This is a genomic window from Pseudomonas sp. Tav-5-1A, assembly GCF_055755055.1.
The window spans coordinates 4,056,360-4,111,514 of record NZ_CM146901.1; the positions used below are offsets into that span (position 1 = coordinate 4,056,360).

54 protein-coding genes (1 of these 54 cut by a window edge) are annotated in these 55,155 nt (G+C 65.8%); 27 read left to right on the forward strand and 27 right to left on the reverse strand.

All coding sequences use genetic code 11. From position 1 onward, the window contains the following. Window positions 1-15 precede the first annotated feature (15 nt). The gene (locus tag AC0J42_RS18365; protein ID WP_473002892.1) at window positions 16-876 is read left to right on the forward strand and encodes a LysR family transcriptional regulator; all 861 of its coding nucleotides are present in this window, start codon (window positions 16-18) and stop codon (window positions 874-876) included. A 9-nt stretch (window positions 877-885) separates the two neighbouring features. On the opposite strand, the gene AC0J42_RS18370 is transcribed toward AC0J42_RS18365, so the two are convergent. Next, complete coding sequence (locus tag AC0J42_RS18370) at window positions 886-2,145, reverse strand: type II toxin-antitoxin system HipA family toxin (RefSeq protein WP_473002893.1); 1,260 nt, start codon at window positions 2,143-2,145, stop codon at window positions 886-888. Further along, a complete protein-coding gene (locus AC0J42_RS18375; protein ID WP_416424989.1) occupies window positions 2,138-2,455 on the reverse strand; it encodes a helix-turn-helix domain-containing protein in 318 nt (105 codons plus the stop codon). The genes AC0J42_RS18370 and AC0J42_RS18375 overlap by 8 nt, the downstream gene beginning before the upstream one ends. Window positions 2,456-2,725: 270 nt before the next feature. On the opposite strand from AC0J42_RS18375, the gene AC0J42_RS18380 reads away from it, so the two are divergent. Continuing rightward, window positions 2,726-4,150: a sugar porter family MFS transporter gene (locus AC0J42_RS18380; protein ID WP_473002896.1), complete on the forward strand. Its 1,425-nt coding sequence runs from the start codon at window positions 2,726-2,728 to the stop codon at window positions 4,148-4,150. A gap of 455 nt (window positions 4,151-4,605) precedes the next feature. Here AC0J42_RS18380 and AC0J42_RS18385 read toward each other — a convergent pair whose 3' ends face one another. Both AC0J42_RS18385 and AC0J42_RS18390 read right to left on the reverse strand, forming a co-directional pair. Beyond that, complete coding sequence (locus tag AC0J42_RS18385) at window positions 4,606-5,466, reverse strand: IS3 family transposase (RefSeq protein WP_473002672.1); 861 nt, start codon at window positions 5,464-5,466, stop codon at window positions 4,606-4,608. Further along, window positions 5,463-5,756: a transposase gene (locus tag AC0J42_RS18390; protein ID WP_473002674.1), complete on the reverse strand. Its 294-nt coding sequence runs from the start codon at window positions 5,754-5,756 to the stop codon at window positions 5,463-5,465. Before AC0J42_RS18390 ends, AC0J42_RS18385 begins: the two co-directional genes overlap by 4 nt. Window positions 5,757-5,844: 88 nt before the next feature. On the opposite strand from AC0J42_RS18390, the gene AC0J42_RS18395 reads away from it, so the two are divergent. After that, window positions 5,845-6,099, forward strand: a complete 255-nt coding sequence (locus tag AC0J42_RS18395; RefSeq protein WP_473002897.1) for a DUF3077 domain-containing protein — start codon at window positions 5,845-5,847, stop codon at window positions 6,097-6,099. Window positions 6,100-6,136: 37 nt separating this feature from the next. On the opposite strand, the gene AC0J42_RS18400 is transcribed toward AC0J42_RS18395, so the two are convergent. Together AC0J42_RS18400 and AC0J42_RS18405 are read right to left on the reverse strand one after the other, a co-directional pair. Beyond that, window positions 6,137-6,598 (reverse strand): type II toxin-antitoxin system YhaV family toxin, encoded by a 462-nt coding sequence (locus AC0J42_RS18400; RefSeq protein ID WP_473002898.1) that lies wholly within the window; start codon window positions 6,596-6,598, stop codon window positions 6,137-6,139. An 18-nt stretch (window positions 6,599-6,616) separates the two neighbouring features. Continuing rightward, complete coding sequence (locus AC0J42_RS18405; RefSeq protein WP_473002899.1) at window positions 6,617-6,826, reverse strand: AbrB/MazE/SpoVT family DNA-binding domain-containing protein; 210 nt, start codon at window positions 6,824-6,826, stop codon at window positions 6,617-6,619. Between the two features lie 216 nt (window positions 6,827-7,042). Between AC0J42_RS18405 and lepB the strand changes: the two genes are divergently transcribed. Beyond that, window positions 7,043-7,855: a signal peptidase I gene (lepB, locus tag AC0J42_RS18410; protein ID WP_473002902.1), complete on the forward strand. Its 813-nt coding sequence runs from the start codon at window positions 7,043-7,045 to the stop codon at window positions 7,853-7,855. 1 nt (window position 7,856) lies between these two features. On the opposite strand, the gene AC0J42_RS18415 is transcribed toward lepB, so the two are convergent. From AC0J42_RS18415 to AC0J42_RS18425, 3 genes are all read right to left on the reverse strand, one after another. After that, window positions 7,857-8,648, reverse strand: a complete 792-nt coding sequence (locus tag AC0J42_RS18415; protein ID WP_473002904.1) for a hypothetical protein — start codon at window positions 8,646-8,648, stop codon at window positions 7,857-7,859. Between the two features lie 212 nt (window positions 8,649-8,860). After that, the gene (locus tag AC0J42_RS18420; RefSeq protein ID WP_473002906.1) at window positions 8,861-11,200 is read right to left on the reverse strand and encodes a glycoside hydrolase family 31 protein; all 2,340 of its coding nucleotides are present in this window, start codon (window positions 11,198-11,200) and stop codon (window positions 8,861-8,863) included. Then, complete coding sequence (locus AC0J42_RS18425) at window positions 11,197-12,510, reverse strand: MFS transporter (protein WP_473002908.1); 1,314 nt, start codon at window positions 12,508-12,510, stop codon at window positions 11,197-11,199. Before AC0J42_RS18425 ends, AC0J42_RS18420 begins: the two co-directional genes overlap by 4 nt. A gap of 360 nt (window positions 12,511-12,870) precedes the next feature. Between AC0J42_RS18425 and AC0J42_RS18430 the strand changes: the two genes are divergently transcribed. The 3 genes from AC0J42_RS18430 (at window position 12,871) to AC0J42_RS18440 (ending at window position 16,273) form a co-directional block, all read left to right on the forward strand. After that, window positions 12,871-14,910 carry a TonB-dependent receptor gene (locus tag AC0J42_RS18430; RefSeq protein WP_473002909.1) on the forward strand — a complete coding sequence of 680 codons (2,040 nt, stop codon included), beginning with the start codon at window positions 12,871-12,873 and terminating at the stop codon, window positions 14,908-14,910. Between the two features lie 67 nt (window positions 14,911-14,977). Then, window positions 14,978-15,589: a DUF1826 domain-containing protein gene (locus tag AC0J42_RS18435; protein ID WP_473002911.1), complete on the forward strand. Its 612-nt coding sequence runs from the start codon at window positions 14,978-14,980 to the stop codon at window positions 15,587-15,589. A 123-nt stretch (window positions 15,590-15,712) separates the two neighbouring features. After that, window positions 15,713-16,273 carry a fasciclin domain-containing protein gene (locus AC0J42_RS18440; protein ID WP_416424999.1) on the forward strand — a complete coding sequence of 187 codons (561 nt, stop codon included), beginning with the start codon at window positions 15,713-15,715 and terminating at the stop codon, window positions 16,271-16,273. Window positions 16,274-16,308: 35 nt separating this feature from the next. On the opposite strand, the gene AC0J42_RS18445 is transcribed toward AC0J42_RS18440, so the two are convergent. The 3 genes from AC0J42_RS18445 to AC0J42_RS18455 are packed head-to-tail and all read right to left on the reverse strand — an operon-like array spanning window position 16,309 to window position 18,682. Next, window positions 16,309-17,235, reverse strand: a complete 927-nt coding sequence (locus AC0J42_RS18445; protein WP_473002912.1) for a 5-oxoprolinase subunit C family protein — start codon at window positions 17,233-17,235, stop codon at window positions 16,309-16,311. After that, on the reverse strand, window positions 17,232-17,936 hold the full coding sequence (gene pxpB, locus AC0J42_RS18450; protein WP_473002914.1) for a 5-oxoprolinase subunit PxpB: 705 nt from the start codon (window positions 17,934-17,936) through the stop codon (window positions 17,232-17,234). Before pxpB ends, AC0J42_RS18445 begins: the two co-directional genes overlap by 4 nt. Continuing rightward, a complete protein-coding gene (locus AC0J42_RS18455) occupies window positions 17,933-18,682 on the reverse strand; it encodes a 5-oxoprolinase subunit PxpA (RefSeq protein WP_473002916.1) in 750 nt (249 codons plus the stop codon). Before AC0J42_RS18455 ends, pxpB begins: the two co-directional genes overlap by 4 nt. A 139-nt stretch (window positions 18,683-18,821) precedes the next feature. Between AC0J42_RS18455 and AC0J42_RS18460 the strand changes: the two genes are divergently transcribed. The 5 genes from AC0J42_RS18460 (at window position 18,822) to AC0J42_RS18480 (ending at window position 23,850) form a co-directional block, all read left to right on the forward strand. After that, entirely contained in the window at window positions 18,822-19,727 is a 906-nt protein-coding gene (locus AC0J42_RS18460) for a LysR family transcriptional regulator (RefSeq protein ID WP_473006878.1), read from the forward strand. A gap of 210 nt (window positions 19,728-19,937) precedes the next feature. Continuing rightward, window positions 19,938-20,780 (forward strand): transporter substrate-binding domain-containing protein, encoded by an 843-nt coding sequence (locus tag AC0J42_RS18465; RefSeq protein WP_473002918.1) that lies wholly within the window; start codon window positions 19,938-19,940, stop codon window positions 20,778-20,780. A gap of 15 nt (window positions 20,781-20,795) precedes the next feature. Continuing rightward, the gene (locus AC0J42_RS18470) at window positions 20,796-22,298 is read left to right on the forward strand and encodes an amino acid ABC transporter permease/ATP-binding protein (protein WP_473002920.1); all 1,503 of its coding nucleotides are present in this window, start codon (window positions 20,796-20,798) and stop codon (window positions 22,296-22,298) included. Then, window positions 22,295-22,972 carry a GntR family transcriptional regulator gene (locus AC0J42_RS18475; RefSeq protein WP_473002922.1) on the forward strand — a complete coding sequence of 226 codons (678 nt, stop codon included), beginning with the start codon at window positions 22,295-22,297 and terminating at the stop codon, window positions 22,970-22,972. Before AC0J42_RS18470 ends, AC0J42_RS18475 begins: the two co-directional genes overlap by 4 nt. 11 nt (window positions 22,973-22,983) lie before the next feature. Then, window positions 22,984-23,850 carry an urea carboxylase-associated family protein gene (locus AC0J42_RS18480; RefSeq protein WP_473002924.1) on the forward strand — a complete coding sequence of 289 codons (867 nt, stop codon included), beginning with the start codon at window positions 22,984-22,986 and terminating at the stop codon, window positions 23,848-23,850. A gap of 62 nt (window positions 23,851-23,912) precedes the next feature. Here AC0J42_RS18480 and AC0J42_RS18485 read toward each other — a convergent pair whose 3' ends face one another. Then, window positions 23,913-24,167 carry a hypothetical protein gene (locus AC0J42_RS18485; protein WP_473002926.1) on the reverse strand — a complete coding sequence of 85 codons (255 nt, stop codon included), beginning with the start codon at window positions 24,165-24,167 and terminating at the stop codon, window positions 23,913-23,915. Window positions 24,168-24,427: 260 nt separating this feature from the next. Then, window positions 24,428-25,192: a hypothetical protein gene (locus tag AC0J42_RS18490; protein ID WP_473002928.1), complete on the reverse strand. Its 765-nt coding sequence runs from the start codon at window positions 25,190-25,192 to the stop codon at window positions 24,428-24,430. A gap of 262 nt (window positions 25,193-25,454) precedes the next feature. Here AC0J42_RS18490 and AC0J42_RS18495 point away from each other — a divergent pair, with 262 nt between their 5' ends. Continuing rightward, a complete protein-coding gene (locus AC0J42_RS18495) occupies window positions 25,455-26,681 on the forward strand; it encodes an MFS transporter (protein ID WP_473002930.1) in 1,227 nt (408 codons plus the stop codon). 32 nt (window positions 26,682-26,713) lie between these two features. Here the strand turns inward: AC0J42_RS18495 and AC0J42_RS18500 are convergent, their stop codons facing one another. The 3 genes from AC0J42_RS18500 to AC0J42_RS18510 are packed head-to-tail and all read right to left on the reverse strand — an operon-like array spanning window position 26,714 to window position 29,633. Continuing rightward, window positions 26,714-28,009, reverse strand: coding sequence for an NAD(P)/FAD-dependent oxidoreductase (locus AC0J42_RS18500; protein ID WP_473002932.1), 1,296 nt, complete (start codon window positions 28,007-28,009; stop codon window positions 26,714-26,716). 35 nt (window positions 28,010-28,044) lie between these two features. Next, entirely contained in the window at window positions 28,045-28,467 is a 423-nt protein-coding gene (locus AC0J42_RS18505; RefSeq protein WP_473002934.1) for a RidA family protein, read from the reverse strand. Window positions 28,468-28,496: 29 nt separating this feature from the next. Then, complete coding sequence (locus AC0J42_RS18510) at window positions 28,497-29,633, reverse strand: tyramine oxidase subunit B (RefSeq protein ID WP_473002935.1); 1,137 nt, start codon at window positions 29,631-29,633, stop codon at window positions 28,497-28,499. Window positions 29,634-29,780: 147 nt separating this feature from the next. On the opposite strand from AC0J42_RS18510, the gene AC0J42_RS18515 reads away from it, so the two are divergent. Further along, a complete protein-coding gene (locus tag AC0J42_RS18515) occupies window positions 29,781-30,602 on the forward strand; it encodes an AraC family transcriptional regulator (protein ID WP_473002936.1) in 822 nt (273 codons plus the stop codon). A 61-nt stretch (window positions 30,603-30,663) separates the two neighbouring features. Here AC0J42_RS18515 and AC0J42_RS18520 read toward each other — a convergent pair whose 3' ends face one another. Together AC0J42_RS18520 and AC0J42_RS18525 are read right to left on the reverse strand one after the other, a co-directional pair. Further along, window positions 30,664-31,590 carry a p-hydroxyphenylacetate 3-hydroxylase reductase component gene (locus tag AC0J42_RS18520; protein ID WP_473002938.1) on the reverse strand — a complete coding sequence of 309 codons (927 nt, stop codon included), beginning with the start codon at window positions 31,588-31,590 and terminating at the stop codon, window positions 30,664-30,666. Between the two features lie 34 nt (window positions 31,591-31,624). Beyond that, entirely contained in the window at window positions 31,625-32,794 is a 1,170-nt protein-coding gene (locus AC0J42_RS18525; RefSeq protein ID WP_473002941.1) for a p-hydroxyphenylacetate 3-hydroxylase oxygenase component, read from the reverse strand. Window positions 32,795-33,081: 287 nt separating this feature from the next. Between AC0J42_RS18525 and AC0J42_RS18530 the strand changes: the two genes are divergently transcribed. Continuing rightward, window positions 33,082-34,386 (forward strand): MFS transporter, encoded by a 1,305-nt coding sequence (locus AC0J42_RS18530; protein ID WP_473002943.1) that lies wholly within the window; start codon window positions 33,082-33,084, stop codon window positions 34,384-34,386. A 39-nt stretch (window positions 34,387-34,425) separates the two neighbouring features. Next, on the forward strand, window positions 34,426-35,682 hold the full coding sequence (locus AC0J42_RS18535; protein WP_473002945.1) for an OprD family porin: 1,257 nt from the start codon (window positions 34,426-34,428) through the stop codon (window positions 35,680-35,682). A 215-nt stretch (window positions 35,683-35,897) separates the two neighbouring features. Here AC0J42_RS18535 and hpaA read toward each other — a convergent pair whose 3' ends face one another. Continuing rightward, entirely contained in the window at window positions 35,898-36,803 is a 906-nt protein-coding gene (gene hpaA, locus AC0J42_RS18540; protein ID WP_473002947.1) for a 4-hydroxyphenylacetate catabolism regulatory protein HpaA, read from the reverse strand. Between the two features lie 151 nt (window positions 36,804-36,954). Here hpaA and AC0J42_RS18545 point away from each other — a divergent pair, with 151 nt between their 5' ends. The 7 genes from AC0J42_RS18545 (at window position 36,955) to hpaI (ending at window position 43,052) form a co-directional block, all read left to right on the forward strand. Further along, entirely contained in the window at window positions 36,955-37,614 is a 660-nt protein-coding gene (locus AC0J42_RS18545) for a fumarylacetoacetate hydrolase family protein (RefSeq protein WP_473002950.1), read from the forward strand. Between the two features lie 10 nt (window positions 37,615-37,624). After that, a complete protein-coding gene (locus tag AC0J42_RS18550; protein WP_473002952.1) occupies window positions 37,625-38,392 on the forward strand; it encodes a fumarylacetoacetate hydrolase family protein in 768 nt (255 codons plus the stop codon). A gap of 5 nt (window positions 38,393-38,397) precedes the next feature. Then, window positions 38,398-39,858, forward strand: a complete 1,461-nt coding sequence (gene hpaE, locus AC0J42_RS18555) for a 5-carboxymethyl-2-hydroxymuconate semialdehyde dehydrogenase (RefSeq protein WP_473002954.1) — start codon at window positions 38,398-38,400, stop codon at window positions 39,856-39,858. 125 nt (window positions 39,859-39,983) lie between these two features. Then, window positions 39,984-40,907 (forward strand): 3,4-dihydroxyphenylacetate 2,3-dioxygenase, encoded by a 924-nt coding sequence (hpaD, locus tag AC0J42_RS18560; protein ID WP_473002956.1) that lies wholly within the window; start codon window positions 39,984-39,986, stop codon window positions 40,905-40,907. 12 nt (window positions 40,908-40,919) lie between these two features. Further along, window positions 40,920-41,324 carry a 5-carboxymethyl-2-hydroxymuconate isomerase gene (locus tag AC0J42_RS18565; protein ID WP_473002958.1) on the forward strand — a complete coding sequence of 135 codons (405 nt, stop codon included), beginning with the start codon at window positions 40,920-40,922 and terminating at the stop codon, window positions 41,322-41,324. 14 nt (window positions 41,325-41,338) lie between these two features. After that, window positions 41,339-42,142, forward strand: a complete 804-nt coding sequence (hpaH, locus tag AC0J42_RS18570) for a 2-oxo-hept-4-ene-1,7-dioate hydratase (protein WP_268150593.1) — start codon at window positions 41,339-41,341, stop codon at window positions 42,140-42,142. A 115-nt stretch (window positions 42,143-42,257) separates the two neighbouring features. After that, on the forward strand, window positions 42,258-43,052 hold the full coding sequence (gene hpaI, locus AC0J42_RS18575; protein WP_473002961.1) for a 4-hydroxy-2-oxoheptanedioate aldolase: 795 nt from the start codon (window positions 42,258-42,260) through the stop codon (window positions 43,050-43,052). Window positions 43,053-43,119: 67 nt separating this feature from the next. Here the strand turns inward: hpaI and hpaR are convergent, their stop codons facing one another. The 7 genes from hpaR to AC0J42_RS18610 form a co-directional block, all read right to left on the reverse strand. Further along, window positions 43,120-43,545, reverse strand: coding sequence for a homoprotocatechuate degradation operon regulator HpaR (gene hpaR, locus AC0J42_RS18580; RefSeq protein WP_473002963.1), 426 nt, complete (start codon window positions 43,543-43,545; stop codon window positions 43,120-43,122). Window positions 43,546-43,621: 76 nt separating this feature from the next. Further along, window positions 43,622-44,578 (reverse strand): transcriptional regulator FeaR, encoded by a 957-nt coding sequence (gene feaR / locus AC0J42_RS18585; protein WP_473002965.1) that lies wholly within the window; start codon window positions 44,576-44,578, stop codon window positions 43,622-43,624. A gap of 114 nt (window positions 44,579-44,692) precedes the next feature. After that, window positions 44,693-45,259, reverse strand: coding sequence for a DUF3156 family protein (locus AC0J42_RS18590; protein ID WP_473002968.1), 567 nt, complete (start codon window positions 45,257-45,259; stop codon window positions 44,693-44,695). Beyond that, window positions 45,240-46,739, reverse strand: a complete 1,500-nt coding sequence (locus tag AC0J42_RS18595; RefSeq protein WP_473002970.1) for an APC family permease — start codon at window positions 46,737-46,739, stop codon at window positions 45,240-45,242. The genes AC0J42_RS18590 and AC0J42_RS18595 overlap by 20 nt, the downstream gene beginning before the upstream one ends. Before the next feature lie 264 nt (window positions 46,740-47,003). Next, complete coding sequence (locus tag AC0J42_RS18600; RefSeq protein WP_473002971.1) at window positions 47,004-47,231, reverse strand: hypothetical protein; 228 nt, start codon at window positions 47,229-47,231, stop codon at window positions 47,004-47,006. Window positions 47,232-47,332: 101 nt separating this feature from the next. Beyond that, window positions 47,333-48,283 carry an SEL1-like repeat protein gene (locus AC0J42_RS18605; protein WP_473002973.1) on the reverse strand — a complete coding sequence of 317 codons (951 nt, stop codon included), beginning with the start codon at window positions 48,281-48,283 and terminating at the stop codon, window positions 47,333-47,335. 154 nt (window positions 48,284-48,437) lie between these two features. Further along, window positions 48,438-50,384 (reverse strand): hypothetical protein, encoded by a 1,947-nt coding sequence (locus AC0J42_RS18610; protein ID WP_473002975.1) that lies wholly within the window; start codon window positions 50,382-50,384, stop codon window positions 48,438-48,440. A gap of 188 nt (window positions 50,385-50,572) precedes the next feature. Here AC0J42_RS18610 and AC0J42_RS18615 point away from each other — a divergent pair, with 188 nt between their 5' ends. The 4 genes from AC0J42_RS18615 to AC0J42_RS18630 all read left to right on the forward strand — a co-directional run. Next, window positions 50,573-51,379: an alpha/beta fold hydrolase gene (locus AC0J42_RS18615; protein WP_473002977.1), complete on the forward strand. Its 807-nt coding sequence runs from the start codon at window positions 50,573-50,575 to the stop codon at window positions 51,377-51,379. 158 nt (window positions 51,380-51,537) lie between these two features. Then, on the forward strand, window positions 51,538-52,083 hold the full coding sequence (locus AC0J42_RS18620; RefSeq protein WP_473002979.1) for a sigma-70 family RNA polymerase sigma factor: 546 nt from the start codon (window positions 51,538-51,540) through the stop codon (window positions 52,081-52,083). Between the two features lie 26 nt (window positions 52,084-52,109). Next, the gene (locus AC0J42_RS18625; protein WP_473002980.1) at window positions 52,110-53,063 is read left to right on the forward strand and encodes a FecR domain-containing protein; all 954 of its coding nucleotides are present in this window, start codon (window positions 52,110-52,112) and stop codon (window positions 53,061-53,063) included. A gap of 91 nt (window positions 53,064-53,154) precedes the next feature. After that, window positions 53,155-55,155 carry the 5' portion of a TonB-dependent siderophore receptor gene (locus tag AC0J42_RS18630; RefSeq protein ID WP_473002982.1) on the forward strand. Its footprint extends 453 nt past the window's final position, so 2,001 of the gene's 2,454 nt are visible here — the first part of the coding sequence; its start codon is at window positions 53,155-53,157; its stop codon lies beyond the right edge, outside the window.

Genomic DNA, 55,155 nt, shown 5'->3' on the forward strand with positions numbered 1-55,155 from the left:
TACAAGGCATCGCTCATGGAATTGCTGTGGTTGGAAGACTTCAACGCCCTGGTTGAAAGTGAAAATTTCTCGCGGGCCGCGGAGTTGCGCCACGTCACCCAGCCGGCGTTCAGCCGCCGTATACGCGCGCTGGAAAGCTGGGTGGGGGTCGAGCTGTTCGAGCGCACGCCCCAGGGCGCGACGTTGACCGCAGCGGGGCGCAGCATGCTCGACAACGCCCGCGAGCTGACCCGGCGCCTGTACCAGATGCGCGCCGACGTGCAGCAGGTGGCCGGCAAGGCCAGCCGCACCCTGCATTTTGCGGCCACCCATTCGCTGTCGTTCACCTTCTTCCCTGCCTGGATCCGCGCCATGGAACAGGGCGCGCCGCTGGAGGGCATCAGCCTGCATTCGGACAACATGGCCGCCTGCGAACAGCTGCTGCTGAGTGGCGAGGTGCAGTTCCTGATCTGCCACCAGCACCCCGGGGTGCCGCCGCGTTTCGACAGCAGCCTGTTCGAGAGCAAGGTCATTGGCAGTGATGCGCTGCTGGCATTGCAGTCGCCAGAACTGGACACCACTGAGCGCCTGCCCTTCCTGGCCTACACCGCCGAGTCGGGGCTGGGGCGCATCGTCGCCTCGCACCTGCATGCCCACCCCGGCCACCCCCGGCTGGACACCGTGTTCAGCTCGCACCTGGCCGCGGTGCTGTTGTCGATGGCGTTGCAGGCCAAGGGCGTGGCGTGGCTGCCCGAGAGCCTGGCCGCCAGCGAGGTGACGGCTGGACGGTTGGTTGCCGCGGGCCACGGCTTGCAGGCCATTGCCGCGCAGATCCGCGTGTTTCGGCCACGGATGCCGTTGGGGGAGCATGCGGAGCGGTTTTGGGCGGATATGTAGGGGCAGGTATCAGCGAAGCAGTTCGACGTTGTCGTTGATACGACCCTGGATGGTCTGCAAGGTTTGCTCGGTAATGACCCCAGGGTACATCGTTTCGGCAATCACCCTGAAACGCCTAGCCACCTCGCAAAACCTGTCGATCAGGCGGCCAGCGACATCGGCAGCCACCTCTGCCTCGTTCGCCAACTTGAGCAACGCCTGGCGGTCAATTTCGAGCGCCTCACCCAATACGTCCATTTGATGATAGCCACCTGGTCCCTCGCAGAACGTCACGTCATAGGCGGGCGCCAAGCGCCAGTACCCCCCGGCCGACATCACGTAGGCAAAGTTCTTGGGATGATCATCGCGGTTATTGAACGCCACATTGAACACCGCCCGTTCGAACGCGAGGGCTTTCTCGCGCACATCGTTGGTACACAGGTGCGTGGCACGAAGAAAGTTGACGTAGTCCAAAGCCCCAGGCGACCTGAAATCGGCGCCGGTGAAGGCTGCAAGGCTTTGCATGGGGACGCGCAGCCCGTCGTGGCGATCAAAGCGCTTACTGGCAAACGCCGCGAGCCCATTGGGTAAACTGAAGTACCGAGTATCGGGCGTCGGTATGCCGCATAGGCGCAAGCACTCGGCATAGACCATTTCCACCGCGCACACTTCGGGATGCTCCTCCCTGGCAGGAAACTTGATCAGCCACGCCTCGAATCCCGGCTCGGCAGCGGTCGTGAATGCCCCGCTCAGTGGGTCACGGTAAACCAGCGCCTTAGGCCGGGCGCCTTGTGGGGAGCCGCCGACCAGCAACAAGCGCTGCAAAAATTCGCCACCTTCGCCACTGAGAACTTCCCGCACTTCGGCTGCCAACAAGGCAATGGAGACAGGCGCCAGCCGCTCGCCTACCTCAGGCGCAACCGGCTCGAACGACATCGCACCCATGGCATTGCCGCCGATGTAAGCGAGACGTTCGAGCGGGCCTATGCGTGCGGAGTTTAAACCGCGACGTTTGAACAGGCGGTCCATGAGTAGCATGCCCCAGCCGTCAGGCAAGGCATCATACACAGGGCCTGGCAGCCCCAGTTGGTGCGGCGCGAAGCCTTTGCGCAATCTCTCCCCCGCCAGTGCCAGGGTGTAGGAGGACAACTCCAACCCCTTGCTCCTTGCCTCGTCGCTGTACTCGAACACCACTTGGGGCCGCCCAGTGACGGCTTTCGTCGAAACCAGCGTGCCCCACAACCAGTGCTCACCCCAGCCGTCGTAATAGACCTCCACTTTCTCAAGCATTGTCGGCTTTCCTTCTCGACCGTTGCCGTTGCGCGCTGTTCTCGTAGCGACGAATGTCATCGATGCTTTCCAGCTTGGGCAGGAACAGTCCCTCAAGCTCCTTGCCACGCCCAAGCACCATGGCCACGCGAACGAGCGCTTCGAACCCCACGTTGCGCCCTGCCTCCAGATTTGACACGGTGTTGGTTGCAACTCCAGCGCGCGCAGCCACCTGAGCCTGGGTCATTTGCTGCGCCAGCCGTTCGGTGCGCAGGCGCTCGCAGAGCCGCTTCACAACTTCAGCAGGTTTGGTAAGGCTTAAATCCAACATTTTGGCCACAATATCCGCATCACTCGGTTAGCCCACATTTCCATGGATTTAAGCTTAGCGCAATCAGCGATTTTAAATCCCGTATTGTGTGCGCTAAACGCCTAAATTCACGATAAACCATATTTAAATGGATTTATTAGCAACGGACGTTGTACCCATCACGTTACGTCATTCCGAGCCACAAAAAACGGAACCAACCGCTCTGGCACGGCCCTAAACACGATGTGAGCCATTTTGGCACCCCGTCGTTTCCAGAGAGGTCTGCCGCCCATGGCTACCAGCACTATCGCATCGCACCCCGCGGGTGAAACCGCCCGCCAGCACACCTCGCCCCAGCGCCTGATCCTGATATCGGTGCTGGTGGCCACCATGGGCGCCCTCGCCTTTGGCTATGACACCGGCATCATCGCCGGCGCCCTGCCCTTCATGACCTTGCCCGTGGCCCAGGGTGGGCTGGGGCTGAACCCGCTCAGCGAAGGGCTGATCACCGCGTCGCTGATCGTCGGCGCCGCGTTCGGCTCGCTGGCCAGCGGCTACCTGTCCGACCGCTTTGGCCGCCGCGTGACCCTGCGAGTGCTGGCGGTGCTGTTCATTGCCGGCGCCCTGGGCACGGCGGTGGCGCCGTCGATTGCGTTCATGGTGGCCGCCCGTTTCGTGCTGGGCATTGCCGTGGGCGGCGGCTCGGCCACGGTGCCGGTGTTTATCGCGGAAATCGCCGGGCCGTCGAAGCGCGCGCGGCTGGTGAGCCGCAACGAGCTGATGATCGTCAGCGGCCAGTTGCTGGCCTACGTGCTGAGCGCGGTGCTGGCGGCGCTGCTGCACGCCCCGGGCATCTGGCGCTACATGCTGGCGATTGCCACAATACCGGGCCTTCTGCTGCTGGTGGGCACTTTCTTCGTGCCGGCCTCGCCGCGCTGGCTGGCCGCCAAGGGCCGCTACGACGACGCCCAGGCCGTGCTGGAAACCCTGCGCGACAGCCCCGCCGAAGCCAAGCGCGAGGTCGAGGCGATGAAAGCCCACGACCAGCAGCACCGCAGCCACGCCTCTGCCGGGGCCCTGCTGCGCCAGCCGTGGGTGCGCAAGCTGCTGCTGATTGGCGTGGGCCTGGGCTTTACCGCGCAGTTCACCGGCGTGAACGCGTTCATGTACTACACGCCCATTATTTTGCAGCACACCGGCATGGGCACCAACGCCGCCCTCACCGCCACCATCGGCAACGGCGTGGTCTCGGTGGTTGCCACCTTGCTGGGCATCTGGGCCATCGGCCGTTATGGCCGCCGGCACCTGCTGATGACCGGCTTGGTCATCGTAGTGCTGATGCAGGCCGCGCTGGGCTGCGTGCTGCAGTTCATGCCGCAGAACCTTGCGCAAAGCTACGCGGCGCTGGGTTGCATTCTGGTGTTCCTGCTGTTCATGCAGATGTGCATCGCGCCGGTGTATTGGCTGCTGATGTCCGAACTGTTCCCGATGCAGGTGCGCGGTTTGCTGACCGGCGTGGCGGTGTCGATGCAGTGGCTGTTCAACGCCAGCGTGGCGTTCCTGTTCCCGGTGGCGGTGAGCACCTTGGGCAACCCGACGTTCTTTGTGTTCGCGGCGATCAACGTGGGCTCGCTGGCGTTTGTGTTTTTCTGTTTGCCGGAGACCAAGGGCAAGACCCTGGAGCAGATCGAGAAGCACATGAAGAAGGAGTTGTGAGACACATCGGGAAACATAGACGTAGGAATCATCCTAGGAAAAGCCCTACAACGTCTGCGATAATCGAATAATTAGCTTACATTTGGCTGCTTGCGTGCTTTTCCATAGGTGACTAATCTCTGCCCGCCGCTGCTCATCAGCGGTAGGGTTTGGTCACCCACTGGTTATCAGGCGCAGTAGCGTCGCCATCTTCATGCGCGTTTCGCCAGCATGAGGTTTTATGGCAGCTGTGCGCGGGGCGTCTTCGGATGCGCCGGGTCCCTGATACCCCGGTTGACCAACCCTCGCATAGCTGCCACCCCCTTGTTTGGTCACTTGAGAGTGGGAGCTCCTTCAACGTATCAGGAGTTTCTCCATGCAAAAGCCAACACCCGCCCCCCCCCTTTGCACGGCCTCACCCACCATCACGCCGTTTTGGGCCTGTCCCCCGTTAACGGACGCCAAGAAGCTGTTCATCACGCCGTCCGTCTCAACCCTTTCGCGTAGTCGTTCGGTGAACGATACCCCAGTGCCGAGTGCAGTCGGACGGCATTGTAAAACCCATGGATGTAGCTGGCGATCGATACATACGCCTGCTGTTTGCTGGGATAGGTCCCGCAAGCCTCCTCTCGCTTGAGTGTAGCGAAGAAGCTTTCGGCCACCGCGTTGTCCCAGCAGTTTCCCTTGCGACTCATGCTCTGCGTCACGCCTTTCGCAGCCAAGGTCTGGCGGAACCTTCCGCTGGCGTATTGACGTCCCTGATCAGAATGAAAAATCACTCCGCAAGCCCCCAGGCAGGCGTTCCAGGCGTTGATAAAAGCCCGTTCAACGAGTTCGTCTGGCATCCGGTCAGCGAAGCTGTAACCCAGTACCTGACGGGTTTGGATGCTCAACACCACTGCCAAATACATCCAGCCCTCTTTAGTTGGGATGTAGGTAATATCACTGACCCAGGCGGGCACGGCGCCATGCACCGAAAACTGACGATCAAGCAGATTGTTTGCCACAGGCTGAAAGTGATGACTATCGGTGGTGCACGGCACGTACCTGGCTCTGCCTTTGCTCTGGATGCCCTCTTCATGCATGAGGCGGCTAACCCGTTTAGGGCCCACGGCGTAAGCCTTCTGGCGTAGCGCTTGAACCAGTCGGGGCCGTCCGTAGGTTCCACGGCTGGCAGTGAAGACCTTATGCAGTTCAAGACGTAACTCTGCATCAGGGTCAGGACGGTTGCGCCGATGCCGGTAGTCGTAAAACCCTGAAACGGAGACACCCATGACCCGACACAGTGTGCGGACAGGGAATTGAGCCCGTTCTGCAGCGACGAAGGCGTATCTCACCTGGACTCTTTGGCGAAGAATACTGCCGCCTTTTTTAGGATTTCGCGCTCCAATTTGAGCTCGGCATTTTCGGCCCGGAGCCGTGCCAGTTCGCTGCTTTCCTTGGAGATGGGGCGACGATTGGGGGAGCTTGGCGCAAGCCCCTTTCGTGCTGCATCAACCCAGTTGTCCAACGTCTTGACGGAGATGTCGAGCTGACGGGCAGCTTCGGTTCGGCCCACCGATTCCGCGAGGGCTACAGCCTGCATTTTGAATTCATCGGTATAGTTACGGCGAGTACTTGGGTACATGGCAACCTCCAGGATGGCAATGTAAGTATCGCTTCTTGGCGTCCGTTGTCATGGGACAGGCCCATTTTTACCCAAAGGGAACCTGGTCATGAATGATTATCTGGAAACCACCGCGCTGCCCTTCGGCATGCGCGATTCACGCGAGCAGCCGTTTTTCAGCGTGAACCCGGGCATCAGCCTGGAAGACGCCCTGTGCCACCTGGGGCACCTGCTGCGCTGCGCCTATGACTCGGCCTACGAGCTGACCGATGGCGAAGGTGTGGAGAAGGGCCTGGTGTGGTCGACGCTGCACCATATCGAAGGGGCGAAGGGGTTGGTGGATGCGCTGGTGGCGGTGAAGTAGCGGGGGCAGCCCAAGGCAAAATGCAGCACGGTGAGCGTCACGCCGGCACTGGGCGTGACGCTTCTTTCAAGTCATCAAAACTCGAGGGAATCTGCCCGTTTTTGAGCATCGCCTGGAAAACCACGTACACGTCCGTTCGGGCGCCGTCCTTGCGAAGGGTAAGCTCATCATTCAACCAAGCATAAATGATGCTGTGGGGAGCCTCTGCCCTGAACTGGAAAAACAGCCGATAGCGGTTCGGCATCCCCGCCTTGATGCGACGCCAATGCCGACATTTTTTTCCCAAGGTATTGCCCTGCAGGTATTCCCTGGCTGCGGGGTTAGCCGGGACACGCACCCTGATGGCATCGTCGACCTTCTCGAAAAGCTTGTAGTGTGGATGATGGTGAAAATGCAGAGGATTTGCCTCCGCCAGCACCTCCACCTCCTCAACCAACTCCTCCAGCCGCTTGAGGAACAAGGGGTGCCCAAACAGCGACCAGCCATGGCGGCCAGCCATCGCCCCTGAATTCACCGATTACATCTCAAGTGGTTCATTCCGCTCGCGGTTGGCCTTGGCCTTGGCTCGCAGTGCAGCCATGCGGCTCAGCAGTGGCGCAGGAATAGGCTGGATCTTCTCGGGGGCGCTGGCCATGTCCTCATGCAGAAGCCCCAGGAAGCCCTGCTTGGCCTCCTGCGCCTCTCGCTCAGCGGCGATACACGCGACCTTCGCCTTCGATTTCGACATAACTCAGCCCTCGAGTCGCTAGATGGATTGCTTGCGTCAGAAAACTATACAGGACCGTGCCCCGGGTGACATTCCCCGACCGGCGGAAGGCACAGGCATTTGGTTTCTGCTCGTTTCCGCTGGTGACGTCAAACGTCTACCGCGCACTCGACAGAGCCAAGCGCGCCAACGAGAATGCGAGCGCACTGGTTATGGACAATCACAGGAAGCCCCGCCATGTCATCCCTCGTTGCCGCGTCGCCCCACGCCACCGCTCCACTCATGCCCGCACGGCGCTGGCTCGCCTTTGTGTTGGGTGCGCTGGTAACCGGCTGGGGGCTGTTTTATGCGGGCCGGCCGCGGGCCGCCGTGGCCCTGGTGGCGGGGTTCTGGGCCTGCCTGCTGGTGGGCGGAAGGCTGGGGGTGTTCGGCACACCCGTGGGCATGCTGGCCATCGCCGTGCTGTGGCTGCTGGTGAAGTGCATCTCGGCCGTGGCCGGCGCCTGGCTGGCGCGGCGCCGCGCGTGGCGCCCCAGCCCCCGCAACCAGCTGTTCTACCTGGCCGCCATGGGCTGCTCGCTGTGGCTGCTGTTGCATGTGGCAGCCTGGCCGTATCTGCTCGGCTTCACCGGCATGCGCATCGAAGGCAATGGCATGGCGCCGACCCTGGTCGACCGCGACACGGTAGTGTGCGCCAACCGCAGCCAGTACGAATTGGGCGACGTGGTGGCCTACCTCAACAATGGCCGGCAACAGGTGAAGCGCATCGCCGGCCTGGGTGGCGACACGGTACAGATCGTCGGCGGCAACCTGCGCCTCAACGGCCATGAACTGGGGCCGTTCTACGCCGGCCCGCACACGGCCCCCTACTCGGACTCGTTCGAACCAACGGTGGTGGGCAACGACCAGCTGTTCATGCTGGGGGACAACCGTGACCGCAGCCGCGACAGCCGTTTCGACGGGCCGGTGGCGCGAGACCAATTGCTGTGCCAGGTCACCGGCATCTTCTTCTCGCCGCTGCCGGGGCGCACAGGTCTGCGCCTGGACTGACTCAGCGAATCGAATACACGTTCAACTCCAGCGGCTCCGCCTGGGTGTCTATCTGGTAGCCGCCGACGCGAACCGAGGTGGCCGCCGACTTGCCGCGCTGCCACACCCGTTGCAGTTTCTCGCCGAAGGCATCGTCCCGCTGGTCCGGCGCCACGGTGTCGACCAGCGCCCGGGCGGCGCACAGCAGCAGCCGCTGTTGGGTTTCGGCGGCCATCATCTGCGTCCAGGCCACCAGTTGCACGCGTTCGGCGTCACCGCTCTTGCCCACGTACAGGCGCATGTCCAGTGCGCCGTCGTGCACGTACAGCGATTGCTGCCAATAGCCGTTCACCGCGGCCAGTGAACCGGCGCGCACGTCGCCACACTGGGTGTCGGCCTTGAGCTGCCGGGCCACGCCCTTCGCCAGGATCGGCACCACCATGCCCATGGAGGCCGGCCTGGAGAAGTTGCAGCTGTAGACGTACTCGACCTTGTCGGGCCACGGCAGGCCGGCGCTATGCAGTTTGCCAGTGACCTGAGCCAGGAAGCGCGTGTCATCCATGTCGCCGCATTGGCGGGTGGCGCTCAGGGTGCGGATGACCTTGCCGTCCTGGTCGACGCTGACGTTGATGACGTAGCCGGCGGTCTCACCGAACTGCTCCTTCACGGCCTTCAGGGTGTCGTCGTATTCGCCTTGCAGGCGCGTGACCGCCTGGACCTGTTGGTAGCCTTGGTACCAGCGCAGGGGCAGGCCCCAATCGATGCTGACGGCCAGGCCCGCGACGGTGACCAGGGCCAGGGTGAACAACAACATTCGCGTCCTGCGGGGCATGGGCGGGGCTCGGGCTGGGGATGACCTTCTTGTATCGACCAGCCCTTGCCAGACTTGATGGCTGCAGCGAAACCGTGACGCGGCCTGGCGGCCGCTGCTACAGGAGAGTCGCGTAGCAGCGGCCACAGGCCGCGTCTGGGGTTGGCACGTAGCAGCGGCCGCAGGCCGCGTCTGAAGGTTGCCGCGCCTGGGGGTTACAGGGTGTAGGTGTTACCCGCCTGGCCATTGATGTACAGCGCCCGCGTCTCGCCCGGGCGCAGGGCCACGGTCAGGGTTTGCCACGCCGGGCGGAAGTCGCCGCGGTGGGTGATGGCCAGGTCGATGCGCTGCTCGTCGCCGCGCACGGTCCATTCCACCCACAGCGCCTGACCTTGCTGCCAGCCATGGCTTTCGCCGTCGTCTTCGAACAGCACGCCACTGCCCTGCCCCGTGCCCGGCGCGGCGAACAGCTGCAGCTCGCGCTGATCGCCGTGCACCGCCAGCGGCAACGCGGCGCCGGCGCGCACCAGCAGCGGCAGGCGTTCCAGCGGGGCGTCCAGGCTGATTACCTGGCCACCCGCGTGCCATGCGCCGCTGTGGTAGTCGAACCAACCCTGCGCGTTGCGCGGCAGGTAGACCTCGCGGCTGCGCTGGCCTTGCTCCACCACGCTGGCCACCAGCACATCGCGGCCCAGCATGAAGTCGTCGGTCTCCTCGAAGGTGCGCGGGTCGTGCTCATGGTCGAGGAAGGTCGGCCGCAGCATCGGTTCGTCGTCCACGCAGGCCTGCCAGAACAGCGTGTAGAAGTACGGCAGCCAGCGGTAGCGCAGGTTGATGGCGTCACGGATGGCCGGGGTTACCTGGGGGTGCATCCACGGCTCGTTGACGGTGTGGTCGTCGTTCCAGGAATGGATGGTGAAGCGCGGGTGCATCACGCCGTTCTGCACCCAGCGCACGAACAGTTCGGCGTCGGGCTTGGCGCCGCTGAAGCCGCCCACGTCATGGCCGATGTTGTACAGCCCCGACAGGCTCATGCCCAGGCCCATGCGCGTGTTGTAGCGCAGGGTTTGCCAGCTGGTGCGGTTGTCGCCGCTCCAGGTCTGCACGTAGCGCTGCATGCCGGCGCAGCCGGAGCGCGAGATCAGGTACGGGCGCTTATCGGGAGCAAAGCGCTGCTGGGCTTCCATGGACGCGCGCATCATCAGCAGCGGCATCACCGGGCGAATGTGCTTGATGGCGATGGCCTGGCCAAAGCCGTGGCAGCGGGCGTCGCCGTCCCACACTTCGTATTCGTTGTTGTCGTTCCAGGTGGCGTCGATGCCCATTTCCAGCAGCTGCGCGGTGACGTTGGCCTGCCACCAGGCGATGGTGCGCGGGTGGGTGAAGTCCAGGTGCGAGCCTTCGTCGTCCCAGAACACCGAGCGCTCCGGCGCCTCGCTTTCCGAATCGCGGATGAACAGCCCCTGCTCGGCCACCTGGGCGTACTGAGGGTGGTCGTGCAGCAGGCACGGCTTAATGTTGGCGGCAAGCTTGAGGCCCGCCGCGTGGAAGGCCGCGGACAGCTGCAGCGGTTGCGGCACCTTGTCGTGGTTCCAGTGGAACACGTAGCGCTTGGCGCCAATGGAGGTGTAGCCCGAGGACAGCTGGAACGAGTCGCAGGGGATCTGGTGTTCGCGGCACAGCTCGATGAACTTCAGCAACTGCTGCTGGGCGTCGGGGGCGTCGGTGTAGTGCATGGTGGAGCCGCTGTAGCCCAGGCTCCACTTGGGCCCGAACAGGGTCTTGCCGGTGAGCCGGACGAAGGCCTTGGTCACGTCCAGCACCTGCGGGCCGAGGAACAAGTAGTAGTCCAGGTCGCCGGCCTCGGCCTGGTAGCGGCGGTAGGGCTGATGGTAGTTGTCCAGCTCGTTGCCCAGGTCCAGCCAGCTGCTGCTGAGGTTGTCGTAGAACAACCCGAAGCTGGCGCCCGGGCGGCGGGTGATGGTGAACGGAATGTGTTTGTACAGCGGGTCGGTGCTGGCGGCGTTGTAGCCCATGGCGTCGAGGTTGCGCATCTCGAAACGGCGGCCGTTGCGCTGCAGGTCACCGGCCTTCTCGCCCAGGCCGTAGTACTGGTCATCGGCGTGCCGCCGCTGGTAATGCGCCACGCCGTCGTTGGCGCCGCCCAGCAGGTAGGCGCTGGTGGGCCGGTCGGCGGCCAGGGGCTGCCAGGCGCCGTGGGCGTCGCGGTGTTCCCATTCCAGCCACAACGGCTGGTGCACGGTGACGCGCAGGCGCTCGGTGGCCAGGGTCAGGCCGTGCTCATGCTCGTCCAGGGTGAACGCCGGCAGGCCGAAGCCCTCCAGGCTTTCCCGCGGGCGCCCTTCCCAGGGTACGTCCTGGCCGGGGGCGATGGACCAGGTGCGGTCAAGCGCCAGCTCGCCCTGGCGCTTGACCAGCACGCGGAACATCGAGGTTTCCAGCACATACAGGCAGAACAGATGGCGGTCGTCGACCTTCAGGGCCACGTGGTGGGGGCCACGGTGTTCCAGCGTCCAATGCTTCAAGGTTTTCATACGGCAGTCCGGGTGTCAGGTAAGGGGGTGGCGCGCGCGGTGCGGCGCTCGGCAATGAACAGCACCATGAACAGGCAACCCAGCAGGTCGAAGAAGCCCATGGCGATGAAGATGGGGTTGAAGCCGAAGGTGTCGGTGGTCAGGCCGATCACCAGCGAGAACAGGAAGCTGGCGATCCAGGCGCAGGAGCCGCGCATGCCGTTGACCGTGGCCATCTGGCTCTTGTCGAAGGTCTCGACCACCAGGGCGCTGAGCATGCACGAGATGATCTGGTGGCCGAAGCCGCCGATGGAGATCAGCGCGATGGCCACGTAGGGGTCGCGGGTCAGCGCCACGAACGCCAGGGACAGCATCAGCACCGCGCCGCTGGCGGAACTGGCCACCACCGAGTTGACCCGCGCGCAGCCGAACAGGCGCACGTACAGGCGGGTCAGGTAGCCGCTGGCGACGCTGCCAAGGTCCGCCGCCAGGAATGGCACCCAGGCGAACAGGGCGATCTGCTTGAGGTCCATGCCGCGTTCGTTGGCCAGGTACAGCGGCACCCAGAAGCTCAGTACCGCCCAGGCCGGCTCGGCCATGAACGCGGGAATGGCGATGCCGTAGAAGCGCCGGTTGCGCAGCACCGCGCGCAGGGTGGTGAGCAACGGCTGCTTGGGTTGCTCGGACTCCAGGTCTTGCAGAATCAAGGCGCGCTCGCCGGCGCTGAGCCGGGTGTGGCGCTGGGGAGACTGGTATAGCCAGGCCCACAACAGCACCCAGGCGGCGGCCAGTACCCCGGAGAACATGAACGCGCCACGCCAGCCGAATTGCACGTGGGCCATGACGATGATCGGCGGCGCCAGCATGGCCCCCACCGAAAAGCCCACGCCGGCCCACCCCGCTGCCACCGGCCTTTCCTTGCGCGGGAACCATTCGCCCAGGGTCTTGGCCGTGGCCGGAGTGGCGGCGGCCTCGGCGCCGCCCATGAAGAAGCGCAGCACGGCCAGCTGCAACCAACTGCCGACGCCGGCGTGCAGGATGCACACCGCCGCCCAGAGGCTGGCACAGATCATGAAGCCGACCTTGAGGCCCACCACGTCGATGAGCCAGCCGCACAGGGGTTGGAAGAAGGTGTAGGCCAACTGGAACGCGCCCACCACGTAGGAATATTGCTGGGTGCTCATGCCCAGCTCGGTCTTCAGCTCCGGGGCCAGAATGCCCAGGGAATTGCGGGTGATGTAATTGACCGTCACCCCCAGCAGGAACAGCGCCAGCATCCACCAGCGCAGGTGCCTGAAAGTGACGCGCGCGCCGCTCGTTTTTGTCGTCATGTGACCGCTTACCCTGAATTGTTTTTATGGGGGCCGGTGGCGGTTGCGGAGTGCCACCTTGCAGACGTCATACAAGCCTGTGAGGCAAGGCTGAAGTCGCGGAGATTATGGGTAGCTTGCGGCTAGGTGATAGGAGGGAGAGCCATGGACAAATCCTTTGTTCGGCGGCAGTAGTTGTCGTACAAGTTAAAGCGCAGCGGGGTGTGGCTGTCAATAGTGGCGAAATCGTCCACAGGCGCCGCGCATGGCCAGGCGCACTGCGGGGCGCCGGACGCCGCCTGCGGCAGGTGCGACGGGGGTGGGTGAAATGTAAATGTTATGATATAACATTATGACATTACTCGATCAGGGCTTTTCTTGATGCACCCTTCACCGCGACGCTCTACCTCCCGCCTGCGCATGACCCCACTCGCCGCCGCCTTGCTTATCGCCTCCCCCGTCAAGGCCATCGAGCTGGAATCACAAGTCATCACCGCCAACCCGCTGGGCAACACGCAACTGGCGGCTCCCAGCACGGTGCTGGAAGGCGACAGCCTGACCCTGGCGCAAAAAGGCAGCCTGGGCGAGACGCTCAACGGCCAGCCCGGCGTGTCCTCGTCCTATTTCGGCCCGGGCGCCAGCCGGCCGATCATTCGTGGCCAGGACGGCGACCGCATCCGCCTGCTGCAGAACGGCGTGGGCGCGCTGGACGCCTCGTCGCTGTCCTATGACCACGCCGTGCCGCTGGACCCGATCAACGTCGACCGCGTGGAAATCATCCGCGGCCCGGCCGCACTGTTGTACGGCGGCAGCGCCATCGGCGGCGTGGTCAACACCTTCGACAACCGCATTCCCACCGAGGCCATCGATGGCATTCATGGCGCCGGCGAGCTGCGCTACGGCGGCGCCGACACCACCCGCAGCAGCGCCGGCAAGCTGGAAGTGGGCGACGGCAGCTTCGCCCTGCACCTGGACGCCAGCGCCCGCAGCTTCAACGACCTGAGCATCCCCGGCTACGCCCACAGCGCCAGCCAGCGCGCCAGCGAGGACGCCGACGACAACGGCGGCAAGCACCACCTGGCCAACAGCGACGGCCGCCAGGACAACGGCGCCATCGGCGGCTCCTACACCTGGGACCACGGCTACGCGGGGGTGTCGTACAGCAGCTACGACAGCAACTACGGCTCGCCGGCCGAGGACGACGTGCGCATCCGCATGCAGCAGGACCACTACGCCTTCGCCTCCGAGGTGCGCGACCTGGACGGCCCATTCACCTCGGTGAAGGTCAACGCCGGCTACACCGACTACAAACACAGCGAAATCGAGGACGGTGAGGTCGGCACCACCTTCAAGAACAAGGGCTACGAAGCGCGCATCGAGGCCCGCCACCAGCCCATCGGCCCGCTGCAAGGCGTGGTCGGCGCGCAGGTCAACCGCAGCCAGTTCCAGGCCCTGGGCGAAGAAGCCTTCGTGCCGCAGACCGACACCGACGCCACCGCGCTGTTCATCCTCGAAGACTGGCAGGCCACCGACCGCCTCAAGCTGAACCTGGGCGGCCGCCTGGAGCACACCCGCGTGGCCCCCGACGCCCAGGGCAACGAGCGCTTCGAGGCTGCCGACCGCAGCAGCACCTTCACCGCCGGCAGCCTGTCCTCTGGCGCGGTGTACAGCCTGACGCCGGTCTGGTCGCTGGCCGCCACCCTGGCCTACACCGAGCGCGCGCCCACCTTCTACGAGCTGTACGCCAACGGCGCCCACGTGGCCACCGGCACCTATGAGGTGGGCGACGCCAACCTGTCCAAGGAAAAAGCCGTGTCCAGCGACCTGGCCCTGCGCTTCGACAACGGCGTGCACAAGGGCAGCGTCGGCGTGTTCTACAGCCACTTCGCCAACTACATCGGCCTGCTGGGCACCGGGCGCACCCTCAACGACGACGGCCAAGAGGATGCCAGCGGCATCCCCGAGTACACCTACTCGGGCGTGCGCGCCCGCTTCGCCGGCGTCGAGGCCCAGGACCACTGGACCCTGGGCGAAAACGCCTACGGCAGGTGGGCGCTGGAGCTGTCCGGTGACTACACCCGCGCCACCAACCTGGACACCGGCGAAGCCCTGCCGCGCATCGCCCCGCTGCGCCTGAACAGCGGCCTGTTGTGGGAAAAAGACCGCTGGCAGGCACGCGTGGACGTCCAGCACGCCAACGCCCAGCACCACGTGCCCGCCAACGAGACCAGCACCGACGGCTACACCACCCTGGGCGCCAGCGCCAGCTACCGCTTCGACATTGGCCGCAGCCAGTGGCTGGCGTTCGTGAAGGGCGAAAACCTCACCAACCAGACCGTGCGCTACGCCAGCTCGATCCTGCGCGACATCGCGCCAGCGCCGGGGCGCAGCCTTGAGGTGGGCTTGCGCACCACCTTCTAAACCACGCGGGTGGGCAGGTTTCACTGCCCACTCTTTACGCAACGTTATAACCTTCTTGGATGCAAGCATGCCGAGACAACTGAGCAGCCCCGCGCTGTCCATACTGCCCCAGGCCCTTGAGGACGACGTCAACCTGGCCATCTGGGAGCGCCAGCTACCGGTGCACATCACCACCTTTGCCGAGAGCGTGATTGCCACCGGCCTGCCCTACGCCGAGTCCCGCGCCGTGGCCGTGAACGACGACCAGCCGCCGCTGCTGGCCGACCTGGCCAGCGAGTGGCGCGACGTGGAGGGCCACGCCGGCTTTGTCGCCGACGTGACCTGGCTGACCCACGCGTTCGCCTGCCTGACCGGGGCAACGCGCGTGGGCCTGCGCATACGTGCGCTGAACAAGGCCATGTGCCCGCGCTACCACGTGGACTGGGTGTCGCTGCGCCTGATCACCACCTACGCCGGGGTGGGCAGCCAGTGGCTGGAAGAAGGCGCCATGCCCCGCGAACAGCTGGGCGACCCGGCTGCCGAGCCGTGCCTGCCACCGCGGCAACTGCAGGCGGGCAGCGTCGCGTTGTTCAAGGGCGAGCGTTGGGAAGGGAATGAGGGGCGCGGGATCATCCATCGCTCGCCGCCGGTGCCGGGCAACGCCGGGCGGCTGCTGATGACCCTGGATTGGCTGGGCTGAGGCCTTGGCTGCGGTAGGTTCCCAGTTGCGAAAATAGAGCGGCATCCACCTGCATCCACTTCGCCTCGGGCTCCGTACATTCAATCACCTTCAGCCGAAGGACAAGAATCAAGGAGTCACATCATGCTCAACTTTGCCCAACGCCTCACCACTGCCTGCTTCGCCGCGCTGTGCCTGGTGGCCGCGCCAGTGTTTGCCGCCGACACCGTCATGGTCGGCGGCGCGGCCATGTACCCGACCAAGACCATCGTCGAGAACGCCGTCAACTCCAACGACCACACCACCCTGGTGGCGGCAGTGAAAGCGGCCGGGCTGGTGGACACCCTCAACGGCAAGGGCCCGTTCACGGTGTTCGCGCCCACCAATGAAGCCTTCGCCAAACTGCCCGCCGGCACCGTGGACACCCTGGTCAAGCCGGAACACAAGGCCGACCTGACCAAGATCCTCACCTACCACGTGGTGGCCGGCACCCACACCGCCAGCCAGCTGATGGCAGACGCCAAGGCCCACGGCGGCAAGGCCGTGCTGAAGACCGTGCAGGGCGAAACCCTGACCGTCATGGCCCATGACGGCAAGCTGTGGGTCATGGACGCCAAGGGCGGCAAGGCTGCGGTGACCATCGCCGACGTGATGCAATCCAACGGCGTGATCCACGTGGTCGACACCGTGCTGATGCCCAAATAACGCCCCGTAGCAGCGGCCAAAGGCCGCGTCCGCACCTACCCCGCCGCGCGCAACGCCTGCAGACAACGCCGGTGCCGCTGCTGCGCGGCGAAGGTCACCTGGGGTACCAACCACAGGTTTTCCCCCGGCAGGCATTGCGCCAAGCGCGCCACCGCCAGCGGGCTCAACGCCCCCAACCGGGGGTAGCCACCGATGGTCTGCCGGTCATTGAGCAAGATGATCGGCTGGCCATCGGGCGGCACCTGCACCGCCCCCAACGGAATGCCTTCCGACACCAGCCCCGGGCCGTCGTAGCGCAACGGCGTGCCCGTCAGGCGCACGCCCATGCGGTCGCTGCGGGTGTCCACGGTCCAGGCCTGGTCGAACGCATCGAACAGGCTCTGGCCGCCGAAACTGCCGGCCTGGGCGCCGAGGATCAGCTCCAGCCGCGCCGGCGCGCGCAGGTCCGGGATCAGCGCCGGCGGCACCGCGCGTATCACGCTGGCCTGCCCTTCCCAGGCCAGCCGATCACCCACCTGCAACCCGCTGCCATGGCCGTCCAGGCCGCCGACGCCCTCGCGGGCAATGGTGGCGCAGCTGCCCGCCAGCAACGGCGCACGCACCCCGCCCGGCACCGCCAGGTAGGCGCGCAGGCCCAGCCGCGGGCTGGCGAAACACAGGTGCTGCCCGGCGCGCACCTTGAACGGCCGCCACACGTCCAGCAGCTGGCCGTCCAGGGTGGCGCCCAGGTCGGCGCCCGTCAGCGCCAGCCAGCCCTCACCCTCGCAGCGCAGTTGCAGGCCGCCGAGGGTGACCTCCACCACGGCGGCGTCCAGGCGGTTGCCCAACATCCAGTTGGCCCAGTGCTGGGCCAGCCAGTCCAGGGCGCCGCCCTGGGTCAGGCCCAGGTGGCGCACGCCGAAACGGCCGCCGTCCTGCACGCTGGCCTGGGGGCCAGCCTTTTCCACGATCAGTGCAGTCATGCCTGTGCCTCCATGGGCGTGTCATCGCCACCCAGGCGAAGGAATTCGTCGCGTTGCACCGGCACAAAGCGCACCCGGTCGCCAGGGCGCAGCAGGCTGAAGCCCTCCAGGGCCGGGTCGAACAGCCGCGCCGGGCTGCGCCCCACCAGGTTCCAGCCGCCGGGCGAGACCGCCGGGTAGATGGCCGTCTGCCGCTCGGCGATGCCGACGCTGCCGGCTGCCACGCGCTGGCGGGGGGTGGCCAGGCGCGGGCTGGCCAGCTGCGGGTCGACCAGGCCCATAAACCCGAACCCTGGGGCAAAGCCCAGGGCAAACACCGCGTAGGCGCGGCCGCTGTGCAGGGCAATCACCTGGTCCACCGGCAAGCCGCGCTGGCGCGCCAGGGCCTCAAGGTCGGGGCCGACGCTGGGGTGGTACCACACTGGCAGGGCTAGCTCGCGGCCGCTGTCGGCGGCGGCCGGCTCAAGGCCGGTCAACGCCTGCTCGCACAGCGCCCGAGCCTGGGCGTCGTCCAGCTGGGTAAGGTCGTACTGCAGCATCAACGTGGTGTAGGACGGCACCAGCTCCACCAGGGCCTCGCCGAACGTCGCGCGCAGGCGCTGCGCCGCGGCCAGTAACCACGGCACGTTGGCCTCGTCGATCACCTCGAACAGGCGCAGGGTCAGGCTATCGATGGCCGCGACTTCGATGCGCGCCTTCATGCCGGCAAGCCATCCAGCGCCTGGCGGATCTGCCGCACCGCGGCCACCGACGCCGGATTGTCACCGTGCACGCACAGGGTATCGACGTGCAGGCGCAGGGCGCTGCCGTCACGGGTAACCAACGGCTCGCCACCGGCCAGGCCCAGGGCCTGGGCCACCACCTGGGCCGGGTCGTGGTGCACAGCGCCCGGCAGGCGCCGGCTGACCAGCTGGCCGTCGGGCTCGTAGGCACGGTCGGCGAAGGCTTCGAACCACAGCTGCAGGCCCAGTTCATCGGCCAGCGCCTGGCTGGCGCGGGTGTCGGCGGTGGCCATCAGCATCAGCGGCAGCTGCGGGTCGAAGGCGCGCACGGCACGCATCACCGCGCCCAGGCGCACCGGGTCGGCCATCATGTCGTTGTACAGCGCGCCATGAGGCTTGACGTATTGCACGCGGCTGCCCTCGGCGCGGCACATGGCGTCCAGGGCACCGACCTGGTAAAGCACCAGGTCTTCGATCTCCTGCGCCGAGCAGGCCATGCTGCGCCGGCCGAAGCCCACCAGGTCGGGGTACGCCGGGTGCGCGCCGATGCGCACCTGGTGGCTCACGGCCAGGGCCACGGTGCGGCGCATGGTGCCGGGGTCGCCGGCGTGGTAACCGCAGGCGATGTTGGCGCAGTCGATCAGCGGCATCACCTCGGCGTCCAGGCCCATGGACCAGGCGCCGAAGCTTTCGCCGATATCGCAGTTGAGCAAGGGGCGTTTCATGGGGAGCACTCCGCAGGTGGCTGATGGGTAAATTGTTCACACGCCGCCCGTGCAGGGTCCAACGGATTATTCGCGGTACAGGTGATAAACAAAGTCGATCACCGCTATGATGAACGCCCGCCCGCCGGAAGCCGCCGCCATGAACCTCAAGTTCCTCGAAACCTTCATCTGGGTCGCGCGCCTGGGCAGCTTTCGGCTGGCCGCGCAGAAGCTGTTCAGCACCCAGGCGGCGGTGTCCAACCGCATCGCCGCGCTGGAGGACGAACTGGGGGTGCGCCTGTTCGAGCGCGACGCCCGCGGCGCCACCGTGACCCCGCGCGGCCAGGCCCTGCTCAGCTATGCCGAGCAGGTGCTGGACAGCACCCAGGCGCTGCGCCAGGCGGTGGACGCCGGCCACCCCGGGCGAGTGCGGGTGGGGGTGATGGAAAGCGTGATCCACACCTGGCTGGGGCCGTTCATCCAGCGCATCGATGCCTTGCGCCCGGCCCTGGAGCTGGACCTGCAGGCCGACACCGCGCGCAACCTGGCCGAGCAGTTGCGCCGCGGCCAGCTGGACCTGGTGCTGCAGACCGACCCGCTGCCCGACGAGGGCTTGCGCAATGCTCACCTGGCCAGCTACCCCATGGCCTGGTTGGCCCGCCCTGGCAGCGCCCACCAGGCCGACAGCCTGGCGCTGCTGGCCAACCAACGACTGATCACCTTTTCCCGTCACTCGCGCCCGCACCAGGACCTGCTCGGCCTGCTGCACGCCCACGGCCTGCGTGCACCACGGTTGTGCTGCATCAACTCGGTGGCGGCCATGGAACGCCTGCTGGCCGAGGACTTCGGCATCGCCGCCCTGCCCCCGGCGCTGGTCAGCAGCGCGCTGGCCAACGGCAGCCTGCAGTGCCTGGACGTGCAACCGGCCCCGGCCGACCTTGAGATGTTCGCCAGCTGGCGCGCCGGCGTCGGCCTGGAGACCGTGGAAAGCCTGGTAGACCTGGCACGCGCGGCCGCCGCCGAGCACGCCCGGGGATTGCGCCCCGGCCAGGTGCACCTGCGCTAAACAAGGGCACCACAACCACCCGCGTATCACCGACTGTCTCGTGGGAGCTGGCTTGCCAGCGAGCGTTTATGGCCCCAACAACTCGCTGGCAAGCCAGCTCCCACAAGATCAGGACGCGGCCTGCGGCCGCTGCTACGAGGTTTTGGCACGAGTATTGATTACTAACTCCGCAAGGATTGTTGAACAATCATTTCTCAGCGGAGCTTCCCGATGTCCAGACGTGCCAGCCTAACCCGTTCGCTTCTCGCCCTGTCCCTGCTCGCCGCCGCCCACGCCCAGGCCGACGAGGCCACGTTGCAGCCGCAACGCCTGAGCATCGGCTCGGACCTCACCTACCCACCCTACACGTACCTGGCGCAAGGCAAGCCCGCCGGTTTCGACCCGGCGTTCATGACGCTGCTGGGCAGCCACCTGAACCTGCAGCCGCAGTTCGTCGACACGCGCTTCGCCAACCTGGTGATGGGCGTCAACGCCCGGCGCTTCGACCTGGTGGCCTCGGCGCTGTACGTGACCCCCGAGCGCGCCGCCCAGGTGGACTTCCTGCCCTACCTCAAGAGCGGCGCCTCGCTGATGGTGCGCAGCGACGACAGCTTCCGCCCCCAGCAGCCCCAGGACCTGTGCGGCAAGCGCGTGGCCTCGATCAAGGGCGGCTCGTGGATTCCCAAGCTGGCGGCCCTGTCGAAGGACTACTGCCAGGCCAACGGCCAGGCGGCGATCGATTCGCGTGAGTTCCCCACCTCGCCGGAAGCCGCCCAGGCGCTGCTGGCCAAGGCCGTGGACGTGCAGTTCGAGGACGCGGCGGTGGCGCGCATCACCACCGACAAGCTCAAGGGCCGGATCACCATCAGCTCCAGCACGCTGATCTACCCCGTGGTCATCGGCCTGGCGGTGCGCAAGGGCAACGACGCCCTGCTGGGCGAACTGCGCCAGGGCTTCAGCGCCATGAAAGCCAGCGGCGAATACCAGACCCTGCTGACCCAGTACAACCTGGGCGAACCCAGCGCTGCCGAGATCGCCCAGGCCCTGGGCCAGAACCCGCAAGCCGCGCAGTAAACCGGAGTAATCCCCATGCAATTCGATTGGCATTACGCCGCCAGCCTGCTGGTCAACGGCGACTTCTGGAAGGCCGTGGGCACGGTGGTGCAACTGAGCCTGGAAACCTGGGTGCTGGGCATCGTGCTGGGCTTCGTCCTGGCCCTGGCCCGGCAATCGCCCAAGCGCGCGCTCAACCGCGCCGCCGCCCTGTACATCTGGTTCTTCCGCAGCCTGCCGCTGCTGGTGCTGCTGATTTTCGTCTACAACCTGCCCCAGGTGTTCCCGGCCACCAGCGTGCTGCTGTCCAACCCCTACGCCGCCGGGCTGATCGCCCTGGTGCTGAGCGAGGCCGCCTACATCGCCGAGATTCACCGTGGCGGCCTGTTGGCGGTGCACAAGGGCCAGCTGGAAGCCGGCAAGGCGCTGGGCATCCGCTACGGCGGCGTGCAGCGCCTGATCGTGATCCCGCAGGCGCTGCGGGTGGCGCTGCCGACCCTGGCCAACGAGTACATCACCATCGTCAAGCTGACCTCGCTGGTGTCGGTGATCTCGCTGTCGGAGATCCTGCTGGTGGGCCAGCAGCTCTACACGCAGAACTTCCTGGTGATGGAAACCATGCTCGCGGTGGCCTTCTACTACGTGCTGATTGTCACGGTGTTCAGCTACCTGCTGCGGCGCCTGGAGCGCTACCTGGACGTCAGCCAGCGCACACCGCGCGCGGTGGCCGACAGCGCCGCCGGCACCGCCGTGCAACCGGCCACGCCCGTGCGCCTGGGCGAACACGCGCTGCGAGTGCGCGGCGCGCGCAAGCACTACGGCCCGCTGGAAGTGCTCAAGGGCATCGACCTGGACGTGCGCTTTGGCGAGGTGGTGTCGATCATCGGCCCTTCGGGTTCGGGCAAGACTACGCTGATACGTACCCTCAACGGCCTGGAAGGCCTGGACGCCGGCAACGTGGAACTGTGCGGCGCGCCGTTCCTGCGTGGCAGCGGCGAGGCCGGCGGCGGCCTGGGGCCGCGGGTGCACATGACCGGCATCGTCCAGGTGGGCATGGTGTTCCAGGGCTTCAACCTGTTCCCGCACAAGACCGTGCTCGACAACGTGCTGCTCGCCCCACGCCACCACGGCCACGGCGCTGACGGCGACCTGCACGCCCTGGGCCTGGCACTGCTGAGCAAGGTGGGCCTGCGCGAGCACGCCGGCAAGTACCCGCACCAGCTGTCCGGCGGCCAGCAGCAGCGCGTGGCCATTGCCCGGGCCCTGGCCATGCGCCCGCAGGTGATGCTGTTCGACGAACCCACCTCGGCGCTGGACCCGGAGCTGGTGGGCGACGTGCTCAAGGTGATCGAAGACCTGGCCCGCGACGGCATGACCATGATCATCGTCACCCATGAAATGAAGTTCGCCTTTCAGGTCTCCGACCGCGTGGTGTTCATGGAGCGCGGGCAGATCGTGCAAACCGGCGCACCGCGCGAGCTGCTGGACAACCGCAGCGAACGCATGGGCCGCTTCCTCAAGGACGTACAGCTGGCATGAACCTTCCACTTCCCGAACACGCCAGCCAGGGCCTGTCCCTGGCCGACCAGGTGGCCCAGGAGCTGCGCGAAGACATCATCGGCGGCCGCCTGCTGTCGGGCATGGCCCTGGTCGAGGCCGACCTGGTGAACCGCTACAACGCCTCGCGCAACACCGTGCGCGAAGCCCTGCACCAACTGGGCCGCGAGGGCCTGGCCACCTATGTGCGCAACAAGGGCGTTATGGTGCGCCGCCTGGGCGTGGCCGAGGTGCGCGACCTGTTCCTGGTGCGCCGCACCCTGGAGATCCAGGCCATCCTGGGCAGCCAGCCGCTGCGCGAATACCAATCCGACCGCATGCTCGATGCCATCGAGGCCGCCGAGCTGGCCCGCGACCGTGAGGACTGGCAAGCGTTCGGCACCCACAGCCTGCGTTTCCACCAGCACATCGTGGGCCTGCTACGCAGCCCGCTGCTGGATGCGTTCTTCACCAACATCGCGGCGCAGATGCGCCTGGTGTTCGCCGTCGCCCCCGACGAGGCGAACTTCCAGCGCCCGTGGCTGGAGCGCGACCATGAAATCCATGACCTGCTCGCGGCCGGCCAGCGCCAGGCAGCCGCAGACAGCATGAACCGTTACCTCGACGATTCCGAGCACGCCCTGCTCGACCTGTTGAGCCACCCTAACCGTACCTGACGGAGAACCCCATGAAACCTGCCCCGCTTACCCAAGCTCCCCTCGACGCCGCGCAACGCAAGGCCATCAAGCCGGTGCTGTGTTACCCGGTCGAGACCCTGCCGCGCCCTGACATCGGCGCCTACCGCGCCGTGCGCGACGGTCTCACGCACGTCAGGACCGTGGTTGTGCCCGCCCGCGACGCCGCCACCTTTACCGTGCCGGCCGGCAGTTTTTTCCGCATTGTGTCCACCGAAGGCCCCCAGGTCGGCGACCTGAACCTGTTCAACCAGCACGACCTGACCGAGCGCTTCTACACCGGCAAGACCCGCGCCCTCAACGGCACGCACCTGGGGGTCGGCGACCAGCTGTTCTCGAGCTTCCCCACCCTGCGCCCCATGGCCACCATCACCCATGACACGCTCGACTGGTACGGTTTCGATGAATTTGGTGGCTCGGTCCACGACGTGATCGGCACGCGCTGCGACCCTTACACCCACAACCTGCTCAGTGGCGGCGGCCAGTACCACCATTGCTGTCACTCGAACCTGACGCGCGCGCTGTCGACCTCTACCGGGCTGACCCTGCGCGACGCCGAGCCGCATGTGCATGATGTGCTGAACGTGTTCATGTGCACCGGCTTTACCCGCGACACCGCCCAGTACTTCATGAAGGCCAGCCCGGTGCAGCCTGGCGATTACCTGGAGTTCTTCGCCGAAATTGACCTGCTGGGCTGCCTGTCCGCCTGCCCGGGCGGCGACTGCTCGGCCGAGCACTCGTCGGACACGGCCAAGTGCTATCCGCTGTTGGTGGAGATCTACGAAGCGGCGCAAACACCCGCAGGCTGGGTCGCGCCAAAGGTCAATGGCTACGACCGTAGCCATGGGGTGCAGCCGTAGGACGCCGCCCCGCGGCCGCTGCCTGTAGCAGCGGCCGCAGGCCGCGTCATGCCCACAGCGCCTCAGCGGCGATGATAATGATGACGACGCTCCCACTCACGACGGCGCTCGGCCTCGCGGCGGGCCTGCTCGCGGCGCCACTGGGCACGCCGTACTTCTTCGCGATGGGAACGCCAGTGGCCGTCACGGCGGTGGTCGTCATACGCCAGCACCGCACCAGGCTGTTGGCTGGCCATGCCGAGCAGGTTCGGCCATGGGTTGGCGGCGCCTTGCACGGCGGCAGCCGGCGCCGGGGCCTGGATGGCAGGCGCAGGCATTTGCGTGGCACAGGCGGCACCCGCGGTCAGCAACGAAAGCAGGGCCGCGAGTACCATCGAAGGGCTATGGAATTTCATGGTCTGGAAATCTCTGATAAGGCAGTTGAGTCTGATGTGTCATTTTTGACACGAACCTCATCAGATAGACCGCAGGGTCAGCAAAAGTTCGCTGCAATTATGAAAAATATTAAATATTTTCAAGGGGTTAGGAACTTTGCAGGGGTTACCAGAGTCTATGTAGGCTGATCCCCCCTCCCCGCTCAGCGCCGGTCCAGCACCCTGGCCAGCACGAACGTCGCCACCACCGCCAGCACCACCGCTGCCGCGATCGACGGCAACCCGCCCCACTCCAGCATGGTCAGTTCCAGCACCAGGTAGAAGCCCAGCACCCCGACACCGCCGATGGCGTTGCCGCGCACGATCTTGCTCATTTCCTGGCTACCGCCCTGGACGTGGGCGAACACCGCCAGCGGCCAGGCGATGACCGGGATCGGCGCCAGCATGCCGCTGGCGACGGGGCCCAGCCAGGTGGCGCTGGCAGTAATGGCCAGCAGCAACAGGGTGGCGGTCAGCATGCGCATCGGGATCACCCAGCGCGGCACCTGCACCAGGCGCGCCGGGGCGGCCTGGGGCTGGCCGCGGGTGACGATGATGATCGACGCCAGCAACGCCAGGGTAACCATTACCGACAGGGCCAGGCTGCCCAGGTGACTCATCAGCGCGGCCATCAGGCCGTAGGTGGCCAGGGCCGCGACGCACGCCACCGGCACGCGCGCCCGCTGGCCCACCACCACGTAACACAGGTAGGTGGCCTGCACCGCGCACAGCCCGGCCAGCGCGCCGGGAATGGCGCTCAGCGCGAAGCCGCTGCCCTGCTCCAGGGTCAGGAACAACATGATCAACGCCGAGGTCACCGGCAAGCCGGAGAGCAGGCCTGCAAGGCGAGTGCCCCAGCGGTTGCCGGCAAGGGAAATGGCGAGCATCAAGGCGGGGGTAACGCACAGTTTCAAGTAGAAGGCAGTCATGGCGGGGCTGGCAGATTCATGATTGGGAGGGCCTCCCGACGCGGGGCGCGCAGGGTTCGGCGCGCCCATGCTAATTCAATAAGGGGGCGGCAGACAGGCCATTATTGATAGTGCGGCAGGCACTTTATCAACCGCACTGATGTTTACTATCGAACCCACCGCCTGTCGGCCTGCCAACGCCGCCCCCTATAATTGCCTCCAATCTTTCCCCCCGCTTCGCCCGCCTGCTTCAGGCGGCTTTCCCCACTTGGAACCCAGTACCATGCCAAGCGCTAGCCAGGCCCCTCGCGGCCGTCCCGAACATAACCAACAGAGCGTGCTCCAGCAGTGGCTGGCGATACTCTCCGTCGCCGTGGGCGCCTTCGCCCTGGTGACCAGTGAATTCCTGCCCGTGGGCGTGCTCAACGACGTCGCCAGCGACCTGGGCATCAGCGCCGGCCATGCCGGCCTGATGGTGACCCTGCCCGGCATCATGGCCGCCCTCGCCGCCCCCCTGCTGTCGGTGGGCATCGGCGCCATGGACCGGCGCTACCTGCTGGTCGGCCTGACCCTGAACATGATCATCGCCAACGCCGTGGTGGCCTACGCCAGCGATTTCAGCCTGCTGCTGTTCGGCCGCGTGCTGCTGGGCATCAGCATCGGTGGTTTCTGGGCCACGGCCATCGCCCTCAGCGGCCGCCTGGCGCCCAAGGGCGTCGGCGTGGCCCAGGCCACCTCGATCATCATGGTCGGGGTCACCCTGGCCACGGTGCTGGGCGTGCCGGTGGGCACCTGGCTCAGCGGCCTGATGGGCTGGCGCATGACCTTCCTGGTGACCGCCCTGGTGGGCGTGCCGGTGCTGTTGGCGCAGGTGTTGCTGCTGCCGCGGCTCAACCCCGACAAGGCGATTCGCGTCAGTGACCTGCCGGCGCTGTTCATCAACCCACAGGCGCGGGTTGGCCTGATTGCGGTGCTGCTGATCGGCCTGGCGCACTTTGCCGCGTACACCTACGTGGCGCCGTTCTTCAAGCAGAGCGCCGGCTTCGATGGGCCGACCATTGGCTCGCTGTTGCTGCTCTACGGCGTGGCCGGGGTGCTGGGCAACGTGTTCGCCGGCTTCGCCGCCAACCGCAGCGTGCGCCACACCCTGCTGCTGGTGGCGGTGGTGATCGGCACCAGCACCGCCCTGTTCCCGCACTTCGCCACCGGCATGACCGGCGCGGCCATGCTGATCGGCCTGTGGGGCTTCGCCTTCGGCGCCTTCCCGGCCTGCGCCAGCATCTGGATGTTCGTGGTCGCGCCCAAGGACGTGGAACGCGGCATGCCGCTGTTCGTGGCGATGTTCCAGGTGATCATTGCCGTGGGCTCGTTCTTCGGCGGGCGCATCGTCGACCAGTTCGGCACCGCGATGCTGCTGAGCCTGGCCACGGCGCTGGTGGGCGCAGGCTTTGTCACGGTGCTGGTGCTGGGGCGTAGTGTCAGCAATGAGCTGGCGGTACAGCCTGGCTGAGGCGGTGCCTGTGACGCGGCCTGCGGCCGCTGCTACGCGAAGCGCTCGAACCGGTACGGCGCCGGGTCGATGATGGGCGCGTGCCCGCTGACCAGGTCCGCCGCCAGGTGCCCGGCTGCCGGCGAGGTGCCAAAGCCATGGCCGGAGAAGCCGGTGGCCAGGGTCAGCCCCGGAATCTTCGCCACCGGGCCGATCACCGGGTTGGAGTCGGGCGTGACGTCGATGGTGCCGGCCCAGGCCTGGGCAACCTGTGCCTGGGCAAACACCGGCCAGGCCGCGCGCAGGTTGTCCAGGGCGTCCTGGTTGAGGCCAGCGTTGGCGCGCGGGTCCTGCACGCGCACGCGCTCGAAGGGGCTGACGTCCCCTGCCTGCCAGCGCCGCGCCAGGCCCAGGTCGTTGAAGAAATACTTGCCCAGGGAAATTTTCAGGAAGTCGCGCTGGGCCTTGAGCTGTGGCAGGTACTGCTTGCCGAGCAGCAGGTGGTCCAGGGTCAGGAATGCATCCAGCTTGCCGCGCTGGGTGATGATGAAGCCGCCGTCCTTGTGCTTGCGAAACGAGAAGTCCGGCGCCCCCACGGCAATTTCGGTCGGGCCTTCCATGGGCCGGGTGCGCAACACCGAACAGGTGAGCGGCAGGGTCGGCAGCGACACCCCATGGTTACCCAGGAAGCGTCGCGACCACAGGCCACCGGCCAGCAGCACCTGCTCACAGCGAATCTCGCCCTTTTCCGTCACCACGCCGCTGACCCGGCCGCCCTGGGTCTGCAGGGTGCGCACGGCGCATTGCTCGATGATCACCACGCCCAGGGCCATGGCGGCGCGGGCAATGGCGCTGCTGGCCAGGGTCGGTTCGGCGCGGGCATCGGAGGGGGTATGGATGCCCCCCTCCCAGTGGCCCTGCCCGCCCGGCACCAGGGCGTCGATCTCGCGCTTGCTCAGCAGCCGCGAGTCCAGCCCCAGTTGCTGCACCGACTGCAGCCACCCGGCATGCATGGCCATCTGCGCCTCGGTGCGGCCGACGAACATGATGCCCGCCTGCCGATAGCCGACATCGGCACCGACGCGTTCCGGCATCCGCGCCCACAGCCGGTCTGCCGCCAGCGCCAGGGGGATATCGTCGGCGTGGCGGCTGGTCTTGCGCACCCAGCCCAGGTTGCGTGACGACTGCTCGCCCGCGAGCCGGCCCTTCTCCAGCACCACCACGGGAATGTTACGTTCGGCCAGGGTCAGGGCGGCAGTCAGGCCGATGATGCCACCGCCGATGATCACCACCGTGGTGCTGGCGGGCAGTTGCTGGGAGGTGTGCACGGGCTCGATGCGGGGTGCCATGGTCAGGACTCGTCATGCAGAGGAAAAAGGAAAGCCTACTGGCCCAGGTTGAGGGTCTGGACCTGGGCGCGCGAGGCGTTGCGGTAGGCGGTGACCTCCAGCTCCACCTTGTAGACCGTGGAGCCCAGCGGCGGGCAGGTGACGGTGCTGGCCGGGTCGATGCCGCGGAATTTCTCGCCGATCAGGTCCATGACCTTCGGCACGTCGGCCGGGTCCTGGATGAACACCCGCGAGCACACCACGTCGGCCAGGCTGGCATCCACTGCCGCCAGGGCCGCCTCGATGTTGGCAAACACTTGGTGGGCCTGCTCCAGCACGTCCTCGGGGATCAGCTTGGTGACCGGGTTGCGGCCTGCGGTGTTGGACACGTAGATCCAGTTGTCTACCGCCACCAGCCGCGAATAGCTGGCCTTTTCCTCGAACACGGAACCGCTCTTGAGCTTGATGATTTGCGTCATGGTCTTGCCTTCTGGGAGTAAAAATGGAATCAGCTGAGCACCGGGGTTTCCCACAGATTCAGCTTCACGCCGATGCCCTGCTCGACAGCCTTGCGGTACACCACGGTGCCCCAGGCCACGTCTTCCACGGGCATGCCGCCCACGGACATGATGATGATTTCCTCGTCGTTGCGGCGGCCCTCGCCGTCGCCGGCGATGATCTTGCCGATGTCCTCCAGCTCGTCGGGGCGCAGCGTGCCTTCGGCGATCATGTCCATGAACCGCACGCCAATCACCGGCACGCAGTGGTGGGCGGGCTTGGGCAGTTCTTCGTACCAGGCCTGGTAGAGGCCGGTGTTGTCGAGCACCTTGCGCACATCGCCCGCTTCCATGCCGGCGTCCAGGCTGCACGAGGCCGGCATGGCCAGGAAGGCACCGGGCTTGACCCACTCGCGGCGCACAATTGGGTAGACGCTGGGGTCGCCCACGGCGCCAGAGCTACAATAGGTAACAAGGTCGGAGCCGCGTACCACCTCCTCGAGGGTGTCGACCACCTCGATGGTGGTGACTTGCGGGTAGGTGACCTTCACCCAGGTGATGAAATCATCCAGGCTTTTCTGGCCTCTGCCCTTGACCTTGATGGTGTCGATTTGCGGGCACACGGCAATGAACGCAGCCACCGTGGTCTTGCCCATCACGCCCGGGCCCAGCAGGCCAATCACCTTCGAATCCTTGCGCGCCAGGTGGCGGGCGCCGACGCCGGGGATGGCACCGGTGCGATAGGCCGACAGCAGGTTGGCCGACATGTGCGCCAGCGGTGCGCCGGTGTCGGGGTCGTTGAGGGTGAACATCAGGATCGAACGCGGCAGGCCCTTCTCGCGGTTGGCGACGTTGGAGCCATACCACTTCACGCCCGCGGTGCAGAAGCTGCCGCCCAGGTAGGCCGGCATGGCCATCATGCGGCGGTCGGCGGTGGGCTTGGGCATGTTGGGGAACGGCGAGTTTTCCGGGAAGGTCACCATGGCGCCGTGGGAGTCGTTGTTGGGACCGGCCATGCGGTAGTCGCCCTGGTACAACAGGCCGAACATTTCTTCCATGGTGTCGACGCAGGCCGGCATGTCGGTGACGCCGGCGCGGATCATGTCCTGCTCGGACAGGTAGATGAAATCGATCGTGGTAGTGGACATGGTTTTCTCACCTTGAAGGCCGTGGCGCTTGTTGTGGGATGAGTATCCGCAGCCGGCGAACGTGGGTATTGTAAAAATCGGACAGGCACGCGGCGCGAATCTTGCTTCTTGAAAACCAAGCAAAAGCAGTCACTTGCAGGTTCGCCCATGACAGCTTCACCCCTCCCGCAACGCGCCGCCTACGGGCAACCGTGGTTCGTGCTCAATTCCTCGCGCTACGCGGTGGCTCACTCCGCGCACCCGGCCTTGTCGCATTTCTATGCGTTCGACGTGGCGGACAGCGCCCAGGCGTTGCTGGCGGTGCCGGACGGCTGCGTGGACATCATCTTCGACTGCGACGCCACCGCCCCTGCCGCGCGCATCTGCGGCACCACGCTGCAAGCGCAGCCGGTGACCCTGCAGCGCAACCACCATTACTTCGGCGTGCGTTTTACCCCGGGGGTGGTGCCCGGCTTCATCAAGGTGCTGGCGCAGGAACTGACCGAGCAAGAGCTGGACCTGATGGAGGCCACGCCGTTCGCCCGCACCATCTTCGAGCGCATTGTGCAGAGCCAGGCGCTGGGCGAGCAGATCAGCCTGTTCAATGACCACCTGGCGCCCAGCCTGATGGCGCGCACCTCGGCCGTCACGGCCATGGTGATCCAGACCGCGCTACGCCAGCGCGGTGACCTGCGCATGGCGCAGCTGGAAGCCTTGAGCGGCTACACCAGCCGCACCATTCACCGGCTGTTCAGCCAGGACACGGGCATGAGCCCCAAGACGTTTTGCCGGATCATTCGCTGCCAGGCGGCACTGGATGTAATTGGCGCAGGGACGGCGACGGCGTATGCCGAGCTGGCGGTGGAGTTGGGCTTCAGCGACCAGTCGCATTTCCTGCGCGATTTCAAGCAACTGGTGAGCGCCACGCCCCATGAGTATCGGCGGCGGGTGGCGGGGGATGGGTATGCGGGGCGGATCACGTTTGCTTGAGGGCTAAACGCCGCCTGGCGGCAGCTGCTACAGAGGTATGTAGCAGCGGCCGCAGGCCGCGTCACAGATTGATGACGGCCTTGAGCACGGTCTTGAAGGTGTTGATCTGCTCATCGCTGAATTGGCCGAAAACCTTGTCCTGCTGCTCGCGGGCAATCGTCCACAGCGCCTCGGTTTCATCGATGCCCTTGACGGTCAGGCGCACGCGCGCCTCATCGTCACTGACCAGCCCCTTGCGCTTGAGGTTGGCCACCGCCTCGTCGACCTCGTGCGCAGGCATGGCCACTTCGCGCAGCAGCTCGCAGCGGCTCAGGCCCGCATCATTCTCCAGCACCATCAGCATGCGCGCCTCGCTGGTGCGCAGGCCGGTGGACAGCTGCCGTGGCTGGTAGCTGGCCTGGTACGCCCTTAATGCCTGGGTCATCAGGTAATACAGGTTGTGGCTCAGGCGGCCCTGGAAGTGACTGCTCGGCGGCTGGCCTTCCTCCCGCCGGGTCATGCGCGTGTGCGGCAGCACCATGGAGTAGGCGCCCTGGTGATACAGCAGCGGCGAGCGGCCGAAGTCGTCGAACTGCACCACCTTGCCGATCATGATCCAGTGGTCGCCGCCATCCACTTGCTGGAATTTCTCGCAGTGAAAACGCGCCGAGCAATCAGCGAGCACCGGCGCGCCGCCCTCGCCGGGCTGGTGGTCGATGCCGGCGAAGCGGTCGTCTTTGGGGCGAGCGAAGTTGTTGGACAGGTCGATCTGGTCGGCGGCCAGGATGTTGACGGCGAAGTGGCTGGCCAGTTCGAACACCTCGTGGCTGCTGGAGCGCTTGTCGAGGCTCCACAGGATCAGCGGTGGGTCCAGGGACACGGAGTTGAAGCTGTTGGCAGTGACGCCGACCGTGCGGCCATCGGCGGCAGCGGCAGTGACCACGGTGACGCCGGTGGCGAAGTTGCCCAGGGCGCGGCGGAAGGCGCGGGTGTCGAATGCGGTAGACATGGCAGGCTCCAATTATCAAGTGAGGGCAAACGGCTCAGACCATGCTGGGGTCCGGCTCCAGCCCCATCAGCTCGCGGCCCAGGATCTGCGCGCACACGTCATAGTCGGTGTAGGCGTGGGCGCCGGTGAGGTGCGCGTCACGGAACAGGCGCTGCAGCTCGTTGGTCTCGAACCACGCCCCGCCGCCCGCCGCTTCCATCAGCCGGTCCACGGCCTGGATGCACATCTTGGTGGCGTAGCCCTGGTTGGTGCGCCAGAAGGCCAGGGTCTCGCGGCTGGGGTATCGGTGGGCCTCGCTGTGCTCGGCGTGCTCTTGCCAGGTCTTCTCCAGGAACGCCCGGGCGGCTGCCACCTGGTGGGTGGATTCGGCCAGGCGCATCAATGCCGGGGTGGCCGCGCCGACCGCAGCGCCGGTGTAAGCGCGCACGCGGTTGCGGGTTTTCTCGCGGAACACCTCCAGCATGCGCTCGGCCACGCCGAGGCTGACGGTGGAGAAGCCGCTGGCGAAATAGGGGCGGTACGGTGAGTAGAAAATCTTGCTGTCGGGGTACAGGCCAAACCCGGCGGACTTGCCTTCCATCATGTCCTTGGCCTTCTGGATACGGTGCTCGGGCACGAAGGCGTTGTCGATGATCAGGGTCTTGCTGCCGCTGCCACGCATGCCTACCGCGTACCAGTCGTCACGAATCTGGTAGTCGCTGCGCGGCAGCACCGCGAAGCAATAGTCCTGGCTGCCTTCGGCGTTCGTGCGGCGGAAGCCGACGATGGCCCACTCGGCGTGATCGCAGCCGCTGCTCCAGCCCATTTCGCCGCTGAAGCTCACGCCGCCCTCCACTTCCTGGGTACGGCCGAACGGCGCGATGCTGCTGCTGGCCGTGGCGTCGGGGTTCTCGCCCCACACTTCCTGCTGCAGCCGGGCGGGGAACATCGCCAGCTGGTGGCTATGAGTACACAGCAGGCTCATGGCCCAGGCGGTGCTGGCGCAGGCGCCGGCCAACAGGGCGATGCAGTCGGCGAACTGCGGCAGGGAGATTTCCATGCCGCCGAACTTCTTGGGCAGGAAGGCGCGGTGCATGCCGATGCTTTTCAGCAGGGCGATGTTTTCGGCGGGCACGCTGCGGTCTTTTTCGGCAGCAAAGGCATTGGCGGCGATGGGCGGCAGGATGGCCTTGAGGTCTTCGAGCAGGGGGTTGGGCTTTTTCATGGTGCCACTCTGTTTATTATTGGGGGGGACCATGAGCCTGTCGTTCCTGCCCGGTTGGGGCGGCTTGCGCAGGCTCATTCATGAATGCCATTTCAGTATGTGGTCGCCACCAGAGCCGGAAAATGCACGTTCCGGATTGCCGATTGCACTTTTCATGGCACGGCAAAACCAACTGCAACCCCCCGTCGTGAAAAGTGCAAGCCGTCCTGTGCAAATTGCATTTCACCCTCCGCCCCCGCCCCGCATGATCAAGACATCAACAAAAACAAAAACGGAAAACATCCCTCATGCGCACCGTCTCTTCCGCGTCCACGGCCCCGGCGGCCGGCTCCCGCTCCACCCATTCATTGATCACCTGGCGGCTGATGCCGCTGTTGCTGCTGTGCTACCTGTTCGCCCACCTGGACCGCATCAACATCGGCTTCGCCAAGATGCAGATGAGCGCCGACCTGCACCTGAGCGACACGGTGTACGGCTTCGGCGCCGGACTGTTCTTCATCGCCTACGCGCTGTTCGGCGTGCCCAGCAACCTGGCCCTGGAGCGGGTGGGCCCGCGGCGCTGGATCGCCACGCTGATGGTGGTGTGGGGGCTGCTGTCCACCAGCATGCTGTGGATCGATGGCGCCACGGGATTCTATGCACTGCGGTTCCTGCTGGGGGTGGCCGAGGCCGGGTTTTTCCCTGGCATCCTGGTGCTGCTCAACCGCTGGTACCCGGCGCGGCGGCGGGCACAGGTCACGGCGCTGTTTGCCATTGCCGTGCCCATGGCGGGCGTGGTGGGCGGGCCGTTGTCGGGGGGCATCCTGCAGGCCTTCCATGACGTGGGCGGGCTGCGCGGCTGGCAATGGATGTTCCTGATCGAAGGCCTGCCGGTGGTGGTGCTGGGCCTGGTGGTGCTCAAGGCCCTGCCTGACCATTTCGAACGCGTCAGCTGGCTGAGCGCCGCGCAAAAGCGCGAGCTGCGCGAAGAAATGGCCGGCGAGGAGCAGCGCAAATCCATCACCTCCCTGGGCGGGATCGTGCGCGACGGCGACGTGTGGCTGCTGGTGGCGATCTATTTTGCGGTGATGCTGGCGGTCAATACCCTGGCGTTCTGGATGCCGACGCTGATCCATGGCGCCGGCATCGGCAGTGACGGCCAGGTGGGCGTGCTCAGCGCCGTGCCCTACCTGGCCGGCTGCCTGTTCATGCTCGGCTGCGGGCGCTCTTCGGACCGCCAGCGCGAGCGCCGCTGGCACCTGCTGGTACCACTGCTGATGGCGGCGCTGGGCATCGCCCTGGCCGGTGTCGCGCCAACGCATGCGCCGCTGGTGATGACCGGCCTGGTGATCGCCGGCATGGGCGCCAGCGCCGCCCTGCCGATGTTCTGGCAGCTGCCGCCGGCCTTCCTGGCCAACAACACCCAGGCGGCGGGCATTGCCCTGATCAGCTCCATCGGCAGCGTGGCTTCGTTCCTGGCGCCCTACCTGATCGGCTGGATGCGCGATACCACCCACAGCACCAGCCTGGCGCTGTATGTGCTGGCGGGGTTCATCACGTTGGGCGGGCTGCTGGTGCTGCGCACCCGGGCAGCCATCGTCAACCCGCAGTAAACCACCGCGATTTCACAACAATAACAAAGGAATCACCCCATGCATGCACGCCTGTTTCGCCGCACCGCGGGGGCCGGCCTGTGCGCGGCGCTCGCCCCGCTGGCCGCCCACGCCGACTTTATCCAGGACAGCAAGGCCAGCCTCGAACTGCGCAATTTCTACCTCAACCGCGATTTTCGCCAACCGGGCGCGGCCCAGAGCATGGCCGCCGAGTGGGCCCAGGGCTTTATCCTGCGCATGGAATCGGGCTACACCCAGGGCCCGGTGGGCTTTGGCCTGGACGCGCTGGGGGAGTTGGGCGTGAAACTGGACTCCAGCCCCGACCTGCGGGGCACCGGGCTGCTGCCCTATGGCGCCAGCCACCAGCCAGCCGATGACTTCAGCGAATTGGGGCTGACCGCCAAGGCCCGGGTCAGCCAGACCGTGCTCAAGGTCGGCACCCTGCTGCCGCAACTGCCGGTGGCGACGTACAACGACGTGCGCCTGCTGCCTTCGACCTACACCGGCACGCTGCTGAGCAGCCAGGACCTCACCGGGCTGACCCTGAACGCCGGGCGCCTGACCCGGCAGAACCTGCGCGACTCTTCCAGCAATGACGCCATGAGCTACGGCGGCGTCGACAGCGACCACCTGGACCTGGCCGGCGGCACCTGGCGGGTGACGCCCACCCTGGCCGCCAGCTATTACTACGGGCAAATGCAGGACATTTACCGCCAGCACTTCATCGGCCTGGTGCATGACCTGCCCCTGGGTGAACGCCTGAAGCTGCACAGCGACCTGCGCTACTTCGTCACCCGCGAGCAGGGTGACGACGCTTACCGCAGTGCCAGCCGGGTGGATGGCGGGCGCATCGACAACCGCTTTTTCAACGGCATGCTGACCCTGGGCGACGGGCCCCACAAGTTCGGCGTGGGGTATCAGCACCTGGCCGGTGATGGTGACTTTGCCTACCCGGGGCTGGACCCCTACTCCGTCAACCTCGTGACCATCAGCCCCTTCACCAAGGCCGGCACCGATGCCTGGCAGGCACGCTACGACTACAACTTCGCAGCCTTGGGGATTCCCGGCCTGACCTTCATGACCCGCTACGTGGACGGCCGCCACGTGCGCACGACTACGGTGGCGGATGGCCGCGAGCGCGAACGCGATACCGACCTGGTGTACGTGGTGCAAAGCGGCCCGCTGAAGGACGTCAGCGTGCGCTGGCGCAACGCAGCGTTTCGTTCGGGCAGCGGCTTGACCACCGCCATCGACGAGAACCGGCTGATCATCGGCTACACCCTGGCGTTGTGGTAGCTGGCGCCGTCCTGTAGCAGCTGCCGAAGGCGGCGTCTGGCGCACGCGGTGTATCAGCTGGCGCGCAGTGCCTGTGACGCGGCCTGGCGGCCGCTGCTACAGGTTGCCATGAAAAGTACAATCAGACCCAGCGAAACGCCATTTCCGGCAGCACGCCCAGCGGCAATCATGGAGCCCAGGTCACACGCCATGCGATAACAATAATGAGCACGCCGTCACCCCTTCAAACCCGCCTGCCGCTGCCGGTATTCACCCGGGGTCATCTGCGCGTAGCGCTGGAAAAACCGGCTGAAATACGCCGGGTCCTTGAACCCCAACGCGAAACAGATTTCGTTGGCCGAGCTGCCGGTGTACAGCAGCAGGCGCCGCGCTTCCTGCATCAGGCGCTCCTGGATCAGCCGCTTGGACGGCAGGTCGGCGATACGCCGGCACACGTCGTTGAGCCGCGCTTCGGTCACGCCGATGCCGCAGGCGTAGCTGGACAGCGGCCAGTGCTGGCGGTAGTGCACCTCGATCAATTCGTTGAAGCGGTGGAAGATCTTCAGGTCTTCATGGCGCGCCGGGCGCGCGGCCAGCGAGTTGGCGCACAGGCGCAGCAGGCTGATCATGATCAAGCGCGTCAAGTATTCCAGGGCCGCCGCCCGCCCCGGCTGGTCGGCCTCGATTTCGCACGCCAGCTCGTCGAACAAACGCTCCAGCCGAGCGATCTCGCCCCTGTACTCAGGCCCCAGGTGCGCCAGCGCCACGCAGGCGGCCGGCAGCTGCGGGCCGGGCGCCAAGGCGGCGTCGGCCTCGATCAACTGCCACACCAGTTGCTGGCGCACCGTCAGCACATGCCCATCGGCGTCGGCCTCGGTGACGAACGAGTGCGGAATGGTCGGCGGCGTGAGGAAAAACATCGGCCCCGACTCCACGAACTGCTGGTCATCCAGGTACACCCGCACAGTGCCACTCTTGACGTAATGCACCTGGAAAAACCGATCGTGGCGGTGCACCGGCATGTTGCGGCCAAAGAACCCGGCCAGGTTGCCCAGGCGGTCGTAGTGCACCTCGGCGTCGCTGTAGCGCTGGTCGTAGACCTGGCCAATGTTGATGTTGGGGATGGGTTGCCTGTCCTTCATGTCGCGACCTCGATGTTCTTGTTATGGCGTGGCTGGCCGGCCCGCACGGCCATTGTGCCACGCTTGACGATGATTAACTTCTTAATTATAAAGTTAACACATTAATTACTTTTCGCAGGGCCGACCCGCCCTGCTCCACCAGGAGATCCGCATGAGCCGTGCCCTGCATGACATTGCGACCGGTACCCTGTTCGGCGTTGCGCTGAACTACCAGGGCCTGCTGCAACAACGCCTCGCCGAATTCGACCAGCCGCCCTACAAGCAGGCGCCGGTCAAGCCGGTGCTGTTCATCAAGACCCCCAACACCCGCAACGTGCACCAGGGCGACGTGGTCTACCCAGCCGGCGTCGAGCACCTGCAACCTGGCCCGGCACTGGGCGTGGTAATCGGCAAGGACGCCAGCCGCGTCAGCGCCGCCGACGCCCTGGCCTACGTGGCCGGCTACACCATCGTCAACGAATTCAGCCTGCCGGAAGACAGCTACTACCGCCCCGCCGTAAAAGCCAAGTGCCGCGACGGTTTCTGCGCCCTGGGCCCGACCCTGGTGCCGGTGGACGCCATTGCCGACCCGCACCAGCTGACCCTCAAGCTGTTCGTCAACGATGAGCTGGTGCAGGAAAACACTACCGCCAACCTGGTGCGCGGCATCCCCCAGCTGATCGCCGAACTCAGCGAGTTCATGACCCTGCACGCCGGCGACGTGCTGATCACCGGCACCCCCGAGGGCCGCGTCGACGTACGCCCCGGCGACCGCGTGGACGTGGACATCACCGGCCTTGGCCGGCTCACCAACCGCATCGTGGCCGAGTAAGGGAACGCAGATGAAACACGCCAAAATTCGTTTTGAAGGCCAGGACCACGCGGTCACCGTCGAGGCCGCCAACGCCGTGCGCCTGGCCGATGGCCGCCTGCTGGGCGAACACCAGGTGCAGTGGCTGCCGCCTGCCAGCGGCAGCATGTTCGCCCTGGGCCTGAACTACGCCGACCACGCCAAGGAGCTGGCCTTCGCGCCGCCCACCGAGCCGCTGGCCTTCGTCAAGTCGCCGGGCACCTACACCGGCCACAACCAGGTTACCTGGCGCCCGGACAACGTTGCCTACATGCATTACGAGTGCGAGCTGGTGGCGGTGATCGGCAAGCCGGCGCGCAACGTCAAGCGCGAGGACGCCCTGCAGTACGTGGCCGGCTACACCGTGTGCAACGACTACGCGATCCGCGACTACCTGGAAAACTACTACCGCCCCAACCTGCGGGTAAAAAACCGCGACGCCACCACCCCGGTCGGCCCATGGATCGTCGATGTGAGCGATGTGCCCGACGTCAGCAACCTGACCCTGCGCACCTGGATCAACGGCGAGCTGCGCCAGGAAGGCAGCACCGCCGACATGATCTTCGACATCCCCTTCTTGATCGAATACCTGTCCAGCTTCATGACCCTGCAACCGGGCGACATGATCGCCACCGGCACGCCCGAGGGCCTGGCCGACGTGGTGCCGGGCGATGAGGTGGTGGTGGAAGTGGAAGGCGTGGGCCGGCTGGTCAACCGTATCGTCAGCGAAGCTGATTTCTTCAAGAACAATAAGGCGTAATCATCATGATCAAGCACTGGATCAACGGCCGCGAAGTCGCAAGCAAGGACGTGTTCGTCAACTACAACCCGGCCACCGGCGAAGCCATTGGTGAAGTTGCCAGCGGCGGCGCCGAGGAAGTCGCGCAAGCCGTGGCTGCGGCCAAGGAAGCCTTCCCGAAATGGGCGGCGACCCCCGCCAAGGAACGCGCCAGGCTGATGCGCAAGCTGGGCGAGCTGATCGACCAGAACGTGCCGCACCTGGCCGAGCTGGAAACCCTGGACACCGGGCTGCCGATTCACCAGACCAAGAACGTGCTGATTCCGCGCGCCTCGCACAACTTCGACTTCTTCGCCGAAGTGTGCACGCGCATGGACGGCCACAGCTACCCGGTCGATGACCAGATGCTCAACTACACCCTGTACCAGCCGGTGGGCGTGTGTGGCTTGGTGTCGCCGTGGAACGTGCCGTTCATGACCGCCACCTGGAAGACCGCGCCGTGCCTGGCGCTGGGCAACACCGCCGTGTTGAAGATGAGCGAACTGTCGCCGCTGACCGCCAACGAACTGGGGCGCCTGGCCGTGGAAGCCGGCATCCCCAACGGCGTGCTCAACGTGATCCAGGGCTACGGCGCCACCGCCGGCGATGCCCTGGTGCGCCACCCGGACGTGCGCGCCATCTCCTTCACCGGCGGCACCGCCACGGGCAAGAAGATCATGCAGACAGCGGGCCTGAAGAAGTACTCCATGGAACTGGGCGGCAAGTCGCCGGTGCTGATCTTCGAGGACGCCGACCTTGAGCGCGCCCTGGACGCTGCGCTGTTCACCATCTTCTCGCTCAACGGCGAGCGCTGCACCGCCGGCAGCCGCATCTTCATCCAGGAAAGCGTGTACCCGCAGTTCGTCGCCGAGTTCGCCGCGCGCGCCAAGCGCCTGATCGTCGGCGACCCGCAGGACCCGAAAACCCAGGTCGGCTCGATGATTACCCAGGCCCACTACGACAAGGTCACCGGCTACATCAAGATTGGCCTGGAAGAAGGCGCCACCCTGCTGGCTGGCGGCCTGGAGCGCCCGGCCAACCTGCCGGCGCACCTGGCGCGCGGGCAGTTCATCCAGCCCACGGTGTTCGCCGACGTGAACAACAACATGCGCATCGCCCAGGAAGAGATCTTCGGCCCGGTGGTGTGCCTGATCCCGTTCAAGGACGAGGCCGAGGCGCTAAAGCTGGCCAACGACACCGAGTACGGCCTGGCCTCCTACATCTGGACCCAGGACATCGGCAAGGCGCACCGCCTGGCCTATGGTATCGAGGCGGGCATGGTGTTCATCAACAGCCAGAACGTGCGCGACCTGCGCCAGCCGTTCGGTGGCGTGAAAGGCTCGGGCACCGGCCGTGAAGGTGGCCAGTACAGCTTCGAGGTGTTCGCCGAGATCAAGAACGTGTGCATCTCCATGGGCAGCCACCACATCCCGCGCTGGGGCGTATAAATCCGTAGCCGCTGCCGCCAGGCTGCGCTGGCCAGCATGAGCCCTGAAGTGCTCCAGTGCACTCCAGGGCCCGCGCAGCCTTCGGCAGCGGCTACGTCATAACAACAATACTCAGGAGACGGACCATGGGCACCCTCGCCTTAGCCGCCAAGATCACCCACGTACCCTCCATGTACGTCAGCGAACTGGACGGCCCGATGAAGGGCTTCCGCCAGCCGGCCATCGACGGCCACCACGAGATCAGCCGGCGCTGCCGCGAGCTGGGCGTGGACACCATCGTGGTATTCGACACCCACTGGCTGGTCAACGCCAACTACCACATCAACTGCGGCCCGCACTTCAAGGGCCTCTACACCAGCAACGAGCTGCCGCATTTCATCAGCAACATGAGCTATGAATTCCCCGGCAACCCCGAACTGGGACAGATCCTGGCCGAGGTGGGCAACCGCTTCGGCGTCGAGACCATGGCCCATCACGCTACCACCCTGGCGCCCGAGTACGGCACCCTGGTGCCCATGCGCTACATGAACCAGGACCAGCACTTCAAGGTGATCTCGGTGTCGTCGCTGTGCACCTCGCACTACCTCAACGACAGCGCCCGGCTGGGCTGGGCCATGCGCAAGGCGGTAGAGGACCACTACGACGGCACCGTGGCGTTCCTGGCCAGCGGCTCGCTGTCGCACCGCTTTGCCCAGAACGGCCAGGCGCCGCAGTTCGCCACGAAAATCTGGAGCCCGTTCCTGGAAACCCTGGACGAGCGCGTGGTGCAGATGTGGCAAAACGGCGAGTGGGAGGAGTTCTGCGGCATGCTGCCCGAGTACGCGGCCAAGGGCCACGGCGAAGGCTTCATGCACGACACCGCCATGCTGCTGGGGGCGCTGGGCTGGTCCGAGTACGACGGCAAGGTGGAGGTGTTGACCCCCTACTTCGCCGCCTCGGGCACCGGGCAGATCAACGCGATTTTCCCGGTGACGCCGCAAGACGGCTCGCGCATTCCCCCCGTGCAGGCCGCCAACCTCGCCAATGTGGTGTCCACCAGCCGCCTGTAAACAGGAGTTCCCATGCCTCACCTGGTACTGCTCTACACCCCGGACCTTGAACCGGAAACCGACTTCAAGGGCCTGACCCGCGCCCTGGCTGACACCATGCTGGCCCAGCGTGACGAAGCCGGCAAACAGGTGTTCCCCACCGGCGGCACCCGCGTGCTGGCCTACCCGGCGCAGCACTGCGCGGTGGCCGACGGCAATGGCGACTACGGCTTTCTCTACGCCAACCTGCGCATGGCCGCCGGCCGCAGCGCCGCCGTGCACAAGGCCGTGGGCGATGCCCTGATCCAGGTGCTGGAAGCCCACCTGGCTCCCCTGCTGGAACGCCGCCCGGTGGGCATCACCCTGCAGATCGACGAAAGCCCCGGCCAGGTCTACGACGCCAAGCGCAGCAGCCTGCACCCCCTGTTCAACCAATGATTCCGAGGTTTCCCATGCTCGACCACGCTTTCATCCAGCAAGCCGCCCAGCGCCTCGACGAGGCCGAGCGCAGCCGTGAACAGGTGCGCCAGTTCTCCCTGGACCAACCGAACATCACCATCGAGGACGCGTACGCCATCCAGCGCGTGTGGGTAGAGAACAAGATCAAGGCCGGGCGCAAGCTGGTGGGCCACAAGATCGGGCTCACTTCGCGGGCCATGCAGGTGTCGTCGAACATCACCGAGCCGGATTTCGGCGCGCTGCTGGACGACATGTTCTTCGACGAAGGCAGTGACATTCCCTTCAACCGCTTCATCGTGCCGCGCGTGGAAGTCGAGCTGGCGTTCATCCTCGGCAAGCCGCTCAAGGGCCCCAACGTCACCGTCTTCGACGTGCTGGACGCCACCGAGTGGGTGATCCCGGCGCTGGAAATCATCGACGCGCGCATCCAGCAGGTCGACCCGCAGACCAAGGCCACCCGCAAGGTGTTCGACACCATCAGCGACAACGCCGCCAACGCCGGCGTGGTCATGGGTGGCCGCGCCGTGCGGCCTACCGAGATCGACCTGCGCAAAGTGCCGGCGGTGCTGTACCGCAACGGCGTGATCGAGGAATCGGGCGTGTCGGCTGCGGTGCTCAACCACCCGGCCAAGGGCGTGGCCTGGCTGGCCAACAAGCTGGCGGCCTATGACGTGACGCTGCAGCCGGGCCAGGTGATCCTCGGCGGTTCGTTCACCCGCCCCGTGGCCGCCAACCCGGGCGACACCTTCCATGTCGACTACGACATGCTCGGTTCCATCGCCTGCCGTTTTGTCTAACCCACCATCACCGTAGCCGCTGCCGCCAGGCTGCGCTGGCCCTGGAGTACCCTGAACATCTCCAGGGCTCACGCGGGCCGGCGCAGCCTGCGGCAGCGGCTACAGGAGTTTTTGCATGATCATCAACACCTTCAAGCAACGCCTGCGCAGCGGCCAGGCGCAGATCGGCCTGTGGCTGGGCCTGGCCAACCCGTACTGCGCAGAGCTGGCCGCCAACGCCGGTTTCGACTGGCTGCTGATCGACGGCGAGCACGCCCCCAACGACCTGCGCAGCTTGCTGGGCCAGTTGCAGGCCGTGGCGCCGTACGCCAGCCAGCCGGTGATCCGCCCGGTTATCGGCGACACTGCGCTGATCAAGCAGGTGCTGGACCTTGGCGTGCAGACCCTGCTGGTGCCCATGGTGGAAAGCGCCGAGCAGGCCCGCGAACTGGTGCGCGCCACCCGCTACCCGCCGTCCGGCGTGCGCGGCGTGGGCAGTGCACTGGCGCGGGCGTCGCGCTGGAACACCGTGCCGGGTTACCTGGACCAGGCCGATGAACAGATGTGCCTGCTGGTGCAGATAGAAAACCGCGAGGGCCTGGCCAACCTCGACGCCATCGCCGCCGTGGAAGGCGTGGATGGCGTGTTCATCGGCCCGGCTGACCTCAGCGCGGCCATGGGCCACCGCGGTAACCCGGGGCACCCCGAGGTGCAGGCCGCCATCGAGGACGCCATCGTGCGGGTGCAGCGGGCAGGCAAGGCGGCGGGCATCCTCAGCGCCGATGAAACGCTGGCGCGGCGCTACCTGGAACTGGGCGCGGCCTTCGTCGCGGTGGGCGTCGATACCACGGTGCTGATGCGCGGGCTGCAGGGCCTGGCGGCGAAGTTCAAGGACACCCCGCCGGCCGCCATCGGCAACGGCGTCTACTGACGCGCGGCGCGTTTGGACGCGGCCTTGCGGCCGCTGCTACAGACGGGTACGGCGCGGTGTAAGGCTGCTACGGGCGTTTGAGGGCCTTGAGGTCGTTGAGCAGCGCCAGCAGGGTCTTGAGCTTTTCCTCGCCGAACTGCTCTTGCAGGCGCCCGTAGTTGCGTTCCATGTCCTGGCTCATGGACTCGAACAGCGCCTCCCCCTCGGCGTCCAGTTGCACCAGCACCCGCCGCTGGTCCTGCTCGGCCTTGCGCCGGCGCACCATGCCGGCGGCCTCCATGCGTGTCAGCACCCCCGTCATGCTGGGCCGCAGGATGCAGGCCAGGTCGGCCAGCTGGTTGATTTCCAGTTCGCCCTGTTGGCTGAGGATACGGATGATGCGCCACTGCTGTTCAGTCAGCCCATGCTGGTTCAACGACGGGCGGAAAAAGCTCATGGCCACTTCACGCGCCTGCAGCAGGTTCAAGGTCAAGGACGGTCGGGGTGAGGACATGGGAGGGCCAGGCATTCAAGTTAATAGATTAACTAATTTAGCATTTCCGCAGCGCCGACGACACTGCGAACAGTGATCAGGCCGCCCCTGTCATCGCGTGATTGATACGGTAATCCTTGGGCGATTGTTCGAACTGCTTCTTGAAGGCGCGGCTGAAATGCGCCGAATCGGTGAAGCCCCATTTATAGGCGATGGAGGTAATGGACTCGCCGCGCAGGAACGGGTTGCCCAAGTCGTCGGCGCTGCGCTGCAGGCGCGCCCGCTGGATGTAGCGGCAGACGCTGTCGCCGTCTTCCTCGAACAGCCGGTACAGGTGGCGCACCGAGATATTCAGGCGCAGGGCCAGGCTGGCCGGGGTCAGGCCGGGTTGCCCCAGCGACTCGCCAATGACCTGCTGCACCTGACTGCGCAGCTGGCGGCTGCCCAGCTCCGCCATTGTTCCCAGGCCTTCGTCATGGCCCTCGAAACTGCCGCCCAGCAACGACACGAAGGCGTCCTGCAGGGCGTCGCCACGCACCCCGTCAGGGTCTTCGGGCTCGCCCTCGCGGCACAGCTGGTCCACGAGCAGGTGCAGCATCCGCCCGCACATCTTCTTCGAGGAAATCTTGCCGAACGCCGCAGTGCCCTGCCCCAGCTGCTTGAGCACCTGGGGGCGCGGCAGCGACAGCGAAGCGTGCTCGATCAGGCCGAACGGGGTGATCTGGCAGGCGCCCACCGAGTCCATCAGCGCCAGGTCGCCCGGGCCCAGCTCGACGCTGGCGCCGCCCTGGGTGATGCGCGAATGGCCGGCACGCTGGCTGACCAGGAAGCATTGGCCATCGTCGGTGGTGTCGGGGGCATTGCCGGCGCGGGAGATGCGGCCGGCATTGGTGCGCAGGGTGGCCACTTCCAGGCCGCCGCGGCAGGCCAGGGATATGTCGCCAATGAACAGCGCGCGGTTGAAGGCCAGCTCCGTGTCGAAGTGGCCACAAATCTGGCGGATAGTCCGGGTCCAGCGCTCCAGTCCATCCAGGCTCGGCTGCAGACTGCTCATGTATACCTCCACACGCATTACTTATTCTTGTGCCTCAATAGTTAACATGTTATCCATTGAGGCACAACTACAAAGCTGAGTGTGGAACCTTGAGCAATAACCAGGCCAGGGTCGCTACACGGCCGCCAGGCAGCGTTGCAGGCCGGCCAGGGCCGCCAGCAGCAACGGCCGCTGGACGTCGTCGAGACGAACGTAGCGGCGGAAGGCCGGCAGCCGGTTGACCACCTCGCTGGCGCCCATGTGTTCCAGGGTGATACGCCATTCGCCCTGGCGGGCCTGCAGCTGCAGGCGCTTGAAATCCAGCGGCATCAACAGCGTGCGCAGGGCTTGGTCCTGCTCCAGCGCGCGCTTGACCTCGGCGCCCCAGCCGGTCTTGCTGCCAGCACCGACACAGACCACGCCGGTGCGCCGCAACGCGCCACTATGGCGCAATTGCAATGGCAGCTCGCACTGTTGGGAGGCAGGCGCGCGCACGCTGAACTCGGTCATCACCAGGTGCATCAGCCACTGGCTTTCAACCCGCTCCACCACCTCCACGGGCAGGCCCTGGGCGGTCAGGAACGCGCCCTGGCCCGGCGTGGCGCCAGCGAGCGCCGCCAACCCCAGGTTGCGCCGCACCTGTTCCAGGGTCGCCCCCGGGCGGTAGCCCGCCGGGGCTCGGTCAAGCAGGCGACGTAACATGGGCGCTGTGCTCCGTGGCAGCCTGGCCCGGCTCGCGGGCGAATTCGTTGGCCAGCACGTCCTCGACGCGGGCCGGCTTGAACGGGTTGACCTTCTGCACCACCAGGGTCCAGAACAACGCGTAGGCCGCCGTGCCTCCCAACATGATCCCGAACGGCACGTAGATGTCCGCAGGGTTCATCCCCGGTGGCGTGATGTACCACATGCCCAGCAGGATGCCGGCACTGGACAGGATCTGCGGCAGCGGGAACAGCGGCGAGCGGTAGGCACGCGGCAGGTCGGGCCGACGAATGCGCAGGATCACCACCGACAGGGTCACCAGCAGGTACGCGGTGCTCCAGGCGCACACTGCCGCCAGCACCAGGTGCAGGATATTGTCGGCGTTGCCGCCCAGGTACCAGGCGTGCAGGCACGGGATCAACGCGGCCACGGCGATGCACACCACCGGCGTCTTGAAACGCGGGTGCAGGTAGGTGAAAAACCGCGGCAACGCGCCGTCCACGGCCATGCCATAGAGGATGCGCGGCACGCCGGCCATCAGCGTGTTGATGGTGGCAGCGCCCGCGAACAGGAAGCCTGCGCCCAGCCACATCGGGCCAATGTCACCCATCACCTGGGCGGCGAACTTGGGAATGGCCATGGGGGTGTCCAACAGATGCAGGCCGGTGGCCGGGTCCAGCAGCAGGTTCGCGACCTGGCGCTTCATGGCGGCGCCGTAGACGAACATGCAGGTGGCCACCCCCAGCAAGCCGAGAATCATGGCCTTGGGCATGGTCGAGGCCGACTTGCGCAGGTCCGGCGCCAGCGGCGTGACGAACTCGCAGCCCACGAACATGAACATGGCCATGCCCACCAGCGACAGGATGGTGACCAGGTCGCTACCCACCAGAGACTCGCCGAACCAGCCGTCCAACTGCACCGCCGGCGCCGCCACCAGGCCCAGCACGCCGAACACCATCAAGGTGACCCACATGCCGAAGGTGAGGATGATTTCGGCGCGGCCGAAGGCGCTGACGCCAAAGGCATTGAGCACGCCGAAGCCGAGCACGAAGGCCACGCCCAACAGCCAGGAGCCACCCGCCGACTCGACCAGGGTGTTGAGGTGTTCGAAGTTCACCAGCGCCATCACCCCGGACATGATCGTCTCCGCGGTGCCGGCGAACACATGCACGATCAGGTACGCGGACAGCGTACCGGTGATGGCGAAAAAGCGCCCCATGCCGCAATTGATGTAGTCATACACCGAGCCGGTGGTGGGCAGGATGCTCGCGGCTTCGGCAAAGGTGGTCGCCTGCGCCAACATCAGCACCACGGCAATCAGCATGGCCACGGCAAACGCGCTGCCGCCGATGCCGAAGCCCATGGTCGCGGTAAGGATCACCGGGCTGGCCATGATCAGGCCGATAGTACTGGCCAGCGCCGTGGGAAAGCCCACGGTGCCGCGGTTCAGGTGCTCTGTGAGCTTATGGTGGGTCGACATCGTCTGCATGCCCCAGCGTGGGTTGGACAAAAAAGATAAGCAGCGCACTGCCTTCCATCTTCCCTGATGCCCGTGGCCGCGTGCCTGCACTTTGCACCTTCTGCCCTTGCCCAATCTTGCCCATGGCTGCCGAGGAATTTGCCGCAGCCTGCCAGCGTGCCGCCGACCATGGCACGCCCGGCGGACGCTGGCCACCGGGCTGGGGGTGTTTTCTGGGGGTTGTGACCCAGGGGGACATAGCCGCTCCCCCTGTTGGCATCACGCCTATTCCGAATCGATCAGGCTGTCGGTCTTCGCGCTGCCCTTGTCCCGGTCCACCTGGGCATCCTGGTCGGACCCCGGGTTGCCGGGCGGCGGATCCCAGTCAACCGGGCGTTCGCCGGTCCCCTGTTTCGGCTCGGAACTGGTGTGCTCAAGCCCCGAGTCGTGCTCGGGCGTGTTGTCATCCGGCCCTGGATAGGCGGCTTCTGGTCCGTTGGTTGTGTTCACCATGATGATGACTCCCCTAGGGGGCGCGGGGTATCCGCGCCTATAGGTGGGAGGCCGGGGGAGCGACGCAAGTGCCGCGGCGCCGACGGGTGGGCGGTGGTTGCCTATAGGCAACCAGCCGGTTCGCCGGCGATGGCGCCCTTGGCGAGCAATCGATCCATCGGCGGCTTCGCCTCGGTGTTGCCAGCCTGCACAGCGGCGCGGTAGCACGCCAGCGCACGCGGCACGTCGGGGGGGCCCAGGCGCCCTGACTCGAGCCCTTCGGCCAGGGAGCCCAGGGCTTGCGCATTGCCGGTCGCTGCGCCTTGCTCCAACACGGCCCGGGCTTGCGCCGGGGCGACGCAGGTGTCGGCGCCCGCCGGGTCGCCACCATCGCAGTAATACCACGCCAGCATGGCGGCCCTGTCGGGGTGCCCCTTCAGGGCCGCCAGGTAAAGCTTTTCCGTAGCGGCATAGCCCAGGTTAGGCGCCATTTCCGACATGCTCAGGCTGGCCGCGCTGTAGCTGGCATCCGGGTCACCCGAACCGGCAGCGCACACCCAGTATTCTTCCGCTGCCTGGAAAAACTCGGCCGTCAACGGGTAACGCTCAGGGCCGCCAAGCTGCCCGTAGACATCCGCCCGGGCGGCGCAGCGCTGTTCAGCCAGTGACATGCCGGCGGTGCCGGGCAACTTCAACTGCGCATCGCGTACCGACCAGTCCTCGATACCCGTGAGCACCCAGCAGCGCTCGTGGGCGAAGGTGTAGACCTTGATGTTGCCCAGGCCTGCGCGCTTGTCGGTGTAGGTGGCAGACAGGCCATCAGCCGCCAGGTTGATCGAGTCCACCGGCGGGTGCGCGATAGCGGTCATGAGCGGAAACTTCAGCGCCCGGCTGTCCACCAACGGCTGGTAGGGCACGACGCCTGCGGCGGTAGGCACCAGGTGCAACGCGCGCACGTGGTGCTTGAGGAAAGCGGATTGCAGGCCAATGTCCGCCGAAAACGCTGGCAGAAATTGCTCGAAACGCTGGGACGGGCAGACACTGGCGACGTTTGCCTGCGCCCAACCGGCCATTGGCCAACAAAACGATAACGCCAGGGCGAGACGCCACTGCCGTGTGAAAGCTGTCATATGATTTCCCTATCCATGTCTATCCAGCCGCTGGCCCTGCCACCGGCGCTGCGCTGGCCAGCGCAGCCTTCGGCAGCGGCGACGGCTTGGGGCCGCATCAGTACCCGTGGAACTCCCGGAACAGCTGCCCCTTATGATATTCCACCCACTCCACCACGTCGAAAGGCAGGTACAGCTGCTGCCGCGCCCGGGAAATGGCGATGTACACCGCGCAGATCCGTTCGTCGAAGGCGTAGGCATCCTTGAACTGCACCGTGGTCAGCAGCTCGGGGGTCAGCAGCACGCGGTCGAACTCCATGCCGCCGGCGTCCTGCGCCATCATCAGCAGGCAGCCTTTGCCGGCCTGTACCTGCAAGCGGTTCAGGCGGGTGATGTCGGCCAGGTTGAAGCCCTTCTCCAGCGCTGACTCCACCCACAGGAAGGCTTCATCGTACTGATGGGCCTCGCGCACCTGGCGCCAGTCCAGCAGCTCGTTGAAATCCGCGTGGCCGGCCTGGTCACGGCTGTAGAACGCGGGCTTGAACAGGGTGATGGCCGTGCTCATGAACAATTGGAGGTCGGCCTGTGCAGCCTTGTCCGGCAGGCTGAAGGCACAGTTGGCCTGCTCCAGCTGCATGGCCCAGCGCATGGTGTCCCAGCGCGAGGCCGTCAGCACCGCACAGCCTTCAGGCGGCACAAAGCCCTCGGGATAATGCTCCACCCCCACGTCAGCGTTGCGGGCGCCCTCGAAGTACACCTTGCTCTTGGCCGAGTGTCGGGAGATCAGCGGGTTGACCAGGCGCTCGACGTTACGCCCCGAACGCACCGAATAGCTCAGGTCACTCTTGCGCACCTCGCGCGTGCGCCGCACGGTGGCCCCCTTGACCTGCTGGTACTCGTCGCCCAGGGTGATCAACACCTGCTTGCCGCGCTCGATGATCTGCAACAGCGACGCGGGAATGTCCTGGCTTTCGTCGATCAGCACATGGGTGAAGCGCGCCGGCACCACGCTGCCTGCCAGGCTGGCCCGCTTGATCATCAGCAACGTGGCGAAGTCGCCCCGCCCGGCCCACGCCGGGTTCGCGTCCAGGTAGCTCCACAGGCGACTGGCGTATTCGAGCAACACCTGGGTGTCAGTGCTGCTCAGCGGCTGCTGGAAATGCGGCAGGTGGCCGGCGCCCAGGCTGTAGTCCCTGGAGCCCGAATACCGCGCCAGCACCTTGATGCACAGGTTCAGCGTGGCCTGGGCGTCGTAGCCGCGAAAGCCCAGGATATTCAGCTCCAACGCCAGCGCCTGCCCGGTCGGCAGCCCGGCCACCTTGTTCGGCGGGCGAAACCTGGAGTGCTTGAGCAGCGCATAGGCAAAGCCTTCGAAGGTGGCCCCCGCTTTCCTGTCCCGCGGCCCGCCCATGTGGCCACGCAACACCTCGAGCTTGCCCGACGTGCGCGCCAGCACCAGGGTGGCCTCCGGGGTGAGGAACTCCAGCAGGGCCCCCAGCAGGTGGCTCTTGCCCACCCCCGCGTAGCCTTGCACATGCAAATCCTCGCCCAGGTTGGCGCGGAAGGTGCGCACCAGCTTGTCCTGGGCGTCGCTCAGCCAGCGCTCCCGGTGCCGCGCCGTCACCACCTGCTCGCGGTACGGGTTGTTCGCCTGGTGGTGGCGCACACTGAAGCAGTTGTCCCACTCGCCGCCCGGCAGCAGGTAGGCCTGCGCCGCCACCTCCTCGGCCTCGAGGAACCGCAACGGCAGCTGCTTGATGGCCTCAAGGCCGTAGTACAGCTTGCCCTGGTCGAACAGCCGCTGCGCCTCGCCCAGCAGGCCCGCCGGCTGCTTCGCCGCGGCCGCCCAGGCGATCAGCCGGGCCAGCACCTTCTCGACGCCGGCGGCGTTGAGGTCTTTTTCCGCGGCCTGGGCCAGGTTCTGGATCACCAGCACGGCAGCCAGTTCCGGGGCACTCAGGGCGGCGAGTCCGGCCGCGCCGTCGTCGGCCAGCAGGCGTGTGCAGGTCTCCTGGGTAACAGGCAGGAACAGGGGGCTGGACAGGTCAAGATGTTCGGGGTGCATGTACGCTCATTGCCAAACAGGACGGCTTGCGGCGGCATTTGTCGCCTGGCGCCTTGGGTAGCGTGGAAGTATGCCACTTCCGTCCACGGACACTGAGGCTCTGGGGAGGAAATTATCTCGACAGAACGTTTCAACTGCGTCGCCGGCGGCAGCGTCTATGGTGTAGGGGTGACCAGGAGTAATTACCCATGACAACGCAAACACTCACGGTCAACGGCCTGCAACTGCACGTCTCGGTCCGCGGCCAGGGCGCACCGCTGCTGTTGCTCAACGGCCTGGGCGGCTTGATGCCGACCTTCGACCCGCTGCGCGACGAGCTGGCGGACTACACCACCCTCACCCTCGACGTGCCCGGCGTCGGCCAATCCCAGGCGCCCCGCTGGCCCCTGCGCCTGCCCGGCCATGCCGAAGTGATTGCCGGGATGCTCACGCAGCTGGGCCTGGAGCAGGTCGATGTGTTCGGCGTGAGTTGGGGCGGCGCCCTGGCGCAGGAGTTCGCCCTGCGCTACCCGGCCCGGGTACGCCGGCTGATCCTGGCCGCCACCTCGGCCGGCCCGGCAATGTGGGTGAAGCCAGGCGATGTGCTGGACTTTCTCGGCCGCGGCAGCAACGTCAAGGGGCAGCCAGAAAAAGGCTCGCGCAACTCACTGAAGGCGCTGCTGCACTTCGGCGTGACCAAAGGCATGCTCACCGCCAACCCCGGCGCCTACTACTACCAACTGGCCGCCCTGGCGGGCTGGACCAGCCTGCTGCGGCTGCACCGGCTGCGCCAGCCCACGCTGATTCTTGCCGGTGACCGCGACACCCTGGTCCAGCCCTACAACGCGCGAATCCTGCGGCGTGCCATTAAGGGTGCCGAAGTGCGGGTGATGGAGGACGAGGGGCATTTTTTCGTGGTGACGCGTGCAAGGGAGACGGCGGAGGTGGTGCGGGCGTTTTTGTGTCGGGAGGGGGGTGATGAGGCGTTGCGGGGTTCGGTGTTCGTCGGCGGCTGAGGCTGTCATGCGCTGGGCGGGGTCCGCGGCAACTGGACGCGAGCCTGGGAGCGGACGGGCGCGATGAACCAATTGCATTTCAATATCAAACTCTCAATAATCCGCTCGCAAATGATATAAGTTCTCTTTCGCCAGTATTTCTCAGGTAAGTCACCTCAATGTCGAACCCGCCTTCTGCGTCTGTCGAGCGCCTGTATGCTGAGCACAACGCCTGGTTGCGTCACTGGCTGGGCTGGCGCCTGGGGTCGAGTGTCGATGCGGCGGACCTGGCGCAGGACACCTTTGTGCGCCTGCTGCTGAAGCCTGTGCAGCCTGTTTTCGACAACGCACTGGCCGCTCGCGGCTATCTTCGCAAGATCGCGAATGGCATGTGCATCAACCTCTGGCAGCGACGAGAGATCGAACAGGCCTGGCTCGACACCCTGGCCGCTCAACCGGAGCGCTACGCGCCGTCGGCAGAACAGAGTGCGGCCGTGTTGCAAGCCTTGCAGGAGGTCGGGCGGATGCTGATCGAGCTCCCCGACAAAGCCGCGCAGGCGTTTGTACTGGCGGTGGTGTGTCAAATGACTGACCGCGAAGTGGCCGCCCAGCTGGGTGTGTCCGATCGCATGGTGCGCAAGTACGTGGCGCGGGCGATGCTGGGCTGCCTGCAGCTGCAGGCGGCGTCTGAAGCCACCGCGCTGTGTGCCGAGACACCCTGCTGATGCCTGGCCAACCCGGGTTCAAGGTCATGGAGCAAGCGGCCGAGTGGTACGCCGAATTACGCTGTGGCGAAGCCGGCCCGGCGCAGCGAGCGGCGTGGCATCAATGGGTTGAGGCAGACCCAGCCCATCGGGTGGCATGGGAGGCAGTGCAATCCATCAGCCTGCGCTTCGACCCCTTGCACAAGTTGCCGGACCGCCGTCGCGCTGCCGACGATCTGTTGCTGGCGCACCAGCGGGTAAGGCGCCGCGCAGTGTTGCGTAGCCTTGGTTTACTCGCCGGCATCGGTGCCTTCTGGTCGAGCTGGCGCCTGACGCCGCTGCCCACCTGGGGTGCCAGCCTGGTCGCCGATTACCGCAGCGGCATCGGCGAGCTGAGGCACGTGCAATTGGCGGATGGCAGCCGCGTGTGGCTAAACACCACGACTGCTTTTGACATTGACTTCTCGGGCAGCCATCGCCTGGTGCACCTGCTCATGGGCGAGGTGCTGATCGAGACTGCACACGATGCCGAGCGGCCGTTTATTGTCAGGACCGCGCAAGGTCGCTTCCGCGCGTTGGGCACCGAATTCAGCGTACGGCTGCACGACCAGGCCACCGAGCTGACGGTGTTCGCGGGCGCTGTTGAAGTCAGCCGTGCCGACAGCAGTGAGAACCGGGTCGTTCAGGCGGGTCGCCGGCAGAGCGTCGCGGTGGGCCCGCTGCCACCGACTGCCCCGGCAGACCTTGCAAGGCGGGCATGGTCTGGGGGCATGTTGCTGGCCCAGGACATTCCTCTGGGCCAGGTGCTCGACGAACTGTCGAGCTATTGGTTCGGCCACATCGCCATAGATCCTGCGGTGGCGCAGTTGAATGTCTTCGGCACCCTGCCGGTGCGTGATGTCGACGCCGCGCTTTCCATCCTCGCCTCGTCCCTGCCGATCAACGTTGACCGGCGCATGCCCTGGTGGATCACCATCAGCGCCAGCAACAGCAAGCCCTGAATATTTTTTTCAATACGGTTCCGCTTTTCAGGGCCTCGCCGGGTTTAGGAGTGAACCCAACCCATCTCATCGTCTTGAGGACAAGGAACCGATGTTTTATCGTCCCCGTTGCGCCCCCCTAGGTTTGTGCGCTTCCCTGCTGACCTTCGCCGCCTGCTCATTGCCCAGCGCCATGACCCTGGCCGCTGAAACGGCAACCCGCGAGTACGACATACCCTCCGGCCCGCTCAGCAACGTGCTGTCGCGCTTCGCCGCTGAATCAGGCATTTATCTGGTGGGCATGAGCGAGATGGCGCAGGGACGCAGCAGCCAGGGCCTGCATGGCCGCTATGACGTCAACGCCGGGCTGACGATGCTGCTGGCCAGTACCGGGCTCACGGCGCAGGTGATCGGTAACAATGAATACCGGTTGCAAGTGGCAGACGTCTCCGCCCTGGAGTTGGCTGCAACCAACATCAACGGTCGGTTGGGCTCGGTCACCGAAGGTACGGGGTCCTACACCACCGGTGCGATCACACTGGGTAAAGGTGAGCACAGCATCAAGGAGACACCGCAATCGGTGACCGTCATTACCCGCAAGCGTATGGATGACCAAAACCTCAACACCATCGATCAGGTGATGGAGCAGACGCCCGGCGTTACTGTGTCCGGCTCGCCCATGGGGGGAAAATATTTCTACTCCCGCGGTTTCAAGATGGACGCGCCGTTCCAGTTCGATGGTGTACCGCTGGACATCGGCGGCAACTACGTCCAGGCCAACAGCTTCAGCAGCGACATGGCATTCTACGATCACGTCGAATTTCTGCGAGGGGCCGCAGGCATGATGCAAGGCGCCGGCACGCCGGCCGGCGCGGTCAACCTGGTGCGCAAACGCGGCCAGGCCACACCTTCCACCACCCTCACCTTATCGGGCGGGACGTGGGACAACTACCGCACGCAGGTTGATGTGGGCGGCCCGCTCAACGCAGATGGCACCCTGCGCGGCCGTGCCATCGTGGGCGAGCAAAGCCGGCATTACTTTTACGACTACGGCAAGCGCGAGGACCAGGTGGCCTACGGCGCGCTGGACTATGACTTCAACGACGACACCACCGCGGGTATCGGCATAGCTTACGAGAAGCTGCAGGCCACTCCTTGCTTCGGCGGCCTGCCCAGCTACAGCGATGGCTCTGACATCAAGCTCAAGCGCTCGACCTGCCTGGGCGCCAGTTGGAACCACTGGGACAGTGAACGCACCACAGTCTTTGCCGACGTCAAACACCGCCTCAACGATGACTGGAGCACACGCCTTGCCGGGGTCTACTCCCACAACCTGCAGGACATGAAATACGTACAAGGCATAGGCGTCGGTACCGTCGCGCCAGGTGCGACGTCCTCCTCGATCCAGTCCATTGCCGGGCTGTTTGACTACGACTCGGTTGACTATGGTTTCGATGGCTACCTGGACGGCAAATTCCGCGCCTGGGGCCTCGAGCATGAGCTGACCCTTGGCGCCAACACCAGCTACTCCCACAGCCATGACACCTGGGCGCTGGCGTTCATGCAGCAACGCTCGGACGTGTTCAACCCCACCCACTTCGTCGAGCCCAGCGACAGCTATATCATCAACAACAGCTACCGTGGCGGCTGGCCGTACCCCAGCAAGACCACCGTCAAGCAGCAAGGGCTCTACGCCAACCTGCGCGTGAAACTCGCCGAGCCACTGACCGTGGTACTGGGCGCCCGCGTCAGCGACTGGCACTACACCAATGACAGCCACGCATATGGCGTTGCACCTGCCGACGAGCGCAGGGAAACCGGCCAAGTCACGCCCTTTGCCGGCATTCTGTTCGACCTGACGCCCAACCTGACGCTGTACGCCAGCTACGCCGACGTCTTTCAACCACAATCCTACACCGACGCCAGCGGCAAGGTGCTGGCCCCCAAGACCGGCAAGAACTACGAACTGGGTATCAAGGGCGAGTGGTTCGACGGTGGGCTCAATGGCTCGATGAGCCTGTTCCGCACCTATCAGGAACACGCCGCCGTGGCGGTCAACGATGCCTCGATCTGCGCCTCCTGCTCTATCGACACTGGCAAGGTTCGCGCGCAA

Bases quoted from the DNA above. Each gene is read 5' to 3' on its own strand.
- AC0J42_RS18365 (WP_473002892.1), top strand. From the start codon at position 16: ATGGAATTGCTGTGGTTGGAAGACTTCAACGCCCTGGTTGAAAGTGAA.
- AC0J42_RS18370 (WP_473002893.1), bottom strand. From the start codon at position 2,145: ATGCTTGAGAAAGTGGAGGTCTATTACGACGGCTGGGGTGAGCACTGG.
- AC0J42_RS18375 (WP_416424989.1), bottom strand. From the start codon at position 2,455: ATGTTGGATTTAAGCCTTACCAAACCTGCTGAAGTTGTGAAGCGGCTC.
- AC0J42_RS18380 (WP_473002896.1), top strand. From the start codon at position 2,726: ATGGCTACCAGCACTATCGCATCGCACCCCGCGGGTGAAACCGCCCGC.
- AC0J42_RS18390 (WP_473002674.1), bottom strand. From the start codon at position 5,756: ATGTACCCAAGTACTCGCCGTAACTATACCGATGAATTCAAAATGCAG.
- AC0J42_RS18395 (WP_473002897.1), top strand. From the start codon at position 5,845: ATGAATGATTATCTGGAAACCACCGCGCTGCCCTTCGGCATGCGCGAT.
- AC0J42_RS18400 (WP_473002898.1), bottom strand. From the start codon at position 6,598: ATGGCTGGCCGCCATGGCTGGTCGCTGTTTGGGCACCCCTTGTTCCTC.
- AC0J42_RS18405 (WP_473002899.1), bottom strand. From the start codon at position 6,826: ATGTCGAAATCGAAGGCGAAGGTCGCGTGTATCGCCGCTGAGCGAGAG.
- lepB (WP_473002902.1), top strand. From the start codon at position 7,043: ATGTCATCCCTCGTTGCCGCGTCGCCCCACGCCACCGCTCCACTCATG.
- AC0J42_RS18415 (WP_473002904.1), bottom strand. From the start codon at position 8,648: ATGTTGTTGTTCACCCTGGCCCTGGTCACCGTCGCGGGCCTGGCCGTC.
- AC0J42_RS18420 (WP_473002906.1), bottom strand. From the start codon at position 11,200: ATGAAAACCTTGAAGCATTGGACGCTGGAACACCGTGGCCCCCACCAC.
- AC0J42_RS18425 (WP_473002908.1), bottom strand. From the start codon at position 12,510: ATGACGACAAAAACGAGCGGCGCGCGCGTCACTTTCAGGCACCTGCGC.
- AC0J42_RS18430 (WP_473002909.1), top strand. From the start codon at position 12,871: ATGCACCCTTCACCGCGACGCTCTACCTCCCGCCTGCGCATGACCCCA.
- AC0J42_RS18435 (WP_473002911.1), top strand. From the start codon at position 14,978: ATGCCGAGACAACTGAGCAGCCCCGCGCTGTCCATACTGCCCCAGGCC.
- AC0J42_RS18440 (WP_416424999.1), top strand. From the start codon at position 15,713: ATGCTCAACTTTGCCCAACGCCTCACCACTGCCTGCTTCGCCGCGCTG.
- AC0J42_RS18445 (WP_473002912.1), bottom strand. From the start codon at position 17,235: ATGACTGCACTGATCGTGGAAAAGGCTGGCCCCCAGGCCAGCGTGCAG.
- pxpB (WP_473002914.1), bottom strand. From the start codon at position 17,936: ATGAAGGCGCGCATCGAAGTCGCGGCCATCGATAGCCTGACCCTGCGC.
- AC0J42_RS18455 (WP_473002916.1), bottom strand. From the start codon at position 18,682: ATGAAACGCCCCTTGCTCAACTGCGATATCGGCGAAAGCTTCGGCGCC.
- AC0J42_RS18460 (WP_473006878.1), top strand. From the start codon at position 18,822: ATGAACCTCAAGTTCCTCGAAACCTTCATCTGGGTCGCGCGCCTGGGC.
- AC0J42_RS18465 (WP_473002918.1), top strand. From the start codon at position 19,938: ATGTCCAGACGTGCCAGCCTAACCCGTTCGCTTCTCGCCCTGTCCCTG.
- AC0J42_RS18470 (WP_473002920.1), top strand. From the start codon at position 20,796: ATGCAATTCGATTGGCATTACGCCGCCAGCCTGCTGGTCAACGGCGAC.
- AC0J42_RS18475 (WP_473002922.1), top strand. From the start codon at position 22,295: ATGAACCTTCCACTTCCCGAACACGCCAGCCAGGGCCTGTCCCTGGCC.
- AC0J42_RS18480 (WP_473002924.1), top strand. From the start codon at position 22,984: ATGAAACCTGCCCCGCTTACCCAAGCTCCCCTCGACGCCGCGCAACGC.
- AC0J42_RS18485 (WP_473002926.1), bottom strand. From the start codon at position 24,167: ATGCCTGCGCCTGCCATCCAGGCCCCGGCGCCGGCTGCCGCCGTGCAA.
- AC0J42_RS18490 (WP_473002928.1), bottom strand. From the start codon at position 25,192: ATGACTGCCTTCTACTTGAAACTGTGCGTTACCCCCGCCTTGATGCTC.
- AC0J42_RS18495 (WP_473002930.1), top strand. From the start codon at position 25,455: ATGCCAAGCGCTAGCCAGGCCCCTCGCGGCCGTCCCGAACATAACCAA.
- AC0J42_RS18500 (WP_473002932.1), bottom strand. From the start codon at position 28,009: ATGGCACCCCGCATCGAGCCCGTGCACACCTCCCAGCAACTGCCCGCC.
- AC0J42_RS18505 (WP_473002934.1), bottom strand. From the start codon at position 28,467: ATGACGCAAATCATCAAGCTCAAGAGCGGTTCCGTGTTCGAGGAAAAG.
- AC0J42_RS18510 (WP_473002935.1), bottom strand. From the start codon at position 29,633: ATGTCCACTACCACGATCGATTTCATCTACCTGTCCGAGCAGGACATG.
- AC0J42_RS18515 (WP_473002936.1), top strand. From the start codon at position 29,781: ATGACAGCTTCACCCCTCCCGCAACGCGCCGCCTACGGGCAACCGTGG.
- AC0J42_RS18520 (WP_473002938.1), bottom strand. From the start codon at position 31,590: ATGTCTACCGCATTCGACACCCGCGCCTTCCGCCGCGCCCTGGGCAAC.
- AC0J42_RS18525 (WP_473002941.1), bottom strand. From the start codon at position 32,794: ATGAAAAAGCCCAACCCCCTGCTCGAAGACCTCAAGGCCATCCTGCCG.
- AC0J42_RS18530 (WP_473002943.1), top strand. From the start codon at position 33,082: ATGCGCACCGTCTCTTCCGCGTCCACGGCCCCGGCGGCCGGCTCCCGC.
- AC0J42_RS18535 (WP_473002945.1), top strand. From the start codon at position 34,426: ATGCATGCACGCCTGTTTCGCCGCACCGCGGGGGCCGGCCTGTGCGCG.
- hpaA (WP_473002947.1), bottom strand. From the start codon at position 36,803: ATGAAGGACAGGCAACCCATCCCCAACATCAACATTGGCCAGGTCTAC.
- AC0J42_RS18545 (WP_473002950.1), top strand. From the start codon at position 36,955: ATGAGCCGTGCCCTGCATGACATTGCGACCGGTACCCTGTTCGGCGTT.
- AC0J42_RS18550 (WP_473002952.1), top strand. From the start codon at position 37,625: ATGAAACACGCCAAAATTCGTTTTGAAGGCCAGGACCACGCGGTCACC.
- hpaE (WP_473002954.1), top strand. From the start codon at position 38,398: ATGATCAAGCACTGGATCAACGGCCGCGAAGTCGCAAGCAAGGACGTG.
- hpaD (WP_473002956.1), top strand. From the start codon at position 39,984: ATGGGCACCCTCGCCTTAGCCGCCAAGATCACCCACGTACCCTCCATG.
- AC0J42_RS18565 (WP_473002958.1), top strand. From the start codon at position 40,920: ATGCCTCACCTGGTACTGCTCTACACCCCGGACCTTGAACCGGAAACC.
- hpaH (WP_268150593.1), top strand. From the start codon at position 41,339: ATGCTCGACCACGCTTTCATCCAGCAAGCCGCCCAGCGCCTCGACGAG.
- hpaI (WP_473002961.1), top strand. From the start codon at position 42,258: ATGATCATCAACACCTTCAAGCAACGCCTGCGCAGCGGCCAGGCGCAG.
- hpaR (WP_473002963.1), bottom strand. From the start codon at position 43,545: ATGTCCTCACCCCGACCGTCCTTGACCTTGAACCTGCTGCAGGCGCGT.
- feaR (WP_473002965.1), bottom strand. From the start codon at position 44,578: ATGAGCAGTCTGCAGCCGAGCCTGGATGGACTGGAGCGCTGGACCCGG.
- AC0J42_RS18590 (WP_473002968.1), bottom strand. From the start codon at position 45,259: ATGTTACGTCGCCTGCTTGACCGAGCCCCGGCGGGCTACCGCCCGGGG.
- AC0J42_RS18595 (WP_473002970.1), bottom strand. From the start codon at position 46,739: ATGTCGACCCACCATAAGCTCACAGAGCACCTGAACCGCGGCACCGTG.
- AC0J42_RS18600 (WP_473002971.1), bottom strand. From the start codon at position 47,231: ATGGTGAACACAACCAACGGACCAGAAGCCGCCTATCCAGGGCCGGAT.
- AC0J42_RS18605 (WP_473002973.1), bottom strand. From the start codon at position 48,283: ATGGCCGGTTGGGCGCAGGCAAACGTCGCCAGTGTCTGCCCGTCCCAG.
- AC0J42_RS18610 (WP_473002975.1), bottom strand. From the start codon at position 50,384: ATGCACCCCGAACATCTTGACCTGTCCAGCCCCCTGTTCCTGCCTGTT.
- AC0J42_RS18615 (WP_473002977.1), top strand. From the start codon at position 50,573: ATGACAACGCAAACACTCACGGTCAACGGCCTGCAACTGCACGTCTCG.
- AC0J42_RS18620 (WP_473002979.1), top strand. From the start codon at position 51,538: ATGTCGAACCCGCCTTCTGCGTCTGTCGAGCGCCTGTATGCTGAGCAC.
- AC0J42_RS18625 (WP_473002980.1), top strand. From the start codon at position 52,110: ATGGAGCAAGCGGCCGAGTGGTACGCCGAATTACGCTGTGGCGAAGCC.